This window comes from Roseateles paludis (genome assembly GCF_039872745.1).
Lineage (GTDB): Bacteria > Pseudomonadota > Gammaproteobacteria > Burkholderiales > Burkholderiaceae_C > Pelomonas > Pelomonas paludis.
Genome location: NZ_JBDPZD010000001.1, coordinates 1,047,656 through 1,104,576, shown reverse-complemented (window position 1 = coordinate 1,104,576; position 56,921 = coordinate 1,047,656). Strand labels below are relative to the sequence as shown.

Sequence of the window (56,921 nt, the reverse complement as noted above, 5' to 3'; positions counted from 1 at the left end):
ATGTGATGGCGCGCGCAGCGCATATCGCCCTGCTCCACGCAGATCTCTGCCAGCCAAGCGTGGTTGAACGAGCTGAACAGCCCGCCACCGCGCGGGGCCAGCCAGGCGATGGCGTCAAGGATCTGCTGCGGCGCCTCGGGCGCGCGCTCTAGCATCCAGGCCGCGTAGGCACTGGCGGCGTGGCCCATGGCGCAGGTGAACATGCTGCGCACCTGGGTGCCCACGCGGTGCGAGATCTCGGCCGCCTCGCGCGCCTCGGCCCAGCGGCCCTGCCAAAGCAGTACGGCGGAGCGCCAGCCCTGGATGCTGGCTTGCACGGCGTGCCCGGGGTCCGCCACGGCGTCAAGCGCCTCGGCAAAGGCGGCGTGGGCGCCATCGAAGTCGCCCTGATCGCCCAGCACATAGGCCTTGCAACACAAGGAGTAGGCCAGGCCCACGCGGTTGCGGGACTTGTCGGCCCGCTCACGCTGGCGCTGGATGGCGCGCTCGAACTGCGCCAGCGCTTCCGGGTAATGGGCAGCGGCGGCATGGATCTGCCCCACCGTGCCGGGCAGCTGCGCGAGCAGCGCGCCGTCCTGGCAGGCCTCGGCCGAACTGACGGCGGCCTGCGCATAGCGCAGAGACTCACGCACCTCGCCCAGCGCATACCCCACGTACGCCAGCCAGTAATCGGTGCGGGCGATCAGGCCGGTGTCGCCCAGGCCCTGGGCCAACTCGGCGGCATGGCGCAGCACGCGCAGGTCGTCGCGCGAGGCGTCGAACACGCAAGCCATGCCCAGGCGCTGCGCGATGTTGACCCAGCGGCGCCGACGCTCCGGCGTGTCGGGCAGGAACTCCAGCGCCGCCAGCGCGGCGCGGAACTGGCGCTTGGCGCGGTCCAGCGCCGAGCTGGCCAGGGCCTGGTCGCCTGCGGCCTCGGCGTGCTGGGCGGCCAGCGGCCACTCATTGGCCGCCGCGTCGTGATAAGCCAGCAGCTCGTGGAGGTTGTCTGTCTCGGCGCCGCGTGCGCGCAGCTGAGCGGCGATGCGGCGATGCAGCTGCTGGCGCAGGTGAAGGCCGGTGGAGTCGTAGACCACGTCGCGCGTGATGCCGTGCTTGAAGCGCAGCGCACCGGGCTCGCGGTCGGGGAAGAGGAAGTCCTGCTCGGCCAGCGCCTGCACGCCCGCGTCACGCTCGCCGATGCCGGTCAGCGCGGTCAAGAGCCAGGTTGGCACGACGGTGCCAATCACAGCGGCGATGCGCACAAGGTCGGCCTGCTCGGGCGGCAGGCGTTCGACGCGGGATTCGATCAAGGTCGCCAGCCAGGCCGCGCTGGGCTGCGCCTGGCCAAGACGCTCGCCGGCCACGGTGGCTTCGGCGGCGGCGTGGCAAAGCTCCTCCAGGAACAGCGGATTGCCGCCGGCATGGCGCTGCACCTCGGCGGCCACAAAGGGGTCGGCCTGCGGCAGCAGCCGGCTCACGGTCACGGCGGCGGCGGGTTCAGGCAGCGGGGGCAGTTCGATCAGCTGGTCGGCGCCGCTGGTGGTGGGCAGCACATAGCTGCCAGGCAGCGCGGGCCGGCTCGCGGTCAGCAGCAGCACCGGCAGCCGACGCCGGGCTGCGTGGTCGCGCAGCTGGTGCAGCAGGCGCAGGCTGGCGTCGTCGGCCCACTGCAGGTCGTCGATGAAGAGCAATTGCGCCGTCTCGGCAGCCAGCGCAAGAAAGAGCGCCAGCAAGCGCTCGGCACGCTCCTCGGGCGGCGCCTGCAGCGCCAGGGCCAGCTCGGGTGGCCCGCCCACGTAGTGCTCCAGGCCACGCAGCATCTGCAGCCAGGGCTGCAGCGGCTCGGCCACCAGGTAGCTTTCGCAGTGGCCCCGATGCACCTGGCAGGCGTGGTCGGACACGCGCAGCAGGAATTCCTCGCAGAGCCGGGTCTTGCCCAGGCCCGCACCTGCGCGCACGGCCACCCAGAAGGTGGCGCCCGCAAAAGCCCGCGAGAGCGCTTGGTCCAGCACGCTCAGCTCGGCGGCGCGCCCCTGCAGCGGTGTGAGGCCGCGGCGCTCACTGGCCTCGAAGCGGCGCGACAGCGGCGACCGCCCCTTGACGAGGTAGACGCCAATCGGCGTGGCCCGCCCGCGCAGATGCAGCTGGCGGCGCGCCGAGGTCTCGAAGTAATGGCTCTGCAGGCCCAGCGTCTCCTGGCTGACCAGGATCTCGTCGGCCCGCGCGTTCTCGGCCAACCGGGCGGCGATGTTGGGGGCGTTGCCGATCAGCTCGTAGCGGCCGCGCACGGCATCGCCCTCGCCCACGAACACCACGCCGGCATGAATGCCGCTGTGCAGGGTCAGGCCCTTGAAGTGCTCGGGCAGCGGGCCCGCCGGCCGCAGGCCGCGCACCAGGGTGTGCAGCTCCAGCGCGGCCTCGGTGGCGCGGCGGCCGTCGTCCTCGCGCACCTCGGGGTAGCCAAAGATGGCGAGCACGCCGTCGCCCTGGATGCGCGCCACCGCACCGCCATGGCGCGGCACCACCTGCTCATACAGCGCAGAGAGCTGGGCCAGCAGCTCGGCGTAGTGCTCGGCCTCCATCCACTCGGCCAGGCCCGTCGAACCACTGAGGTCGACGAAGAGCATGGTGATGAGGCGGCGCTGGCCACGCGCGGCAGTGGAGGGAGACGTGTCGGGCATCAGCGCAAAGGTTGGGCGCTTCATCCTAGGGCCGCACCTGCCACCAGAGCGCTAAACAACCCCCAGCCAGATCAAGTCAGCGCGGAAAAATCCGTCTCTGCCGTGATTCGATGCGCGGCCGGCGGCAGGTCTTCCTCGCGCAAGCCGAGATAGATCGGGTCGCCATTGCGGCGGTGGATGTTGATCTTGGCGTTGTAGACGCGGTGCGGCAGGCCATGCTTGTCGGCGATGGTGAACTCGCTGATGCCCCAGAGCCCGCGCTGGTCACGCCGGCCGGTCAGGTAGCAGGCAATCTCCTCGACCTCGGAGCCCGCCAGGTTGAGCCCATTGAGCCGGCGCAGCGGGGCGCGGGCGCGGTCCACAAAGTCCAGGCTGTCGATGCGCACCTCGTCGCCCGACACGTCGTCGCGCATCACGGTGTCGAACTTGCCCACCAGGATCTGCCCCGGCAGGGCCTTGTCGATCATGCGCGCCAGCTCGATGGTGACCTGGCCAACCAAATAGCTGAACGAGGTGGGGTTGAGACCTTCCGATTGGTAGAACTCGTAGTGCGAGCCCACGTGGAAGCAGGCGCGCAGGCGCGGCACGGTGCGCGGCTCGGCCGAGCGCTCACGCGCCAGCGCGTTGTCGGCCAGGATCAGTTGCATCAGCTGGTAGAGCTCGATGTTGGCTTCCAGGCCGCGCATGCGGTTCCAGATGTAGAAGCCATCGCCCGTGGTGGTGCGCGCGAAGTTGATATTGATCTCGCGGTCCAGCAGGCGTGCATAGGCCGCATTGACCGAGCAGGACAGGCTGTTCAGCTGCACCACCTGCTGCAGCGGCGTGAGCAGTGAGAAGCCGACGGCGTCGAAGAGGATGACAGCCCGGTCTTCCACCAGCCGGATGCCGTAGCGCGCCACGATGGCGGCGATCAGCTGCAGCCCCAGGCCATGCTCGGGCGAGAACGGCAGCTCCACGGTGCGCGGCGTCACGCCCAGGGCCTCGGCCACGGCGTCGAACTGGGCCTCGTCGAGCGGGTCGTTGGTGGAGAGCAGCTTGTCCAGCAGCCGCGTGCGGCGGATCACCTCGCCCGGGGGCTGGATGCCGTCGCCCTGCGCAAACTCGGTCAGCAGCGGGTGCGGCGCCACCAGCACGCGCAGGCCCCGGGCAATGGGCATCCAGGCGTAGATGAGGTTGTCGCCCAGGTTCCAGAGGCCATAGAGGATCTGGTCGAGCAGCATGATGTGCTCGCGCCAGACGGCTTCGCCCACGCCGCTGGGCTGCGGGTAGGCCATGAATCCGTCCAGCCAGGATCGGCGCTTGCGGGACTCGTTGGCGCGCTGCTGTCTCACGAGGGGGCTCCAAAGGACTGCGGCGATTGTCAGCCAGCCGCAACCGCCCGGGGGCGAGTTTCAGTGGCCTGTTCAGGGCTGTCCAGGCCCGGCCGGCGGCGGGCTGGCGAGGTGCCGCGCCAGGAAGCGCTCAACGCGGCCCCAGAAGTCTTCATTGGTTTTGAGGTTGAACCACCCGTGGCCCTCGTCGGGGTAGTCCACCCATTCAAGCGCCTGGTCGGGCCGCAACGCCGCCTTCATGGCCTGGCCGTGCTTGATGGGCACGCGCGCATCAAGCCCGCCATAGGCCATCAGCAGGGGGATGCGAATCTCGGCCGCGCGCTGCAGCGGCGACGTGGCCGCCAACTGTGCGGCGTCCGCCACCGGGTCACCGATCAGGCGCTTCATGCCGAATTGCTTCCATTCGTCGCTGACGTCGCTCCAGTCGATGCTGGACAGCAGGCCGATGTCGCTGACGCCGACCCAATTGATGGCGCAGCGGAAGAGGTCGCCCTGCGTCACCGCGCCCATCAAGGCCGCATAGCCGCCATAGCTGGCCCCGGCGATGCAGGCGCGCTTGGGGTCTGCCCAGCCCTGGCGCACCGCCCAGGCCAGGGTGTCGGCCAGGTCGTCCTGCATGCGCAGGCCCCATTGCTTCCAGCCGGCGCGGTACAGCTTGCCGCCGTAGCCCGTGCTGCCGCGAAACTCGGGCTCAAGCACCAGGTAGCCCCGGCTGGCCAGGAACTGCGCCACGGGGTCCCAGGACCATCGCGTGCCGCGCACATACGGGCCGCCGTGGACGAGCACGACGGTCGGGCTGCGCTTGGGGTCACCGCCCGCCGGCTGCGTCACCAGCACGGGGATCTCCAGCCCGTCACGGGCCTTGACGCGGTGGTAGTCCCGCTGGCCCATGGCCGCCACCGGCAGGTCGGGCCGCTGGCCGGCCAGCGCCTGCAACTGGCGCGTGGCGGTGCGGTAGAGCAGGTAGACGGGCGGCCGCTGGTCGGAGCGCGCGGTCACGATCAGGTGGCTGGCCTGCAGGCAGCGCTGGCATTCGATGCGATTGGCGGTGCCGGGCAGCTTGGCGTCGATGTCGGCCTGCCAGGCCTTCATCGTGGGGTGGAACCAGGCGGTGGCGGGCGCGTCGGTTTCGTAGTGCACCCCGAGCAAGGTGCTGGCCGCACGGTCAAACACCAGGTGGCCGGCATAGTCATAGCCCGGCGCGTGGACCAGGGGCTCGGCTTCGGGGCGCAAGGTCTGGGCATCGATGCGGAACAGCGCGCTGTAGCCACGGTGGCCGTGCACGCTGAACGCCAGCCCACCGGGGCCGAACCAGACCGGCACGGCCAGGCTGCCGTCATCGGCATCGCCTTCGTAGGCCAGTTGCCAGCGGCCATCGGCCGCACGCAGATAGCCCTTGGTGCGCCCGGCATGCTGCGCCTCGACAAGGCGTGGCTGGCCGTCCTGGTCCAGCACCCAACGGCGCACGTAGTCCGGCAGGCCCGTGCTGAGCTGGGTGAGGCGGCCCGTGCGCGTATCCAGCCGCGCCAGTTGCACGCTGGCTGAGCCGATGTCGTCGCGCCAGGGCCAGCGCTCGACCAGCACCTCGTCACCGTCACCACCGAGGGTGTCACGCAATCGCCAATTGGGCTCCAGCCGACGGTCGGCCAACTGCGTGGCCTCGCTCAGCCCGCCGCTACCGCCCCGGATCAGTTGACGCCACTGGCCGCCCTCACGGTCCACCGCCCACAGCCCATTGCCGCGCACGTTGGTGCTGCCATCGGGCGAGTCAGAGATATTGAAGACCAACCGGCCCTCGTTGACCCACTCGTGCTGCCAGACGTCGGCGTCACGGAAGCCCGCCACGACCTTGGGCGCGGACATGGTTTCCAGGTCGATCACGGCCAGCACCATGCGGTTGTTCTGTCCCAGCGACTGGATCGCCAGGTAGCGGCCGCTGGGGCTGAGCTTGGGGTTGCGTGCCTGGGCGCGCTGGAAGAAGGCCGTCACCGACGGCGGCTCGACGGCCTCGGCCGGGCCGCAAAGAGCGGCCAGCATCAGCGCCAGCCAAGTCACGAAAGGCGCACGCCGCCAGTTTGCACGCAAGGTCTTCAATTCAAGCGCCTCCCCGGCCTTTGAGTCGCGGCGATTGTGGCCTCTATCATGGCCGGTTCGCTTGTTAAAACTGCCATGTCGTCCCCTGTCTCCCGGCCCCCTGAATCCGCCTTCATTCGCGTTCGCGGCGCTCGCACGCACAACCTCAAGAACATCGACGTTGACCTGCCGCGCCACGCGCTGGTGGTGATCACGGGGCTGTCGGGCTCGGGCAAGTCCTCGCTGGCCTTTGACACGCTGTATGCCGAGGGCCAGCGGCGCTACGTCGAGAGCCTCTCCAGCTACGCGCGGCAGTTCCTGCAGTTGATGGACAAGCCCGATGTGGACGTGATCGAGGGCCTGTCGCCGGCCATCTCCATCGAGCAAAAGGCCACCAGCCACAACCCGCGCTCCACCGTGGGCACGGTGACGGAGATCCACGACTACCTGCGGCTTTTGTATGCCCGCGCGGGCACGCCCTTCTGCCCCGACCACCACCTGCCGCTGGAGGCCCAGAGCGTGAGCCAGATGGTGGACGCCGTGCTGGCGATGCCGATGGATTCGCGCCTGATGCTGCTGGCCCCGGTGGTGCGTGACCGCAAGGGCGAGTTCGCGGACCTCTTTGCCAGCCTGCAGGCCCAGGGCTATGTGCGCTTTCGGGTCGATGGCGCCACGGTGGAAGCGCCAGACATCCCGCTGCTCAAGAAGACCGAAAAGCACGACATTGACGTCGTGATCGACCGCGTCAAGCTGCGGCCTGAAACGCTGGAGAGCCTGCGTCAGCGCCTGGCCGAAAGCTTTGAAGCCGCGCTGCGGCTGGCGGACGGGCGAGCGCTGGTATTGAACATGGATAAAGAAGAGACGCTGCTCTTCTCCAGCAAGTTCGCCTGCCCGGTGTGCTCCTACTCGCTGCCCGAACTGGAGCCCCGGCTGTTCTCCTTCAACTCGCCCGTCGGCGCCTGTCCGTCCTGCGAGGGCCTGGGCCAGGTCACGGTGTTCGACCCCGAGCGCGTGGTCGCCTTCCCCACGCTCTCCATCGCCAGTGGCGCCGTCAAGGGCTGGGACCGCCGCAACCCCTATACCTACTCGATGATCGAGTCGGTCGCGGCGCACTACGCCTTCGACCCGGAGCTGCCTTGGGAGCAACTGCCCGAGCAGGCCCGCGAGGTGCTGCTGCACGGCTCGGGCGAGGTGGACATCGCCTTCGTCTACGAAAGCCAGGGCGCCAACGGCAAGCGCCGCAGCCTCAAGCGCCACCATCCCTTCGAGGGCATCCTGCCCAACCTGCAGCGCCGCTACCGCGAGACCGACTCGACGGCCGTGCGCGAGGACCTGGCGCGCTACCAGGCCGCCAAGCCCTGCCCCGACTGCCATGGCTCGCGCCTGCGCCGCGAGGCGCGCCACGTGGTGCTGCAGCCGGCGGACGCGCCAGCGGGCTTCAAGGGCCGCCCCATCTACGAGGTCGAGCACGCGACGCTGCGCGAGGCGCTGGATTACTTCGAGGGCCTGCAGCTCAAGGGCAACAAGGCCGAGATCGGCGCCAAGGTGATCCGCGAGATCGCCTCGCGGCTGCGCTTCCTGAACGATGTGGGTCTCAATTACCTGAGCCTCGACCGTAGCGCCGACACGCTCTCGGGCGGCGAGGCGCAGCGCATCCGGCTGGCCAGCCAGATCGGCTCAGGGCTGACGGGCGTGATGTACGTGCTGGACGAGCCCAGCATCGGCCTGCACCAACGCGACAACGACCGCCTCATCGCCACGCTCAAGCGCCTGCGCGACCTCGGCAACTCGGTGCTGGTGGTGGAGCACGACGAAGACGCCATCCGCGCCGCCGACTGGGTGCTGGACCTCGGGCCTGGCGCGGGCGTGCATGGCGGCCGCATCATTGCCCAAGGTACGCCCGACGAGGTGGCGGCGCACCCCGAGTCGCTCACGGGTGCCTACCTGTCAGGCCGGCAACGGATCGAGGTCCCGACGACGCGTCATTCGCTCGCAGCGCAGACCGACCCTCAGGTGCTGCGCATCGTGGGCGCCAAAGGCAACAACTTGAAGGGCGTGACGGCGGAGTTCCCGGTCGGGCTCTTCACCTGCGTGACGGGCGTGTCGGGCTCGGGCAAGAGCACCCTGGTCAACGACACGCTCTACGCCGCCGTGGCCCGCAAGCTCTACAACAGCCACGCGGACCCGGCGCCCTATGACGAGATCGAAGGCCTGGAGTGCTTCGACAAGGTCATCAACGTCGACCAAAGCCCCATTGGCCGCACGCCGCGCAGCAACCCAGCCACCTACACGGGCCTCTTCACACCCATCCGCGAGCTGTTTGCCGAGATGCCCACCGCCAAGGAACGCGGCTATGGGCCCGGGCGCTTCAGCTTCAACGTGGCCGGGGGCCGCTGCGAGGCTTGTCAAGGCGACGGCGTGCTCAAAGTGGAGATGCACTTCCTGCCCGACGTCTATGTGCCCTGCGACGTCTGCCAGGGGCGCCGCTACAACCGCGAGACGCTGGAGGTGCTCTACAAGGGCAAGAACATCACCGAAGTGCTGAACATGACGGTGGAGGACGCCAACTCGCTCTTCAGCGCCGTGCCCAGCATTGCGCGCAAGCTGCAGACCTTGCTGGACGTGGGCCTTGGCTACGTGCGCCTGGGGCAGAGCGCCACGACGCTCTCAGGCGGCGAGGCGCAGCGCGTCAAGCTGGCGCTGGAGCTGTCCAAGCGCGATACGGGCCGCACGCTCTACATCCTGGACGAGCCCACCACCGGCCTGCACTTCGGCGACATCGCGCTCTTGATGAAGGTGCTGCACCAGCTGCGCGATGCCGGCAACACCATCGTCGTGATCGAGCACAACCTCGACGTCATCAAGACCGCAGACTGGGTGCTCGACATGGGCCCCGAGGGCGGCTCGGGCGGCGGCACGCTGGTGTGCGCCGGCACGCCAGAAGCCGTGGCCGCCCACGAGGGCAGCCACACCGGGCGTTACTTGGCGCCCTTGCTCAGGCGGTAGAGCACCAACAGCAGGCCTGCGCCAAACAAGGCCCAGGTGGAGGGCTCAGGGATGGCCGGGATCGGCGGCGGGCCTTGGGTGATGGTGACGCGGCGCGGCGGCAACGGCGGTGGGCCGGGCTCGAAGTGAGGCAGCGGGCCGCCGCCAGGCCCGAGGGTGCGCGGCGTTGAGCCACCCAGGGTGGCCACGCCGCCCGGGTCAGACACCGGCAAAACGGCCTGCGCAAAGCTGCCCGGCGCTGCCACGGGGCCGGCCGAGGGCGCTTCAAACTCCAGCGGCGCCACCTCTTCGCGCGTCGAGGACGCGACGTTCGAGGCCCGCGCCGGGGCCACGGCGCGCGGGGCTTCCCGGCGCTTGATGCGGCTGACGTTGCGGCATACGGTGGGCACCAGGATGCACTGGCCATCCTCGCAGTAGACGAGGCCGCGCTCCTGGGTAGCGGGCTTCCACTTCACACGGGTGACGGTGCGGCAGATGCTGCCGGGGCCGAAGTACATGTCGCGGATCTCCGGCTCGTACTCGGCCTTGCCCCGGATGGCATCACGCTCGATGACGGCAACATCCTCGTACTGCCGGTTCTTCATGCGCGCCTTGAGCTTGTCGCGCGTCGCGGCAGGGATGTCGGTGTAGCGGTCTACCGCAGCCACCACGTCACCCATGAAGGGGTTGGCACCCGGGCGGTCCCAGGAGCACTGGGCGAGGGTGACCCCGGCGCCGCTGGCGCTGGTAGCGCCGGCCAGGAGAAGGGTGGCAAGCAGTGACAAAGGAACCTCGGGGGCTTCGGTGAGCAATCCCTAGAACAGTAAGGGATCGGATGCCCAAATTCTAAAAACCACCCCGGGTTTTCACCCGTTGAAACCCCTTAAAGCAGGGATCTCCGCGCAGTGCACGATGTCACGGATTGCGGGCTTTGCAGGCACTGCACGGCGCCTTTCGGCCGGTGGGCAGGTGCGGCGGCGCCGGGCTGCTATCGTGCAGGCTGATCGCCCACCGCCATGTCTGAAGAAGCTGCTGTCCCCTGTGTCCTCTACGTTGAGGACGACCGAATCAACACCATCCTGCTGCAGGAAAACCTGCGCGCCGTGCTGCCCGAATGCCGCCTGGTGTGCGTCGAGAGCGGCGCCGAAGCCTTGGCGCACTGGACCGACGCCCGGCCCGACCTGGCCCTGATCGACATGCATCTGGCCGACATGGGCGGCATCGAGTTGCTGCGCCAGGTACGGGCCGCCGGGCACGTGACACCCTGCGTGGCGGTGTCGGCCGACAACCCGCTGGACCTGGTGCGTGCCGCGCAGGACGCGGGCTTTGCCGAGTACTGGCTCAAGCCGCTGGATCTGGACCGGCTGCTGCGCCGTCTGCAGCAGCTGCGGGCCTCGCCCGGCAACGCAGCGGGCTGAGACCAGGCCAGGCAATAAAAAAGCCCGGCAGTGCCGGGCTTCGCTTGAGGTCTGAGCAGAGTCGGCGCCCCTTGGTCGCCGACGCCCAGATCACTTCAGGTGGCTGTTGATCAGCTTGGTCATCTCGAACATGTCGGCCTTGGCCTTGCCGAAGATTTCCTTCAGCTTGGCGTCGGCGTTGATGACGCGCTTCTGGACAGCGTCCTGCAGCTTGTTCTTCTTGATGTACTCCCAGACCTTCTTGGTCACGTCGGTACGGGGCAGCGGCGAAGCGCCAACGATCGCGGCCAGGGCGGAGCTCGGGGTGAGCGCCTTCATGAACGCGGCATTGGGGGTGCGCTTCTTGGCCGGAGCCGCAGCCTTCTTGGCGGGAGCGGCCTTCTTGGCCGGAGCTGCCTTCTTGGCAGGCGCCGCCTTCTTGGCCGGGGCCGCAGCCTTCTTGGCCGGAGCCGCCTTCTTGGCGGGCGCCGCCTTCTTGGCCGGGGCTTTCTTGCTTGCAGTTGCCATGTCGATTCACTCCATCACGAGTTGTTGATGTGCGGGGCCCCGGGTGAAAGCCGCATAGGCCTTCAATACTCACGAGCTGCACCCAGCGCCGGGGATGGTACTGCGCGCCCTAGGGGAAGAGAAGGCTTTTTCCCAGGAGAAAACGCTGATCACCCCAGGATTCATCGTGGTTGTCGCGGGGCCGCGTCAGTCTGTGCCCGTCGCAGCGCATGCAGATGCAGCGAGTGCCCCGTCAGCCCAGCAGCGCGGGGCCGATCTCGTCGACAGACCGCACGCCGCAAAGCGCCATGGCGGCGATGAATTCGTCATGCAGCAGTGCAAGGCAACGCGCCACGCCATGCGGGCCGTGCGCGGCCAGTGCGTAGACCTGCGGTCGGCCCAGCAGCACGGCATCCGCGCCAAGCGCAAGGGCCTTGAGCACATCGGTCCCTCGGCGGATGCCGCCGTCCACCAGCAGGCAGGGCATGCCCGGCCCAGTCGCGTGCTGAAGGGCGTCACGCAGACGCGGCAGCAGCGCAGCAGTGGCGGGCACGGTGTCGAGCACACGCCCGCCGTGGTTGCTGACGACCAGCCCACGTGCACCGCAGCGCAGCGCCTCGCGCGCATCCTCGGGGTGGAGCACGCCCTTGACCAAGACGGGCAGGCGCGTGTGCGCGCAAAGCCATTCGACCTCGGCCCAGGTCGGGGCGCGCGCCAGGAGGGCGCGCCAATCGCCGGCAGGAGCGGGCGCAAGGTTGACGGCTGAGACCCCGGCCGGCAGCACAAACCCCGCCCGCCGCTCGCGATCGCGCACACCGCTGAGAGGTGCATCGACCGTGAGCACCAGGGCCTGATAACCGGCAGCTTCGGCGCGTTGCACCAGGGCCAGGGTCGCGGCCCGGCCGGATGCTCGGTTGCCTTCGGGCCCGGTCTGCCAATACAGCTGGAACCACAAGGCCGCATCGCCGCCCATCGCGCGCGCAACGGCCTCGAGCGGCTGGCTGGCCTGGCTGCTGAGCACCAGGCCCGTGCCCAGCGCTGCCGCAGCGGCGGCGGTGGCGAGCTCGCCGTCCTCATGCGCCAGCCGCTGGAAGGCCACGGGTGCCAGCATCAGCGGCCAGCGGTGCCGGCGGCCCAGCAACGAGACGCCGGGGTCCAGGCCCTCCAGATCACACAGCACGCGGGGCAACAGTTGCTGCTGATCCCAGGCCGCCCGGTTGGCGCGCAGCGTGATTTCGTCAGCCGCACCGCCGGAGAAGTAGGCCCAGGCCTCGGCGCTCAGGCGCGCTTGCGCCTCGGCGGTGAAGTCATCGAGCGCGAAGCAACGGCTCAGCGCGTCGGTCAGCGTGTCCACATGCGGAGCAGGTTGTGGTACGTGCCCATCAGGGCCACGCTTTCGGCGCTGTCGCCATCACGGCTGCGCAGTGCGATGAGGGTCTGGTCCAGCTCGTGCAGCAGGCGGCGCTGCTCGGTGTCGGGCACCAGGCTCTCGATGAAGAAGAAGGCCGCCAGACGCTCGCCCTGCGTCACCGGCTCAACGCGATGCAGGCTGCCCGAGGGGTAGAGGATGAGCGAGCCAGCCGGCAGCTTGACGCGCTCCTCGCCAAAGCTGTGGCGGATGACGAGGTCGCCGCCTTCATAGCCTTCGCTCAAGAAGAGCGTGGCCGATACATCGGTGCGCAGGGCCTGGCCCTCGTGGTAGCGGACAGCCTGGTCCACATGCTCGCCATAGGTGTTGAGCTCACCCCCATAGCGGTTGAAGCGCGGTGGCAGCACGCGGCGCGGCAGCGCAGCGGACAAGAAGGCGGGGCTGCGCTCTAGCGCCCCCAGCACCAGCGCCTGCAGCGCGCGCTCGGCCGCACTGCCGGCCACGATCTGCCGGTTGCGTTTGACGCTGCGGGCCTGGCTGCCGGCGGTCTTGGTGCCCTCCTCCCACGGCGCTTCGGCCAGCAGGCGTTGCGCTTGCCGGAGTTCGTCGGCGGTGAGGAGTTCGAGGGCCAGCAGCATGGCGTCAGAAGGTGTAGGTGCCTGTCAACGTGACGATGCGGCCAGCACCTGGCACGTAGTGACCGGAGTAGAGGGCGTCAGCGTACAGCTTGTTGGTCAGATTGCTGATGTTGAGCTTGTAGGTGGGGCCGTTTTCGTCGGGTCGGTACTCGGCCATCACGTCGGCGGTGACGAAGCCACGCGCCTCCCAGCCCGGGTTGCGGTTGGGGGCCTGGCGGCCCCGGGCATTGAGGCCCGCGCCAAAGCGCCACTCGGTGCCCACCTCGCGGGTGACCCACAAGGTGCCGGTGACGCGCGGCGTCAGCGACGGTCGGTCACCCTGCAGCTCGCCACTGTTGGCGCTGCTGACGTCGATCTTCGCGATGGGCAGCCACATCCAGGAGGCGAAGACCTGCCAGCCATCGCCGACCTGCCCGCTGAAGTCCATCTCGACGCCGGCTGCGTGACGCTTGCCCGAGAGGGTGACGATGTCGGGCGTCAGCGGGTCGGTGTTGCGCTCGTGCAGCTTGGTGGTGCGGAAGATGGCGAAGCGGGTGCTGAAGTCGCCGTCCTCGCTGTCGAGCTTGGCACCGAGCTCCAGGTTCATGGCCTTCTCGGGCGGGATGTTCTGGTTGGCCGCGTTGAGCGAGTAGGCATCCCCCGAGGTGTTGAAGGACGTGGCCGCCGAGGCATGGAAACTCTGCAGCGGGCTGGGTTGCCACAGCGCGCCGGCACGCCAGCTCCATTGGTTGACCGTCATGCGGTAGCTGGTGCGCGTGACCGGGCCGCTGGCGTTGTTGGGAATGGCATTGCTGAAGTACTCGCCGGCCAGATGGTCAAAGCGCAGGCCGCCCAGCAGCTTGAAGTCCGGCCGCAGCTGGGCCAGATCTTGCACGTAGACGCCAGCCGCCTTGGCGCTGTAGTCGCTCGCGCGGCGGAAGCTGCGCAGGCCTTCGTCGACGCTGGCGCCATCGTCCGGCGTACCCAGCAGCGTGGTGGCCTTGACCGGGACCAAGCCGCCTTGCGCGGCCGACAGCGCGGCATCCACCTGCTTGCGCTCGATGGCGATGTCAGCTCCGGTCTGGATCTCGTGCGTGAGCCCGAGCCACTGGTGGCGGCCGCTGTAGTCGCTTTGGGCGTGCAAGGTCTGCATCTGCTGGACCTTGGGCTGGAAGCCGCGCGTCAGCACCGTGGTGGGCTTGAGGGTGCTGGCCAGCACGGCCGCCTTGTCCGGCTGCACGGCGGCCGCGCCGAAGCGCACGGTACTCGCGCGCTGGTCGCGGTCGTAGTCGGCGAGGCGCAGCTTGGTGATCCATTCGCCGCCGCCATCCAAGCGGTGGGTGTGGCTGAGCGTCAGCTGGTCGGCCCGGCCGTGGTTGCGGTCGCTAGCCATGCCGAAGTAGGCGGTGGGGGCCAGCCGCATGACGTCGGTCGTGGGGTCGGGCGCATTGCCCGCCTGCGTGCGCAGCCAGGGCAGGCCGTAGTTGATGCCGTTCTCGTTGTCGAGGTGGTAGATGCCGACCTGCCACTCGTCCGCCTGACCGATGCCGGTGGCAAAGCTGGCCGCAACGCCCTGCTTGCTGAGCCGCGTGCCGGCGCCGTTGTTGTCGGCCCGCTGCAGCATGGCACCCAGGCGCAGGGCCGAGGTGGTGCCGAGCTTCTGGTTCCAGTCGAGCACGCCGCGCAGGTTGTCGTGGCTAGCCAGGCTGATGTCCACCTTGCCCGCGCTCTTGAGGCGCGGTGCCTTGTTGACGAGGTTGACCGCACCGCCCGTCGAGCCGCGCCCGAAGAGCATGGACGCCGAGCCGCGCAGCACCTCGATGCGCTCCAGGAAGAAGGTGTCGCGGTCGTAGAAGGCTGGGTCGCGCAGGCCATCGGCAAACACGTCGCCCGTGGTCTGCAGCGCAAAGCCGCGCAGGCGGATGTCTTCCTCACCGCCCTCGGCCGCCTGGAAGCTGATGCCCGCCGTCTGGCGCAGCGTGTCCTTGAGCGTGTCGAGCTTGCGGTCCTCCATCAGCTTCTCGGTCACCACGGTGACGGACTGGGGGATGTCGCGCAGCTCCTGCTTGCCCTTGCCGATGCGGCTTTCGGTGGCCAGGTATTTCTTGCTGTCGGGGCTGTCCTGCTCGGCGGCCGCCTGGGTGCGGACAACGGGCAACTCGGCAGGCTCGGCCGCCTTGGGCGAGGTCTGCGCCCAGGCCAGACCCGTGAGCCCCAGCCCGGCCGCCAAGGCGCCAAGGGATGCGGTGGGAGTGCGCGTGATCGTTCGCTGAGTGGTTTTCATAGGGCAAAGCAAGGGTGATGACGCCCGCAGGCGCCAGGGCAGATGACGACGGTTGGTGAGGGGGCCGGCGCGCTGCGCGCACCCAGGCCAGCGGGTCAGCGCGTCAACTCATAGGCGAGCGGCGCGAGGCATTCCCACTCCACCGCGCGGCCGTTCTCGACCAGGGGCGAGAAGCGCGCGGTGCGGATGTCCTTCAGGGCTTGCGCATCAAGGCGCTCAAAGCCCGAACTCTTGGCCACGGTGGCCGAGATCAGCTGGCCGTCGGTGCCGATGTGCAGGCGCAGTTGCACCAGGCCCTGCTCGCCCAGGCGGCGCGAGGCCAGGGGCATGCTCAGGCGCGGCTCGACCAAGTAGCGCGGCGCATTGACCACCACCTTTTGCGGCGCGGCGGGCGTCTGCACGACCGGGGCAACCGGCGCGGCCACCACTGGCGCCGCCACCGCCACGGGAGCCACGCGTTCAGGCACGGGCGCCTCGGTCACCGCCACGGGCACGCTGACAGGCGCGCCGGCATCGCTGACCCGCGCCACGGGCACAGGCGCAGCAGCCAGCTGCGGTGGCGCCTTGTCAGTCGTGTGCTGTGCGGCCTTGGGCTGCGGGCGCGGCTCGGCCGGGGCGATCCAGTGCACGGGGATCAAGACCTTGGCGCGCGGCAGCACCTGCTGGGCCCAGCCGTTCCAGAGCCCGGCCGCCAGCAGCACGTGCAGACCCAGCACCACCGCGCCGGCGAGCGGCTTGCGGCGCGCCTGCCCACCCATTGCCCAGGGCGACGGTGTGGCCACGGCGGCCGTCACGGCATGGACGTCGGCCGGGTCGTCCGGCAGCCCCACGCGCCCGGCCTGCGCCTCCATGCGCCTGCCAATGCGCAGACCAGCCTGCGAACCACCGGTTGCACGGGCGGCGCGCTGCGCACCAAGCGCGGCACCAGTCGAGTTGGACGACACCATCGGGGGGAAGACAGCCAGCACTGCATTCATGATGGGCTCGACTATACATCAAATGCAAATCATTCTCATTTGTGTTGAATCAACCCAACTCGATTCAGGGTCAACCCGGACGCCAGCCGCCGCTATCCTCACCCCCATGGTGAAAGCCCTGACCCGTTGGTTCCTGCTGGCCGGCGCCCTGCTGCTGGTGGCGCATCTCTACCCTGGCGTGGAGGTGCGCAGCTTCAGCGCCGCACTGTGGGCGGCCGCCGTGCTGGGGCTGCTCAACACCGTGCTGCGGCCGCTGCTGGTGCTGCTGACCCTGCCCGTCACCGTCCTGAGCCTGGGGCTCTTCCTGGTGGTGATCAATGCGCTGATGTTCTGGGCCGCCGCCGAGATGCTGCAGGGCCTGAACGTGCGAGGCTTCTGGCCCGCGGTGATCGGCTCGCTGATCTACAGCCTGTGCGGGATGGTGATCGACGTGCTCATTGAGCGGCTGTTCCCGGCGGACTGAGCCCTGCGCATGCGGCCTAACGGCTGCTTATTGAGGCTTTCTCGGCGCGCGGAGCGCCGCCGCCCTTCCAGCGGCAGCAGTGGAACCGGCTTTGCCGGGCCACTGGCTGCGCCCCCTTGAGGGGGCTGAGGCCGGACACAAGGCGCCCGGTGGGCGGCTTGTGCCTGCCGAAGAGTTGGGCCTCAGGCCCAACGCGGTCTGCAAGACGCCGTCAGGCCGTAGGGGGTGGTCTCAGTTCGGCAATTCAACGTCAGGCGGGATGTAGCGGCCTGGGTACATCTCGGCCAGCATGCCCTGGCGGGCGTAGACGAGGGCGCGCAACCGCGCCTCGATGACCGAAGCCTCGACCTGGTCGGCATTGGGCTGGCGCGACTGGCGCAGGCCGGAGCGCAGGCGGTCGATGGCGCCATTGATGTCGCCCGCTGCCGCGCGTGTCTCCGCCTGGGCACGGATGGCGCGCAGTGGCTGCCCGAGGCGCGTCCAGACCACGGCAAGCTGGCTCCAGGCAAGGGCGTCCTCGGGGTGCAGGCTGACGCGGGTCTGCAGCGCGTCGGCCGCATCGCGCGCGGCCTCGGGTGCCGGGTCGATCAGCTGGAGGGCCACGCGCTGCATCATCAGCGGGCGGCTCTTCTCACCCTTGAGCGGCTCCAGCGCGGCATAGCCCTCAAGCGGCCGGTTGCGCGCCTCGGCCAGCTCGGCGCGCAAGTAGGTGAGCAGGCGGGTGGCCGCTGCACTGGGGCCAATGAGCTGCAGCAGCACCTCGCACTCGCGCAGATTGTCGGCCGCGCGGTCAAAGTCGCGCAGCTTGATGGAGGCCAGGGCCGAGGCGTAGACGAGGCCGACCGGCTCGTACGGGTTGCCGCCGGGCTTGGGCTCGCGCGAGCCCGCGGGGCCGGCCTGCAGCGCCTTCCAGGCATCCACACGCGGGTCCATCAGCACCCGTGAGCGCGCCGCCATCAAGGCGTGCTCAGCCAGGCCCTGCGGACGCGCAAAGGGCGCCAGCGCAAGGCGCGTGCGCGCGTCGCCAATGCGCTCGCTCGTCAACGGGTGCGAACGCAGGTAAGGGTAGGCGCCGGAGTCCATCAGGTGGTAGGCCTGCTCCATGCGCTCGAACATGCTGACCATGCCGGCCGGGGCAAAGCCAGCCTCGGTCATCAGCGCGAAGCCCACGCGGTCGGCCTCGCGCTCCATGTCGCGCGAGAAGTTGAGCGACATCTGGGCCGCCACCGCCTGGCCAGTCATGATGCCGGCGTTGGCCGCCTGGATATTGCCCTTGGTGGCGGCCAGGATGCCCAGCAGCAAGCCGGCGATGGACAGCATGGTCCCAGTGCTCTCGCCACTGATGCGCCGCGCGATGTGGCGCTGCGTGATGTGCGAGAGCTCGTGCGCCAGCACCGAGGCCAGCTCATCGCGCGAGGCGGTCATGGCGATCAAGCCGAGGTGGGTGCCCACAAAGCCGCCCGGCAACGCAAAGGCGTTGACGCTGCGGTCGCGCACCAGGAAGGGCTCCCAGGCAAAGCGCTGCTGCGTCTCGTCGCCAATGTGCCCGAGCTGCTTGGCGGCCTTGTAGAGCGGGGTCCACACGCCTTCCAGGTACTCCTGCAGCAGGGCGTCCTGCAGGTAGTCGGGGTCGATGCGGATCTGACGCATCACCTGATCGCCGATGCGGCGTTCGGTGCTGATGTCGATGTCCTGCGAGCCCACATCGCCCAGCGCCGGCAGATTGACCTGCGCGGCCGTGGGGCCGGTCACCAGAGCCAGGGCCAGCACGGTGGCGAGGACACGAGAAGGAAGGGACTTCGGCACGCGGGCACTCCGGGGATCAAGGCACCTATCATGCCCTCAACGAGTTTGCTGCATTGTTTCGTCGGCGTGCCCATGACCTCTCCCCTCACCCATTTCGATGCCCAGGGCCAGGCCCACATGGTGGACGTGTCCGCCAAGGCTGAGACGCACCGCATCGCCGTTGCGGCGGGCGAGATCCGCATGCAGCCCGCCACCTTCGAGCTGATCGCCAGCGGCAGCGCCAAAAAGGGCGATGTGCTGGGTGTGGCACGCATCGCGGCCATCCAAGGCGCCAAGCGCTGCAGCGAGCTGGTGCCGCTGTGCCACCCACTGCCCATCACGCGCATCGCGGTGGACTTTGAACTCGACGCCGCCAGCAGCCGCGTGCTGTGCCGCGCGCAGGTCGAGACGCTAGGCCGCACCGGCGTCGAGATGGAAGCGCTGTGCGCCGTGCAGGTCGGCCTGCTGACCGTCTACGACATGTGCAAGGCCGCCGACCGGGGCATGGTCATCGACCAAGTGCGCGTGCTGGAGAAGCACGGCGGCAAATCAGGCGACTGGTCGGCACGCTAAGCACGCCGCATCAGCGCAACGTCCGCCAGTCAATCACGCCGCTGGTCGGCTGGCAGAGGAAGGCGGGCGCGCTGGCCGCTGCGTCCTCGCATTGCGCCAGCCATTCGTCACCGATCGGGTTGCGGAACTCGCGCAGCCGGTCCGCCAGATAGCGAGCGGCCTCCACGTCACCCGTCTGCGCCAGCGATTGAGACCAGTGCTTCAGCAGCCGCGCATCAATAAGGCTGAAGGCCGTGCGGCGCGCCGCCACGAGTGCTTCAGGTCCGGGAGGCAGACTCGTCGCGGCGGCGTAGTCGGCGTGGTGCGCAAACAGCCATGAGCGCTGGCCACGCGCAATCCGCTCAGGCAGCGGCGCGGCATCCACCCCGGGCGCATAGATGGCCGTGATGCGGCCATAGTCCCAATACGCGTAGGCACTGCCGGTGACGAGTAAGGCACCTGCCAGCCCAAGCAGTGGCACCAGCACAGGGCTGGCCCGCGCGCCGCCCGCCTGCGGCTCTGCCTCTGGCAAGCCCAGCCCAAATGCAAACACCGCAGGCAACAGGAAGTAGGCATACCAGAGCGGGTACTCCAGCAGGCTGTGCACGCCGATCATCAGCACAAGCATGCCCATCGCGCGGCGCTGCCGCTGCAGCTCGGGCGTGTCGGCCCGCAGGGCGCCCACCAGCAGCCGCCAGCCGCTCCAGAGCAGCAAGCCCAGCACCGCCAAGGCCCACGGCAGACCCAACTCCACGATCAATTGCAGCGGCAGGTTGTGCGTGTGATCGAAGAAGGCCGTGTGCCGGTGTGGGAAGGGCGTCAGGCTCCATGCAAAGTTGAACTCGCCCCAGCCCACGCCAAACCACGGGTTGGCACGCACCAGCTCCAGCGCATCACGCAAGATGGCCATGCGCGAAGGCGACCCGGCGCCTTCCGCCAGCCGCGCCGCCGCACCAAACGCATGCTGCCCACTGGCCGACCACAGCGCGAGCAAGCCCCACCCCGCCGCCATCATCACCGGCGTGGCCAGCAGGCTGGCCCGCACGGACTTCGCCAAGCTCCGGTCCAACAAGCCCCAAACGGCCAGCAAGGCGACACCCACATAGCCGGTGCGAGAGGCGCTCAGCACCACCGCGAACACCAAAGCCAACAACAGCCCCGGCAACCCACGCCGCACGGCCTCATGCCGCCCCGCCAGCCACACCGCCGCCACCGACGACCACATCAGCAGGCTCGCCAAATGGTTGGGCTGCCGCAAGTTGCCAATCGCGCGCCCCGGCAAGCCCGAACGCGCGATCCAGACACCATCGGCCTGCGCGGGCAGGAACACCTGCACCAGTGATACGGCAACGCTGAGCAGGCCGGCCAACAGCAGGCCCCAGCACAAGCCGTCGGATGCGGAAAATCGCTGCGGGCCCCTCAGCCCGGACGCCAAACACAACACCGCCAGGGCCGTGACCAACACCACCGCTGGTCCCGCGCCGAGCGACACCGGCAACTGCCGCCAGCCCACTGACACCACCGGCGCCATGGCCAGCAATCCCAGCGCCCATATGGCGGGCTCCCACGCCGGACGCGAGGCCCTGCCGCGCGCCGCAAGCCCCATGGCCCCGAGCAACAGCACTGCGCCCCACCCAAGCAGCGCCAGCATCTCGTTGTAGATCGTGGCGGCCGGCGTGAGGTTGTAGGCCAGCAGTGGCGGGAGTGCGCTAGCGACGACTAGCGCAGGGATGATGTTCGGCGCCAACGGCGCCCGTATAGCCTCAGATGACATGGGCGCGCATCATGGCACGCTGCCTCGCAGGCCCTGCCTTGATCCCCAATCACCGTCCACCGGCACCGCTTCAGAACCAGCCGTGCAGCCAATGTCGTGGAGGCAATAGCTTGCCTTGCGGCGGCAGCACGAGCGCTTCACCAAGATGCGGTGGCGTGCTCAGCCAGTCGAGCAGCGTCATGCAGGCATAGCCCACTTGAACTACGAGCAACAGCCACGCCACCAACGCCCACGATCGCGAGTGGCCGGGCACGGTTGACGCAGGGAGGTGCCCCAGCAACAGACCGAAAGCCAGGGCCAGCCACAACTGAGACACCGGCATCACGAAGTTGCCCGAGAAGGTCGCATCAATCAGCGCTGCCACGCAGGCCACAAAGGCAGCCAGCGCAAACGGTTGCGCCTGCGCATCGTGCGTCCGCAAAAACGCCAAGGCCCGCCAAAGGATCATCGCCAGGCCCGCCACCATCAACAACGCAGCAGGCAGACCGTACTCCGCCGCCCATTGCAGGTAGACGTTGTGAGGGTGCGCGCCCTGGTCCATTCGCAGACTCGAGTAGTGCATGGGGCCGAGACCCAACCACGGCGAGGCCTGAATCGACGCCAGCGCCTGCACCCAAAGACGCATCCGGATAGTCATGGAGCCCACGTCGCCAGGCAATGCCCACAGCTGCTGGCTGCCCACCCAGAACGACAAGGGCAGGTAAATCGCCAAAAACACCAGCCCACCGGCAAGTCCACTCAGCAGGCAGTCCCGAAGAAAGCGTCGACTACCTGGCAGCCCGATTGCATACACAAGGATGGGTGCCACGACCAAGGCAACCTGCGTGGCCCGGCCACGCGTATACAGCAGCAGCGCGATCTGAAACGCCAGCGCAAGCCCCGCGACCGTCCGCCAGCGCCCCCGGCTCGCATGAAGCGCCGCCAACAGCAATGGGAGCTGAATCGTCTGCGCGTGATTCAGGAACCTGGGGTTGTCAAAGCCCAGGGCCAAAACCCAGGCTGACGCCACACCGCCCACCAAGGCTCCCGTGACGAACAACAGGGTGGTTGCAACGGCGTAAAACAAACTGAAGGCGGCCATCGCGGGGGCCAGCCAACTTGGCAGCCCCTGCCTCACGACGGCGGCCACCGCCAGGGTCACGCCGACTAGACCAAGCGTGAGTGCCACTTCGCGCAGCGCTGCGGTGGGCTGTTGCGCTTGCACCGAAGACCACAGCGCCAGCACGAACCAAGCCGCCAACATCCACGACACAGGGCGGCTCTGGCGCAGGATGTCGCCGCTGCTTCGCACAGCGGCCCAGGCCGCCAGCAAAAAGGGCAGCACTTGGCTCAAGCGAACCAGATCATGGGCCGGCTGCCCCACCACCGACGGTAACAGCCCGGCACATATTAGGCATCCAGCCAGACAAAGTAGCTCGGCGCTCCAAGCACGGATCGTTTCCAGCAAGTGCATAGAGTGCCTGCGGTCATGACTAGTGACGAATGACCCGGAAACGCCCTGAGCCATCTCAAAAAGAACAGGGGGCCGAAGCCCCCTGCGATTGAATCAAGTCAGCTTGGCAACATCAGCTCGCGCTGTTCTTCAGCACAGCCGCACGCACCGCAGCGCAGTCAGCTGCCGCCATCGACGTGGTGATGCCCCAGGTGATCGAGGTCTCGCCGAGGTTGGGAGTCCAAGTAATGGTCGGTGTGCCCGTGCCGCAGATGCCGGACTTGACCGTCGCTTGGATGACGCCATTAGCGACCGTCACGGCACTGACTTCATTGGTAGCCTTGAAATCAGCGTTCGCCGGGATGCCGTTCGCGCCAGCATCGCAGTCGGTCAGGACACCCGAGTTTTCCTGGGCGCACAGCGCGACGGCGGTCTTGAGCATGTCCACAGAACTCAGGGCGTTGCCGGCCTTGGCCTTGGCCGTGTAGTCACGGTACTGCGGAATCGCCACCGCAGCCAAGATGCCGATGATGGCGACGACGATCATCAGTTCGATCAGGGTGAAGCCCGCTTGGGCGCGTTGCTTGAAGTTCATGGTTGACTCCTGCGTAAACAAGGGTTGTGGGGGTGAGGACAAGCTGAATGATGCAGGGGCCGTGCCAGGCCCATCGGGCCCCTCGGTCGTGCGAAAAGGCACGGAAATCCCGGCCTGACTCACGGCTTCTGACAATTTGCGTCAGTCGCGCTGGCGCAAAACGTCACGCTGACACTCCTGGAGCGACGACATGCGCTACTGGGCGCCCGCCGCCATAACCGCCAGCGGCCGGCACCGCCTCAAAGAATGAACCGGCTCAGGTCCTCGTTGGCCGCCAGGGCGCCGAGCTTGGCGTCGACGTCGGTGGCATCCAGGCGCAGGGTCTCGCCGCCGCGGCGCGGGGCGTCGAAGCTGACCTCGTCGAGCAGGCGCTCCATCACCGTGGCCAGGCGGCGGGCCCCGATGTTCTCGGTGCGCTCGTTGACCTCAAAGGCAATCTCGGCCAGGCGGCGGATGGCGGCGGGCGTGAACTCCAGCGTCAACCCCTCGGTCGCCAGCAGCGCCTGGTACTGCCGCGCGAGGCTGGCGTCTGTAGCGGTCAGGATGGCCTCGAAGTCCGCCACCGAGAGCGACTCCAGTTCGACACGGATCGGCAGGCGCCCTTGCAGCTCTGGGATCAAGTCGCTGGGCTTGGCGAGGTGGAAGGCGCCACTGGCGATGAAGAGCATGTGATCGGTCTTGACCGGGCCGTACTTGGTGCTCACCGTCGTGCCCTCGACCAGGGGCAGCAGGTCGCGCTGCACGCCCTGGCGCGAGACCTCAGCGCCCCCATGCTCCTGGCGCGAGGCGACCTTGTCGATCTCGTCGATGAAGACGATGCCCATCTCCTGGGCCTTGGTGAGCGCGGCGGTGCGGGTCTCTTCCTCGTTGACGAGCTTGGCAGCCTCTTCGTCGGTGAGCAGCTTGAGGGCCTCGGTGATTCTGAGCTTGCGGGTTTTCTTCTGCCCGGCCCCCATCTGGCCGAACAGGCTCTTGAGCTGCTCGCCCATCTCCTCCATCGCCCCGGGCTGGCCCAAGGGTGACAGGATCTCGACGCTGGGCTTGGGGGCCGCGAGATCGATCTCGATGTCCTTGTCGTTCAGCAGCCCCTCGCGCAGGCGCTTGCGAAAGGCTTGGCGGGTGGCGTTGTCGGCATCGGAGCCAGGCAGCAAGGCGTCAAGGATGCGGTCCTCGGCAGCGTCTTCCGCGCGGGTCTGGCAGCGCCGCATGGCGGCCTCGCGCTCCTGCTTGACGGCGATCTCGATCAGGTCACGCACGATGGAGTCCACATCCTTGCCGACGTAGCCGACCTCGGTGAACTTGGTGGCCTCGACCTTGATGAAGGGCGCGCCCGCGAGCTTGGCCAGGCGGCGCGCGATCTCGGTCTTGCCCACGCCGGTGGGGCCGATCATCAGGATGTTCTTGGGCGTGATCTCGCCGCGCAGCTTCTCGTCGACTTGCTGGCGGCGCCAGCGGTTGCGCATGGCAATGGCCACGGCGCGCTTGGCGGCCTGCTGGCCGACGATGTGGCGGTCGAGTTCCGAAACGATCTCGCTCGGAGTCATGGAACTCATTCCAACACCTCCAGCGTGTGGTTCTGATTGGTGTAGATGCAGATCTCGCCGGCAATCTCCAGCGAACGCTTGACGATGTCGGCTGCGGAGAGCTCAGAGTGATTCAGCAGCGCCTTGGCAGCGGCCTGGGCGTAGGCGCCGCCCGATCCGATGGCCACGATGCCCTGCTCGGGTTCCAGCACGTCGCCATTGCCGGTGATGATCAGGGAGGCCGTCTTGTCGGCCACAGCCAGCATGGCTTCCAGGCGGCGCAGCACGCGGTCGGTGCGCCAGTCGCGCGTCAGCTCAACGGCCGCGCGCACGAGGTGGCCTTGGTGCTTTTCGAGCTTGGCCTCGAAGCGCTCGAACAGCGTGAACGCGTCGGCCGTGGCGCCCGCAAAACCGGCCAGCACCTGCTCGCGGTAGAGCTTGCGCACCTTGCGCGCCGAACTCTTGACGATGGTGTTGCCCAGCGTGACCTGGCCGTCGCCACCGATGGCAACCTGCCAGCCGGTCGGCGTCTGCCGCCGTACGGAAACGATGGTGGTGCCGTGATAGACGGCGGGGGTGGATTCAGAGGACATAGGCATCCCAGTTGGGGCTTCACCCCCAGTTCGCAAGGCCACCTGAACGTCGACAAATCAGAACCGTGCAACGACCCAACGACTGCCACGGATCCGGCTCCGCCGGTCCGTCGGCAGTGCCCCCTTGAGGGGGCGGCCGTAAGGCCGTAGGGGGTGGGCTAATTGATTCGGACTTTGACGCGAGCCTGCTCATTGATGCCCATGGCACCAAAGAACAAGGCCACCAGGCGATGTGCGTCAACGAACTGCACGGCACGGTTCTCGCTGCGGCGCGAGAACACCCAGTTGAGCAGGTCGCCGGCAGCCATGAAGTCGAGCCGGATCAGCTTGTCGCACGAGATGCTGATGAGGCTGGCATCGCCCACCTCGCTCATCATGGACTTCAGCAGCTCGGAGATGTCGCCCGCCAATTGACCACGCAACTCCAGGTGCGCCACGGTCGGGGCGCCGCCTTCCCCCACCGAGGTCTCGGCGAAGTGGGTGCTGTGCAGCTCGCTCGACTGGATGGTGCTGACGGGCGCCATGGTCTGGCCGGAGCCACTGACCCGCACGCGGCACTTGACGCGCTCCCACGACGGCGGCGAGACCTCGTAGGTGACACAGTAGTCGATGGCAGTCTCGTCGAAGTGGTCGGGCCGGTTGGCCACGCGAAGCGCCTCCAGGCGCAGCATCCACAGCGCGGGGTCCACATCGCGGTCGCCCACGGGCGTCAGGGTCTGGAGACGACGCAGCAAGGTCTCGCCACCCAGCCAGGTCTGGTCGATGGCCTGGTTGGCCCAGCCGCGCAGCAGCGCCTTGAGGGGCTCGATGGCCTCGGGCTCGACGTAGGCGAATGCCGACCACTCGAACACCCAGGGCAGCGGCAGGCTCTCGGTGCGCTTGCGCAGCAGCTCCACGTCTTCAAGCGCCACGGTGGCAGGGGCTGTCCAGCCCGCATTGCTGGCCGGCGCGGCGCCGGCCGCACTGCTGGCACGGGTGGTGGGCATGGTCTCAGCCACCAGCTTGGGCATCGAGAACCACTGCGGCGACGAGAGATGGAACTGCTGGGCGTACTCGACCGCCAGCGCCTCGAAGCGCCCCTGCGCGCCGGTGGCCCGGTAGTGATCAAACAGCACCAGCCAGGTTTCGGCGTGCTCGTGGCGGCCGCCACCTGGCTTGACCAGATCGGTCAAGGACCGCTCGCTGGTCTCGTAGTCGGCATTGGCAAAAGCAATCACCGCCTCGTCGAGCTCGGGGTCGTGGACGACCTCCTGCACCTCCATGGCCTCGACGGGCGCAGCAGCCGGAGCAGCGGCCGAAGCAGCGCCATTTGGCGGCGGGCTGGCCACCGGCGCAAAGCTGAGCGACATCTCCAGCGGCGGCAGATCGGGCAGCCGGCTCGGCGGCGCGTCAGACAGCGGCGCCATGCCGCTGGCCATGGTGACGGCAGCGGGCGGCGGCGGCACCGACAAACGCTCGGACTCCTCGGCACTGGCGAAGTCGGTCACGCGGCCGCGCTTGGGCTCGGCGCGGGGCACGTCGGCGGCCTGCGGTGCGAAGGCGGACGGCCGGGTGTTGGCGTTGAAGAAGCTGTTGATCTTGTCCGAGCCGCCCACCGCCTGCGTGGTGGCGAAGCTCTCGCCCACCATCTGCTGCTCGATCTCGTCGATCTTGGCCTTGACGCCCAGATCCATCTTGGAGTTGGGCTCGCTCACGCGCTCGCCGTCGTCGAGCTTGGAGGAGTTGGGCGCACTGCCCAGGGCGGCCAACTGGTCGGGGCTCAGGCCTTCGCGCCGGATGCGGCGCAGCATGTCGAGCTCGCGCTTGCGCACGAAGTCGTTGCGGCGCTTGCGCTCGACCATGGCCTTGAGCTCGGCCTTGGCCAGGTCGGCCTCCGGGTCGTCCTGGCGGGAGTTGATCTCGGCCCAATCCGTGGTCGGGTTCGAAACGAAGCGCGCGACCCTGCGGAAGAAGGTGTCGCCTTCTTTGGGGTCGGACTTGGGATCGGCCATGCCGCAGTCAGGCGGGAAGGGTGGGAGGGGTCAGTCCCCGAACATCTTCTGTTTCAACTCGCGGCGCTGCTGGGCTTCGAGACTCAAGGTGGCCGTCGGCCGGGCGATCAGACGCGGGACGCCGATGGGCTCGCCGGTTTCGTCGCAGTAGCCGTAGTCGCCGCTGTCCAGCCGCGCCAGCGACTGCACAACCTTCTTGAGCAGCTTGCGCTCGCGGTCGCGGGTGCGCAGCTCCAGGGCGTGCTCTTCCTCGATGGTGGCGCGGTCGGCCGGGTCGGGGACGATGGTGGTGTCTTCGCGCAGGTGCTCGGTGGTTTCACCGGCGTTGGACAGCACACTGTCCTTGAGCGCTTGCAGCTTGGCGCGGAAGAACTCGATCTGCTTGGCGTTCATGTACTCGCCTTCGGGCATGGCGAGGACTTCGGCGTCCGACAGCAGGTGACCTGGCTTGGTCTTCCAGGCATTGGCCAGCTTGGGGTCGGCGTGGGCGGGAGCAGCGGCTTTCGGGGGCATGTGGGATTCAGCGTGTACGGCAGCGCGAGAAGGCGGCTTGGGCGGAGCGAAACGGTCGGTAAAACTGGATTTGCTGGCGGCCGGTGCATCCAGCGTTGCCACGCCAACATCGCCTTGCCCGGCGGCGCGCGTGGAGCGGGCGCCAGCCTTGGAGGCAGCGGGTTTGGGGGCCGGAGTCTTGCTCACTCTCATCTCCTCAGTCGGACGCAACGGCCACTAAGCCCAAAGGGCTCTGGCCCGTTTTGAGCGCGGCGGATTGTAGCCACGCCCATTTTGGGCTCTTGACCCCCGAAACCGGAGGTATCCAAGCCCGTAGAAATGTCACGGTCAGGGCGCCAACGACTCACGCCAGGCAGCCTTCGAGGCCCTGCATCAGCACGTCCTTGGGCAGGTCGATGCCGATGAACACCATCTTGCTCTGTTTCTTCTCACCAGGCATCCATTTCGGGCCGAGATCAGACCCCATGAGTTGGTGGACGCCCTGGAAAATGACCTTGCGGTCGGTGCCCTTCATGTAGAGCACGCCCTTGTAGCGCAGCATGCTGGGGCCGTAGACCTGCACGATCGCACCGAGGAAGTCCTCCAGCTTGGCCGGGTTGAAGGGCTTGTCGGCCCGGAAGACGAAGCTCTTGACGTCGTCGTCGTGGTGATGGTGGTGCGGGTGGTCGCAGTGCTCACCGTGTTCATGGTGATGATGGTGGTGGTCGTGCTCCTCGGCTTTGAGGAAATCGGGGTCGATTTCGAGCTTGGCGTTCAGATTGAAGCCCTTGAGGTCGAACACCTTGGACAGCGGCACCTCGCCGAAGTGCGCCGTCTGGATCGGCGCACGGGGATTCATGTGCTTGATGCGGTGGATCAGGGCCTCCACGGCGGAGGGCTCCACGAGGTCAGCCTTGCTGATGAAGATCTGGTCGGCAAACCCGATCTGGCGGCGCACCTCCTGGCGGGCGCTGAGCTGCTGCTCGGCGTGCTTGGCGTCGACCAAGGTCAGCACCGAGTCGAGCAGATAGCACTCGGCGATCTCGTCATCCATGAAGAAGGTCTGGGCCACGGGGCCGGGGTCGGCCAGGCCGGTGGTCTCGATGACAACGCGGTCGAACTTCAGCTCGCCGCTGCGGCGCTTGGCGGCCAGGTCAGCCAGCGTGGTGCGCAGGTCCTCGCGGATGGTGCAGCAGACGCAGCCATTGCTCATCTGGATGACCTGCTCCTCGGTATCGACCTTGAGGATGTCGTTGTCGATGTTCTCCTCACCGAACTCGTTCTCGATGACGGCGATCTTCTGGCCATGGGCCTCGGTGAGGATGCGCTTGAGCAGCGTCGTCTTGCCCGAGCCCAGGAAGCCGGTGAGGATGGTGGCGGGAATGAGGCCCTTGGGGCCGCTGGTGGCAGAGCTGGACATGGTGAGGAATCGGTCTGGGGCCCCGCAGATGGGGCACAAGCCCCCGACTGCAAGAGGCCGGTCAAGTCAATCGGCTATTCTGTTCCCAATCTCCACAACCTGATGCCGTTGCCTTGAGCGACCCGCATTCCTCCCGCCCTGGGGCCCGTGGCAGCGCGACGTCTGAGCCGCGCGGGCTCCTGGAACGCGTGCTGGAATTCCTCCACCCCGGTCCGGATTCCAAGACCGAGCTGATCGAAACCCTGGCCGATGCCGAGCAGCGCGAGCTGATCGAGCCCCAATCGCGCCAGATGCTCGAAGGCGTGCTGCGCATGGCCGAGTTGTCGGCGGGCGACGTGATGGTGGCCGCGCCCCGCATGGACGTGCTGGACATCCAGGCGCCCTACGACGACATCCTGGCCGCCGTGATCGACACCGGCCACTCGCGCTTCCCGGTCTACGAGGAGCGGCGCGACAACATCATCGGCATCCTGCTGGCCAAGGACCTGCTCAAGCTCCAGCGTTCCCCCGACCTGAGCCTGCGCACGCTGCTGCGGCCCGTCGTCTTTGTGCCCGAGAGCAAGGGCCTGAACGAGCTGCTGCGCGACTTCCGCTCCAACCGCAACCACCTGGCCATGGTGATCGACGAGTTCGGCAACCTGGCCGGCTTGATCACCATCGAAGACGTGCTGGAGGAAATCGTCGGCGAGATCGAAGACGAGTTCGACGACCGCGACGCCGACTCCAGCATCTACACCCTGGCCGACGGCAGCCAGCGCGTGGCGGGAGACGCCACCATCGCCGCCGTCAACGCCGCCTTCTCGGTGGCGCTGCCGGACGCCGACTTCGACACCATCGGCGGCCTCGTGGCCCACGAGCACGGCCTGGTGCCGCGTCGGGGCGAGACCGTCAGCATCGCCGGGCTGGACTTCAATGTGATGCTGACGCGCGGCGGCTCGGTGCGCTGGTTCAAGGTCACGCGCAGCGCTGCCACGGCCGCTGGCGCGCTCGACGTCGCCCCGTGAACCCCGTGAGCCGCCGCCTCGGCCTCGGCCTGGCCGCGCTGGCGGGCCTGCTCCACATCGGCGGCTTCGCGCCCTTCGAGCTGTACGCGCTGCAAGTCGGCGCGCTCGCCGCCCTGTTTTGGCTGTGCCGCGAGGGCAGTGACCGCGCCATCGCCGTGCGGGCCTTTGCCTTCGCCTTCGTCTGGCTGGGGGTCGGGCTGTGGTGGCTGTACATCAGCCTGCACGATTTTGGCCACCTGCCGGCTCCGCTGGCCGCGTTGGCCGTGGCCTTGCTGGCGGCCTTCCTGGCCAGCTATTACGCGCTGGCACTTGGCCTGGCTGCGCGCTGGAGCACTGGCCCATGGCGCTGGCCGGCCCTGGTGGGCGCCTGGCTGCTGGCCGAGCTGGCGCGCGGGACCTGGTTCACCGGCTTCCCTTGGATCGCCTCGGGCTATGCCCACGCGGTCGGCCCGCTCGCCGCCTGGGCGCCCTGGGTGGGCGTCTATGGCCTCGCGCTGCTGGCGGCGGTGATGGCCGCAGGCGCTGCCAGCGGCCGGCGCCTCGGTCTGCTGGCCCTGCTGGGCCCCTTGCTCGTGGGGCTGGCGCTGCCGCAGAGCTTCACCACTCCGACCGGCACCGCGCGCCTCTCGCTGGTCCAGCCCAGCATCCCGCAGGACCAGAAGTTCGACCCCGACCGCTTCCAAGCCCACCTCGACACCCTGGCCGAACTCGTCGGCCAAGCGCGCGGCGACGCGGTCATCACGCCCGAGTCGGTCGTCCCGCTGCCCCTGGTCTACCTGGGCAATGACTACCTCGACCGCCTGGCCAGCCACGGGCGCCCGGTGCTGCTGGGCAGCTTTCTCGGGACCGCCGAGCAGGGCTATGTGAACTCCCTCGTGGCAGTTGGTACTGCGGTGGGCACTGCGGTGGGCACCGCGCCCTACGACTACGGCAAGCACCACCTGCTGCCCTTTGGCGAGGTGATCCCGCCCGGATTCGAATGGTTCGTCCGCGTGCTTCACATCCCGATGGACAGCCAGGCCCGTGGCCAGCACACCCGTCCCTGGGTCGTGGGCGGCCAGCGCTTGCGGCCGCTGATCTGCTTCGAGGACTTGTTTGGCGAAGAGATCGTGGACAGCCTCCAGGGGCCCGAGGCCGCCACCGTGCTCGTCAACGTCAGCAACCTGGCCTGGTTCGGCAGCTTCATGTCGCTGGACCAGCACCTGCAGTTCTCGCAGATGCGTGCGCTGGAGTTCCAGCGGCCGGTCGTGCGCTCGACCAATACCGGCGTCACCGCCGCGCTGGACCACCACGGCCGCGTGCAGGCCCGCCTGCCGGCCCTCGCGCGCGGCGTGCTGGAGGTCGAGGTCGAGGGCCGTGAAGGCAGCACGCCCTACGCCCGCTGGCTGGCCTTGCTGGGCCTGGCGCCGCTCTGGGTGGCTGGGGGCTTGCTCGTGGCCGTGGCGGCCTGGCGGACCCGGGCCGCCCCCGGTCGGCGGCCCTGAGCCCCCTCATAGAATCGGCCACCCGCCGCGTGCCGACTCTCCCCCTGAGTGGCCCGGCCTTCTCCCCGGACATTTCGCCCATGCTGACTTTCCAGCAACTGATCCTGCGTCTCCAGGAGTACTGGAGCCAACACGGCTGCGCGCTCTTGCAACCCTATGACATGGAAGTCGGCGCCGGCACCAGCCACACCGCCACCTTCCTGCGCGCCCTGGGCCCCGAGCCCTGGAAGGCCGCCTATGTGCAACCGAGCCGCCGCCCCAAGGACGGCCGCTACGGCGAGAACCCCAACCGCCTGCAGCACTACTACCAGTACCAGGTCGTGCTCAAGCCCGCGCCGGCCAACATCCTGGAGCTGTATCTGGGCTCGCTCGAAGCCCTGGGCTTCGACCTCAAGAAGAACGACGTGCGCTTCGTCGAGGACGACTGGGAGAACCCCACGCTCGGCTGCTGGGGCCTCGGGTGGGAGGTCTGGCTCAACGGCATGGAGGTGACGCAGTTCACCTACTTCCAGCAGGTCGGCGGCATCGACTGCAAGCCCATCACCGGCGAGATCACCTACGGCCTGGAGCGCCTGGCCATGTACCTGCAGGGCAAGGAGTCGGTCTACGACCTGGTCTACACCGACGGCCTCACCTACGGTCAGGTCTTCCACCAGAACGAGGTGGAGCAGAGCACCTACAACTTCGAGCACAGCGACGTGGACTTTTTGCTCTCGGCCTTTGGCGCCTATGAGCGCAAGAGCCAGGAGCTGATGGCCGCCCAGCTGGCCCTGCCCGCCTACGAGCAATTGCTCAAGGCTGGCCACACCTTCAACCTGCTCGATGCCCGCGGCGCCATCTCGGTCACCGAGCGCGCCGCCTACATCGGCCGCATCCGCAACCTGGCGCGCGCCGTGGCGCAGAGCTATGTGGACAGCCGCGCCCGCCTCGGCTTCCCGATGGCCCCCAAGGCCTGGGCTGATGAAGTGATCGCCCAGATCGAACTCAAGAACAAGAAGGCGGCCTGAGCAATGACCGCAAAGAACCTCCTCGTTGAACTGTTTGTCGAAGAGCTTCCTCCGAAGGCGCTGAAGAAGCTTGGTGAAGCATTTGCCAACGTGATCGCGGACAGCTTGATGGTGCAGGGCCTTGCCGATCAGGCAACGACCGTGAGCACCTTCGCATCGCCCCGCCGCCTCGGCGTGCACCTGACGAATGTGGTCTCGCAAGCTGCGGACAGGCAAGAACGCGTCAAGGTTATGCCCGTCGCTGTAGCGATGAGCGCCGATGCACAGCCAACGCCTGCACTTCTGAAAAAACTTGCTTCCCTTGGCGCGGACGCTTCAATCGTTCCGAGCCTCGCCCGGGCTCCTGACGGCAAAGCTGAAGCGCTCTTTTGGGACAGAACTACGCCCGGGGCAACCCTGCAGCAAGGTCTGCAGCGCGCTCTTGATGACTCGCTGGCCCGACTACCCATCCCCAAGGTCATGAGCTACCAGTTGGCTGATGGCTGGACCGATGTGAAGTTCGTGCGCCCGGCGCACGGCCTGATCGCCCTGCATGGCACCGAGGTCGTCCCCGTCCAGGCCCTCGGGCTCACGGCGGGCCGCACGACGCAAGGCCACCGCTTCGAAGCCGCGCAAGCCACCGTCAGCATCGACAACGCCGACAGCTACGCCATGCAGTTGCGCACGCAAGGCGCCGTCATCGCCAGCTTTGCCGAGCGCCGCGCCGACATCGCCGCGCAGTTGCAAGCGGCGGCCGCCAAGCTGGGCCTCAAGCCCATCGACGACGACGCCCTGCTGGACGAAGTGACCGCCCTGGTCGAGCGCCCCAATGTGCTGAGCTGCGCCTTCGAGGCCGAGTTCCTGGCCGTGCCGCAGGAGTGCCTCATCCTCACGATGAAGGCCAACCAGAAGTACTTCCCGCTGCTGGATGCCGCAGGCAAGCTGACCCGCCACTTCCTGGTCGTCAGCAACATCGCGCCCAGCGACGCAGGCGCCGTCATCCAGGGCAATGAGCGCGTGGTGCGCCCGCGCCTGGCCGACGCCAAGTTCTTCTTCGACCAGGATCGCAAGCGCACGCTGGCCTCGCGCGTCGAGGGCCTGAACAAGGTGGTCTACCACGGCAAGCTCGGCAGCCAGGGCGAGCGCATGGAGCGCGTGCGCGCCATTGGCCACGCCATCGTCAACCTGCTGCGCATGGCCACGGTGCCCTACACCGTGGAGGCCAAGGACGAGTTCGAGGTGCTGGACAGCAAGGTGCGCGAGTCCGCCACCTTGGCCAAGGCCGACCTGCTGACCGACATGGTCGGCGAGTTCCCCGAGCTGCAGGGCATCATGGGCGGCTACTACGCGCGCCACGAGGGCCTGCGTGACGGCGTGGCCATCGCCATCGAGGACCACTACAAGCCCCGCTTTGCCGGCGACGCGCTGCCGCGAAACCACACCGGCACCGTGCTGACCCTGGCCGACAAGCTCGAAACCCTGGTCGGTCTCTTCGGCATCGGCCAACTGCCCACCGGCGACAAGGACCCGTTCGCGCTGCGCCGCCACGCGCTCGGGGTGATCCGCATCCTGGTCGAGAAGAACCTGCCGCTGGAGCTGCCGGCCCTGTTTGATGCCGCTGTGCCGGCCTTCGGCGAGCTGATCGAGAACCCCCGGGACGCTTTGCTGGGCTTCTTCAGCGACCGCCTGGCCGTGAACCTGCGCGACCAGGGCTACAGCAGCCAGGAAGTGGAGGCCGTGCTGGCCCTCGCCCCTGGCCGCCTGGGCGACGTGCCGCGCCGCCTGGAGGCCGTGCGCGCCTTCGCGGCGCTGCCCGAGGCCGCGTCCCTGGCCGCCGCCAACAAGCGCGTGGGCAACATCCTCAAGAAGGTCGAAGGCGAGCGCCCCACCACCTTGAGCGACGCCCTGCTGCAGGAGGCCGCCGAGCAAGCCCTGGCCGCTGCCGTGCGCGAGGTGCAACCGGCCGCCGACCGCCTCTTCGAGCAGCACGACTACACCGGCTCGCTCAAGGCCCTGGCCGCGCTCAAAGCCCCGGTCGATGCCTTCTTCGACGGCGTGATGGTCAATGCCGAGGACCCCGCCCTGCGTGCCAACCGCCTGGCCTTGCTGCACCACCTGCACACGGCTATGAACCGCGTGGCGGACCTGTCCAAGCTGGCCGCCTGAGGCCCTGAGCGATGCTGCGCCCCGACCATCACAACGCCCTCAAGCTGGTGATCCTGGGCCGGGACGGCACGCTCAACCGCTACCGCGAAGACCACGTCAAGGCCCCCGAGGAGCTGGAGCCCCTGCCCGGCGCCCTGGAGGCGGTGGCGCGGCTCAACCAGGCCGGCTGGCACACGGTGCTGGCCACCAACCAGCCCGGCATCGGGCGCGGCCTGCTCGACATGGCCTCGCTCAACGCCATCCACCTGCGTCTGGCCAAGCTGCTGACGGAGCGCGGCGGGCGGCTGGATGCCGCCTTCTTCTGCCCCCACGCGCCCGAGGAAGGCTGCAACTGCCGCAAGCCCCTGCCCGGCCTGATCGAGCAGATCGGCGAGCGCTTTGGCGTGCAGCTGTCCGAGGTCCACATGGTGGGCGCCTCCATGCGCGACATCCAGACCGCCCGCGCCGCCGGCTGCGTGCCGCATCTGCTGCGCGGCGACCGCCTGGGTGCGCTGAGCCTCGTGCAGATCATGGACATGGTGGCCCAGGTGCCCGGCACCATCGTGCATGAGGATCTGGCGGCTTTTGCCGAATACGTGGTCCAGCTGGACCGCAATGCCCGCAACGACGTCCGGGACGAGGCGCTGGGCGCCGAGAGCCACCCCCGGACTGCCTGAACCGATGTCCACGCTTTTGTCTGCCCTGCGCTCGGCGCTCTTCCTGGTGGTGATGACGGCCACCGTCATCCCCTGGGCCATCGCCGCCCTGGTGGTCTCGATCTTCACGCGCGGGGCGCCGGTCTACTGGGTCTGCGCGCACTGGCTCAAGGTCGTCATCCACGCCTGCCGGGTGATCTGCGGCGTGCGCTGGCGCGTGCAGGGGATGGAGCATCTGCCCCAGACCGAGACCGGCGCCGTCATCCTGCTGCCCAAGCACCAAAGCACCTGGGAGACCTTCTTCTTCCCGATGCTGATGAGCCACCCGCTGGCCTATGTGTTCAAGCGTGAGCTGCTCTACATCCCCTTCTTCGGCTGGGCGATCGGGCGCTGCGACATGATCCACATCGACCGCCGCAAGCGCACCGAGGCCTGGAACCTGGTGGCCGAGCAAGGCAAGCGCCTGTCGGCCCAGGGCATCTGGGTCATCATGTTCCCCGAGGGCACGCGCATCCCGCGCGGCAAGGCGGGCGACTACAAGTCCGGCGGCACGCGGCTCTCGATCGCCACGGGCGTGCCGGTGGTGCCCATCGCCGTCACTTCCGCCCGCTGCTGGCCGCGCAAGAGCTTCCTGATCCGGCCCGGCGTCATCGACGTGTCGATTGGCGCGCCCATCTCGCCCGAGGGGCGCGAACCGGCCGAGATGATGAAAGAGGTCAGCGCCTGGATCGAAGCCGAGATGCGGCGGCTGGACCCCGACGGCTTCGGCCCCGACACCCACTGAGCCATGGCCAGCAAGCGCCCCGCCCCGCTCCTCAACGGCAACCAGCTTTCGCTGTTCGATGCCGACACCGAGCCGGCAGCGGTGGCGCCGAGCGGCGAGTCGGGTTCGCGCCGCGAGCTGCTGCTGGGCCTGCACCGGGTGGGCTACGAACTGCGCCGTGCCCGGCGCCGCAGCATCGGCTTTGTGGTCGGGCTGGACGGCCTGCGCGTCAGCGCGCCGCGCTGGGTGCCCATCGCCGAGATCGAACGCGCGCTGCAGCAAAAGGCCGACTGGATCCTGCGCAAGCTGGTCGAGCAGCGCGAACGCGCGCGCCGCGTGCAGGCCGCACGCATCGAGTGGCAGGACGGCGCCCGCCTGCCCTACCTGGGCGAGCCGCTGGCGCTGCGCCTGGATGCCAGCGTGCGCGGCCCGACCTGGGCCCCCGACACCCGCGTGCTGAGCCTGCCCTTGGCGGCCGACGCGACGACGACCCAGGTACGTGACCTGGCCCAGGCCTGGCTGCAGGCCCGGGCGCGCGAGCACTTCGAGCCGCGCTGCGCCCATTTCGCCAGCTTGCTGGGCGTGCAGATGAAGCGCCTGCGGCTCTCGTCCGCCCAGACCCGCTGGGGCAGCGCCAGCAGCGACGGCAGCGTGCGCCTGAACTGGCGGCTGATCCATTTCACGCCGGCCATCATTGACTACGTGGTCGCCCATGAGCTGGCCCACCTGCTGGAGATGAACCACAGCCCGGCCTTCTGGCAGGTGGTGCGCTCGGTGCTGCCAGGTTTTGAGCAGGCCCGCGAGGCGCTGCGGCAGGAATCCATCGGCTGACCCCCCTAGAGGCGGGGGCCTGCCATCAGCCATCAAGTTAGGGGCAGTGGGAATTTTCCCCACAAGTTGTCACCCGCGCTTCGACAAGCTTTGTGAAACTCGCGTCCAAGCTGTCAGCACGGGTGCCCCAGAGGTCCGGTTCACCAGACCCACAGTTCGCTGAGCACCAAGGCAAGGAACGCCGCCGCACGGGATTGTGCGGCGGCGTTTTTCTTTTCAGCTCTCCGCCATGAAGCGGTAGACGCCATCGGCGCCCCGCGCACGGCGCAGCCGCCCGGCCAGCCACAGCGCGTGCAGGTGCGCCAGCGACTCGCCCATGGCAAAGGTGGTCTGGTGCAGGTCCAGCGGCCGCTTGAAGAGCACGGGCAGCAGGCCCGCCGCGTGCGTGGGCGCGGCTTGGCAGGCGGCCAGGGTGTCGGCCAGGCGCTCGTCGTGGTGCTCGATCAGCTGCGCCAGGCGCGCATGCAGGCCCCGGAAGGGCTTGCCATGCGAGGGCAGCACGAGGGTGTCGGGCGACAGCGGCAGCAGGCGGCGCAGCGAGTCGAGGTAAAGCGTCAGCGAGTCGGCCTCGGGCTCGCTGTCCACCACCGAGACATTGGTCGAGATGCGGGGCAGCACCATGTCGCCCGAGATCAGCACGCCGAGCGACTCGGCATGCAGGCTGATGTGCTCGGGCGAGTGGCCGTGGCCCACCAGGCAGCGCCAGGCCGTGCCGCCCACGTTCAGCACCTGGCCGTCCATCAAGCGGCGGAAGCGGGCCGGCACGGCGGGCACCATGCTGGGGTAGTAGGCGGCGCGGGCGCGGATCTTGGCCAGCGAGTCTTCGTCAGTCAGCCCATGGCTGGCGAAAAAAGCCGCCGCCGACTCGCCGCCCAGCCCTTCCGTCGAGCGGCTGGCCAGGCGGGCGAGCTGGAAGTCCGTCGCGCTGATCCACAGCCGGCACTCGGGCAGGCCACCCGGCGCGCCGCTCCAGCGCTCGCACAGCCAGTGCGCGAGGCCGAGGTGGTCGGGGTGGAAGTGCGTGGCCAGCACGCGCAGCACGGGCAGGCCATCAAGGTGGGCGGCAAAGACCTGCTCCCAGGCGGCTTGGGTCTCGGCGTTGGTGATGCCGCAGTCCACCACCGTCCAGCCGGGGCAGCCGTCGATCTCGTCGCGCAGCAGCCAGAGGTTGATGTGGTCCAGCGCAAAGGGCAGCTGCATGCGCACCCAGCGCACGCCGGGAGCGATATCGAGCGCCGTGCCCAGCGCAGGCAGCTGCTCGCCCAGCGGGTAGCTCAGCTCGGATTCGCGGGGGTTGGCCATGGCTTGGAACCTCTCATCACGTCTTGACCAGCTTCTTGACCCGGCCGATGGACAGCAGCAGCCCCAGCGAGAGGCCCAGCGTCACCATCGCCGTGCCGCCATAGCTGACGAAGGGCAGCGGCACGCCCACCACGGGCAGGATGCCACTGACCATGCCCATGTTGACGAACACATAGGTGAAGAAGGACAGCGTGACCGCACCGGCCATCAGCCGCGAAAAGAGCGTGGGCGCTGCCGCGGCAATCATCAAGCCGCGCAGGATCAAGGCCGTGTAGCCGACCAGCAGCGCCAGCGCACCGAGCAGACCGAACTCCTCGCCAAAGGCGGCAAAGATGAAGTCCGTGGTGCGCTCGGGGATGAACTCCAAATGGGTCTGGGTGCCCTGCATCAGGCCCTTGCCCGTGACACCGCCGGAGCCGATGGCGATCTCGCCCTGGATGATGTGGAAGCCCTTGCCAAGCGGGTCCTTGCTCGGGTCGAGCAGGGTGCAAACGCGGTGCTTTTGATAGGGCTTGAGCAACGGCCAGGTCACCTCGTCCTGGCAGATGTGGTCTTCAGACACGACGATGGCGGTGATGCCGATCACGCCGACGACGAGGAAGGGGATCACCAGGCGCCACGACAGGCCGGCGAAGAAGATCACGTACAGCCCGGCCGCCAGCACCAGCAGGCCGGTGCCCAGGTCGGGCTGCTTGGCAATCAGCAAAAAGGGCAGCAGCAGCAGGCCGAAGGCGGCCACAAAGTCAGCCCAACGCAGCACACCCTCCCGCTTCTGGAACCACCAGGCCAGCATCAGCGGCGTGGCGAGCTTGAGCAGCTCGGAGGGTTGGATGACCAGGCCCACGTTGAGCCAGCGCGTGGCGCCCTTCTTGGTGATGCCAAAGGCCAGCGTGGCCACCAGCAGCAGCACCCCCAGCGTGTAGAGCGGGATGGCCAGCGCCATCAGCCGCTGCGGCGGCACCTGGGCCACCACCAGCATCAGCCCCCAGGCCAGCAGCATGTTGCGGGCGTGGTCGCCAAAGCGGGTGCCGTGGTCGTAGCCGGCCGAGTACATGCAGAGCAAGCCCCAGGCGCCGATCCACAGCACCGCGATCAGCAGCGGCACATCGAAACCACTGATCCAGGGCCGCAGGCGCTGACGCAGCGGGGCGCGCTTGATGACGGTCATGGCCGCGCTCCCGATGCAGCGGAGGCCGCCGAAGCGGGTGCCTTGGGGGTGTTGGGAGCGCCGGGCAGCGGCACGTCCTGCGCGCGGCGCGGCGTGCCGGTGGGCGCAAAGCTCTGGCCGAGCTGGGTCTTGGCGATGTCGTCCTCGCTGGGGTACTGGCCGGTGAGCAGGTAGTCGAACACACGCCGCGCGATCGGGGCGGCGGAAGCCGAACCAAACCCCGCGTTCTCGACGATGACCGCCAGCGCCACCGTGGGCTGCTCGACCGGCGCAAAGGCGACATAGAGCGAGTGGTCGCGCTTGTGCTCGTCCTGCCGGATGGCGCTGTACTTCTCGCCGGCTTTGAGGCCCACGGCCTGGGCGGTACCGGTCTTGCCGCCGCTCTGGTAGGGCGCGCCCTGGAAGGCCAGGCGCGAGGTGCCCTCCAGCGTCACGCCGTTCATCGCGTTCAGGATGACCTGCACATGCTCGGGCTTGAGCGGCAGGGCCGGCAGCGCATCGCTGGCGATGCGGCGGTTGTCGTGCCGCACCACGTCCTCCACGTCGCGCACCAGGCGTGGCTTGAAGCGCTGGCCGCCGGTGGCGAGCGTGCTCATGGCGGTGGCCATCTGCAGCATGGTGAAGTTGTTGTAGCCCTGGCCGATGCCCAAGCTGATGGTCTCGCCGGCGTACCACTTCTGCTGCTCGGGGCGCTTGAACTTCTTGCGCTTCCACTCGGTGGAGGGCAGGTCCCCGGTCACCTCGCCAGCCACGTCGATGCCGGTCCTGCGCCCGAAGCCGAAGGGCTCCAGCTCGTCGTGGATCAGGTCCACGCCCATCACATTGGCCAGGCTGTAAAAGTACACGTTGGACGAGCTGACGATGGCAGCGCGCATGTCCTTGGGGCCGGGGCGGTCGGTCTCGGGGCTGCCGAAGGTGCGGCCACCGAAGCTGAAGGTGAGGTTGTCCATGATGACCTCGTTCGGGCCGCGCTTGCCCGAGTTGAGCGCCGCGATGGACATGAAGGGTTTGAAGGTCGAGCCCGGCGGGTAGGTACCCCGGAGGGCCCGATTCAGCAGCGGCTTGTCGATGTCCTCGTTCAGCTCGCGCCAGCTGTCGGCATCGATGCCATCGACAAAGAGATTGGGGTCGAAGGTGGGCTTGGAGACAAAGGCCAGCACCTCGCCGTTGCGCGGGTCGATGGCCACCAGGGCACCGCGCCGATCCTTGTAGAGCTCCTCGACCAGGGCCTGCAGCCGGATGTCGATGGACAGATGCAGGGTGTTGCCGGGCGTGGGCGGCCGGCTGGACAGGCGCCGCACCGCGCGCCCGCCGGCGCTGGTCTCGACCTGCTCGAAGCCGGTGATGCCGTGCAGCTCCTTCTCGTAGGCCTGCTCCAGGCCCAGCTTGCCGATGTACTCGGTGCCCCGGTAGTTAGCCAGGGTCTCGTCGTCCCAGTCCTCCATGGCCTTCTTCTCAGCCTGGTTGATGCGGCCGATGTAGCCAATCAGGTGCGAGCCGACCTCGCCGAGCGGGTAGCTGCGAAACAGCCGCGCCTTGATCTCGACGCCGGGGAAGCGAAAGCGCTGCGCGGTGAAGCGCGCCACCTCTTCATCACTCAGCTTGGTGCGGATGGGCAGGGAGTCGGTGTGCTTGGCTTCGTCGAGCAGGCGCTTGAAGCGCCGCTTGTCGCGCGGCTGGATCTCCAGCACCTGGCCGAGCTGCTCGATGGTGGCATCCAGGTCGGCCACCTTGGCGGGGTTGATCTCGAGCGTGTAGGCCGAGTAGTTGCTGGCCAGCACGATGCCATTGCGGTCCTTGATCAAACCCCGGTTGGGCACGATGGGCACGACGGCGATGCGATTGGACTCGGCCCGCTCCGCAAAGGTCTCGTGCTGCAGCACTTGCAGCCAGATGAGGCGCGCCACCAGCAGCGCAAAGCAGAACAACACAAAGCCAGCCGCCGCGACCAGGCGCACGCGGAAGTGCCAAAGCTCCTGATGGACGTTCTTGAGAACCTGCACGTGGGTCGATGGCGGTCAGCAGGTCACAACGGGCGATGCGCATCGCGGTCCGGCGCGCGTCGCTGCGGGGCCAGCAGCAGGATGCTGATGGGCAGCCAGAGCACGGCCTCCAGCACGGGCGCCAGCAGGCCCCACCAGCCCGGCCACATGCCCCCCACCATCAGGCGCACGGCCGCGGCGACCCCATGCGAGAGCACGAAGAGCGGGAAGACCTGCAGGGCCTGCTCGAACAAGTTGAACCACGGCAGGCGCCGGTGCAGGCTGATGGCGCCAAAGCTGAGCAGGCTGTAGGCCAACGCGTGCTGCCCGAGCAGGGCGCCGTCGTGCACGTCCATCACCAGGCCAAACAGGAAGGCCCACAGCACGCCCACGCGGCGCGGCTGATGCACGCCCCAGAAGACCAGCACCACGGCCAGCACGTCAGGCATGGCCGCCAGCCGGCCCAGCGGCACCATGTCCACCAGCAGGGCCAGCACCAGGGTGAGGGCGATGAAGAATGGGTTGGCGGGCAGCAGCAGCTGGTCGGCCGGGCGCGGCATGATCATGGCGCGCGCTCCAGAGGCCGCGCGCCGGGCCGCCCCAAGCAAGGCCTCGCCCCCTCGGGGGGCCGCCGCAACGCGGCGGGGGGCAGACAGCTCAGCATGATCATGGCGTCGCTCCTGAGGCCTTGGGGGCGGCCTTCTCGGCCTTCTCAAGCTTCTTGGCCGCCTTGGCAGAGGCCCTGGCGGCCGCCGCCGAGGCAGCCTCGTCAGCGGCAGCCACCTCAGCCTCCTTGCGCGCGGCCTGGGCGCGGTCCAGCGGCTGCAGCACCAGCACATGGCGCGCCGCATCGGCATTGGCCAGCGGCGCCAGTTGGACCTGGGCAAAGCTGCTGTCGCCCCGGCGCTCCACAGCCGCCACCACGGCCACCGGCAGGCCCGGCGGGTAGATGCCGTCGAGGCCCGAGGTGGTCATCACATCGCCCACCTTGATGTCGGCATTGGCGGCCAGGAAGCGCAGCTCCATGCCGCTGCCATCAGCCCGGCCCTGGGCGGCATTGCGCATCTGGGTGCGCTGGTTGAGCAGGGGGATGGCGGCCTCGCGGTCGCTGAGCAACGTGACCTCGCTGGACAGCGGGTAGACGCGCGTCACCTGGCCCAGCACGCCGGCCTCGTTGATGACGGGCGAACCGGCCATCACGCCCTGCGTGGCGCCACGGTCGATCACGACGCGGCGCGAGAAGGGGTCAGGCGCCTCGAACAACACCTCGGCCGTCTGGCTGGGCACGCTGGTGGCGGGGCGCAGCTCCAGCAGCCGGCGCAGGCGCTCGTTCTCGGCCTGCAACTGCTGCACGCGGCTCAGGCGCTCGGCCTGCTGGGCCAGCTGGCGCAGCGCCTTGTCCTCGGCCGCCATGGCCGCCTCGGCGCCCCGGAAGCGCCCGGCCAGGCTCTCCCAGGCGTCCACCGGCGTGAGCATCAGGCGCTGCAGCGGGTGCAGCACGAACGCAAAGGCCGAGCGCACCGGCGACATCAACTGAAAGCGCGCATCGCCCACCATCAACAGCAGCGCAAGCGCCGAGCACAGCGCGAGCTTGGTCAGCGCCGACGGCCCCTGGCGGAAGAACGGCGGTGGAGTGCGGTCTAGGGTGCCAAGCGGCATCTGGATGGAGCTGGCTAGAGACGGCGCTGGAGTGACGTCAGTCGAGCGCCGGGCCGCCCCAAGCCGACTGACGACCCTCCCGGAGGGTGGGCTCGGTACGCCGAGACCGGGTGCTCACGCTCATTCAGACGTAAAGATCGAACCCAGGCGCTCCATGCGCTCCAGGGCCATGCCGCAACCGCGCACCACGCAGCTCAGCGGGTCCTCGGCCACCAGCACGGGCAGGCCGGTCTCTTCGGACAGCAGGCGGTCCAGGTCGCGCAAGAGCGCGCCGCCGCCGGTCAGCATCATGCCGCGCTCGGCGATGTCGGCACCCAGCTCCGGGGGCGTTTGCTCGAGCGCGTTCTTGACGGCGGACACGATCTGGTTGAGTGGGTCGGTCAGGGCTTCCAGGATCTCGTTGGACGAGATGGTGAAGCTGCGCGGCACGCCCTCGGAGAGGTTGCGGCCCTTGACCTCCATCTCCTTGACCTCGGAGCCGGGGAAGGCGCTGCCGATGCCCTTCTTGATGGCCTCGGCCGTGGGCTCGCCGATCAACATGCCGTAGTTGCGGCGGATGTAGTTGATGATGGCTTCGTCGAACTTGTCGCCGCCGACGCGGACCGAGCCCTTGTAGACCATGCCGCCGAGCGAGATCACGCCGACCTCGGTGGTGCCACCGCCGATGTCGACAACCATGGAGCCCGAGGCCTCCGAGACCGGCAGGCCAGCCCCGATGGCGGCGGCCATGGGTTCCTCGATCAGGTAGACCTCGCTGGCACCGGCGCCGAGGGCCGACTCGCGGATCGCGCGGCGCTCGACCTGGGTCGAGCCGCAGGGCACGCAGATGATGATCCGGGGCGACGGCTTGAAGGTCTTGCTGTCGTGGACCATCTTGATGAACTGCTTGAGCATCTGCTCAGTCACCGTGAAGTCCGCGATCACGCCGTCCTTCATGGGGCGGATGGCTTCGATGTTGCCAGGCACCTTGCCCAGCATGGCCTTGGCCTCGCGGCCGACGGCCTGGATGGTCTTCTTGCCGTTGGGGCCGCCTTCGTGGCGGATGGAAACGACCGAGGGCTCGTCGAGGACGATGCCTTTGCCACGCACGTAAATCAGGGTGTTGGCGGTGCCAAGGTCAATGGCGAGGTCGGTGGAAAAGTAGCGGCGCAGGGAGGCGAACATGGCGGGCGGAGCAGCAGCCTGGGGCGGGCAGGCACGAGCGGCAAAAGCGGGTCAGGCGGGGCCTCGTCACAGGACGCGGCCGGGTGAGGGGTTGACCATAAGCAACGAGGCCGCCAGATCACTGCCTGTAGGGGCAGTCAACCGGGCAGCCCCGAAGGTGCTCTGGGTAGGCGGTGATAATACCCGAACACCCCCAAAAAACTCGCTGCGGACACGCTGTAAAGCCGCTCCGGCACTGGGTTTGCGCCATCCCGCAGCCTCCCCAAAAACCCCATGAGCCTGACCCCTGACGACGTCAGCCGCATCGCCCATCTGGCGCGGCTGGAACTGCAGCCCGCAGAGAGCGACGCCCTGCTGGGCCAACTCAACGGCTTCTTCCGCATCGTGGAGCAGATGGGCGCCGTGGACACCGCCGGCGTGGAACCTCTGTACACACCGCTTTCGGCCGTGCAACAAGTCCAGCTGCGGCTGCGCGACGACGCCGTCACCGAGACCAACCAGCGCGAGCTGAACCAGCGCAGCGCCCCGGCCGTCGAGGACGGCCTCTTCCTCGTTCCCAAGGTCATCGAATGAAGTCCGCGATCCATGAACTCGGCGTGGCCGAGCTGAGCCGCGCTTTGCAGGCCCGCGAGGTCTCCAGCCGCGAGGCGACCGAGGCCCTGCTGGCCCGCGCAGAAGCCAGTGCCTCCTTGGGTGCCTTCCTGCACCTGGACCGCGAGCATGCCCTGGCCCGCGCGGCGCAGGCCGACGCCGCCTTTGCCGCAGGCACCGCCGGCCCGCTGACCGGCGTGCCGCTGGCGCACAAGGACATCTACGTCACCGCCGACATGCCCACCACGGCGGGCTCCAAGATGCTCAAGGGCTACCGCAGCCCCTTCGACGCCACCGTCGTCGCCCGGTTGAACGCCGCCGGCACGGTGAGCTTGGGCAAGCTCAACTGCGACGAGTTCGCCATGGGCTCGGCCAACGAGAACTCGGCCTATGGCCCGGTGTCCAACCCCTGGGACGTGTCGCGCGTGCCGGGCGGCTCCTCGGGCGGCTCAGCGGCGGCCGTGGCCGCGCGCCTGGTGCCGGCCAGCACGGGCACCGACACGGGCGGCTCCATCCGCCAGCCGGCCAGCTTCTGCGGCATCACCGGCATCAAGCCCACCTACGGCGTGTGCTCGCGCTACGGGATGATCGCTTTCGCCTCCAGCCTAGACCAGGCCGGCCCCATGGCCCGCTCGGCAGAGGACTGCGCGCTGCTGCTCTCCACCATGAGCGGCTTTGACGAGCGCGATGCCACCAGCGTCAACCGTCCGCCGCAGGACTTCCATGCCCAGATGCTGGCCGTGCGCCAAGGCGCCACCGCCGCCCAGCCGCTCAAGGGCCTGCGCATCGGCCTGCCCAAGGAGTTCTTCCCCGCCGGCTTGACGGCCGACGTCAACGCCGCCGTGCGCGCCGGCCTGGCCGAGCTGGAAAAGCTCGGCGCCACGCTCGTCGATGTGAGCCTGCCGCGCACCGAGCTGGCGATTCCGGTGTACTACATCATTGCCCCGGCCGAGGCGAGCTCCAACCTCTCACGCTTCGACGGCGTCAAGTTCGGCCACCGCGCCGCGCAGTACACCGACTTGCTCGACATGTACAAGAAGACGCGCGCCGAGGGCTTTGGCCCCGAGGTCAAGCGCCGCATCATGATCGGCACGTACGTGCTCTCGCACGGCTACTACGACGCCTACTACCTGCAGGCCCAGAAGCTGCGCCGCATGATCGCGGACGACTTCCAGCAGTGCTTCCAGAGTTGCGACCTGATCGCCGGTCCCGTGGCCCCCAGCGTGGCCTGGAAGCACGGCGCCGGCAAGGACGACCCGACCGCCGCCTACCTCGCCGACATCTTCACCCTGCCCGGCTCCCTGGCTGGCCTGCCCGGCATGAGCGTGCCTGTGGGCACCGGCGACGCTGGCCTGCCGGTGGGCCTGCAGCTCATCGGCAACTACTTCCAGGAAGGCCAGCTGCTGCACGCAGCCCATGCGCTGCAGCAGGCCACCGACTGGCACCGCGCCGCGCCCGCAGGATTCTGAACACATCATGCCCACCACAGCCCAACTCATCCGCGGCTACGAGGTCGTGATCGGCCTGGAAAACCACGTCCAGCTCTCGACCCAGTCCAAGATCTTCAGCGGCGCCTCGACCGCCTTCGGCGCTGCGCCCAACACGCAAGCCTGCCCGGTGGACCTGGCCCTGCCCGGCACCTTGCCCGTGCTGAACCGCGCTGCGGTTGAGCGCGCCATCCGCTTTGGCCTGGCCGTGGGCGCCAAGGTGGCGCCGCTGTCCATCTTTGCGCGCAAGAACTACTTCTACCCCGACCTGCCCAAGGGCTACCAGATCTCGCAGTTCGAGATCCCCGTGGTGCAGGGCGGCAAGGTGGAGTTCTTCGTGGGCGACAAGAAGCACGTCGTCAACCTGACCCGCGCCCACCTCGAAGAAGACGCCGGCAAGAGCCTGCACGAGGACTACCAGGGCCAGAGCGGCATCGACCTGAACCGCGCCGGCACGCCGCTCTTGGAGATCGTCTCCGAGCCCGACATGCGCTCGGGCGCCGAGGCCGCCGAGTACGCCAAGACCCTGCACGCCCTCGTGATGTGGCTGGGCATCTGCGACGGCAATATGCAGGAAGGCAGCTTCCGCTGCGATGTGAACGTCTCGGTGCGCAAGCCGGGCGCGCCCTATGGCACGCGCCGCGAGATCAAGAACCTCAACAGCTTCCGCTACCTCATCGACGCGGTGCACTACGAGGTCAACTGGCAGATCGACGAGATCGAGGACGGCCGCAAGATCCAGCAGGCCACGGTCCTCTACAACCCTGACACCGGCGAGACCCGCGCGATGCGCAGCAAGGAGGACTCGGCCGACTACCGCTACTTCCCCGACCCCGACCTGCCGCCGCTGGTGATCGAGCCCGAATGGGTGGCGCGCGTGAAGGGTGAGATGCCCGAGTTGCCCGGCGTGATGGCCGCGCGCTTCGTCGAGCAGGACGGCCTGCCCGAATACGACGCGACCATGATGACGCAGAGCCTGGCCACAGCGCGCTACTACGAGGCCGCCAAGGCGGCCGGCGCGGCGCCGAAGCTGGTGGCGAACTGGGTGATGGGCGAGATCAGCAAGCGCTTGAACAGCGAGGGCACGGCGATCGACGCCGCGCCGGTGTCGCCGGCCGTGCTGACCCAGCTGATCGGCCGCATCACCGACGGCACCATCTCCAACAACGCCGCCAAGCAGGTGTTCGACGCACTCTGGACCGAGGGCGGCAGCGTGGACGCGATCATCGAGGCCAAGGGCCTCAAGCAGATGAGCGACACCGGCGCCATCGAGGCCATCCTGGACGAAGTCCTGGCGGCCAATCAGAAGTCGGTGGAGGAGTTCCGCGCTGGCAAGGACAAGGCCTTCAATGCGCTCGTCGGTCAGGCCATGAAGGCGACCAAGGGCAAGGCCAATCCGGCGCTGGTGAACGAGCTGCTGAAGAAGAAGCTCGGCTGACGGAGCCGGTCAGCCCCCGGAAGCGGCGCGCGACGGCGGCTCGGCCGGCGGCAGCGAACCGGGCGCCGTGCCGCCCCACAGTTTGCGCAGGCGCTTGAGCTCGGCGTCGAACACGCCGTTGATGCGCACGACCTCGGCCTTCTGGTTCTCGATCAGGGTCTTCTGCGCCTCGACGGCGGCGTCGTTGGCGTCGAGTTGCTGCTTGAGCTTCGGCGGCAGGGCCTTGCCCTTGTAGAACTCGGCTTCGTCGAGCAGAGGCTTGCGCTCGGCGGTGAGGTCCTTGACGCGGCGCTCGGAGCCACGCACCGACTTTTGCGCGTCCTCCAACGCCAAGGTGCGTGCGCGCTGGTGGCTCGCCTCGTTGGGGTAGCGCTGCATCAGGAGCCGGTCGCGGCGGATGGCGTCCTGCTGGGCGATGCGCTCAGCGGCGGCGCGGCGTTCGGCAGCTTCTTTGGCGGCACGCTCCTCGGGGCTGAGGAAGGGCGGCAGGATGGAGCGCGTCGAGCCATCGGCGTTCAGGATGCGCTGCTCGCGGCCCAGGCACTCGGGGATGGGTCGGTCGCCCGTCAGGCGGCGGCCATCGGGCGTGGTGCAGGTGTAGATGCCGCGGCCAGCGATGGGGTCGTGCTGCGCCCACGCGGGCAGCAACGCGCCGGCCAGCGCCACAAACAAGCCCGCACGCAAGCCCGCCTCAAACGCCATAGCGCTCCCGATAGGCTTGCACGGCCGGGCGATGCGCGGCCAGCGCGGGCGCGGCGTCCAGGTAGGCCAGCAAATCGGCCAGGCCGGCGATGGCCACCACGGGCAGGCCCAGGCGGTTTTGCACGTCCTGCACGGCCGACCAAGGCTGGTCCACGCCGTTCTCGGCGGCCTTTTCCTGGCGATCAAGGGCGATGGCCACGCCGCAAGGCGTGGCACCGGCGGCCTCAATCATCTGCAGCGACTCACGCACCGAGGTGCCAGCCGAGATCACGTCGTCAATGATGAGCACACGGCCCTTGACCGGCGCGCCGACGAGGGTGCCGCCTTCGCCGTGGTCCTTGGCTTCCTTGCGGTTGTAGGCGTAGGGTTTGTTGTGGCCGCGCCGTGCCAGCTCGATGGACACCGCCGCAGCCAGCGTGATGCCCTTGTAGGCCGGCCCAAAGATCATGTCGAAGGCCAGGCCCGAGGCGATCAGGCTCTCGGCATAGAAGCCGGCCAGCCGGCCCAGCTTGGCGCCGTCGTCGAACAGGCCGGCGTTGAAGAAGTAGGGGCTGAGCCGCCCGGCCTTGGTTTTGAACTCGCCGAAGCGGAGCACGCCCGCCTCAACGGCGAAGGCCACGAACTCTTGGGCGAGGGGCTGAGAAGAGGACTGCATGGGCGAAGGATTCTAGGAGCGGCCTTCAGGCCCCTCGGCGGGGTGGGCGCAGGGTTTCGTGACAACCTAGGGGATAGGCCCTGTTCAACCTGACTTTAGGCACCCGCCGCTGCGCGCTGGCTGCTGCCACTTTCGCGCGCAAGCCGCTGCCATACTGCCGCCCATGCGATTCATCACTGCCAATCTCAATGGCGTGCGCTCTGCCGCCAGCAAGGGCTTCTTCGACTGGCTGGCCCGCCAGAAGGCCGACGCCGTGGGCGTGCAGGAGCTCAAGGCCCAGGCCGACGTGGTCGAGAAGGACTTCGCCAGCTGCGGGTCGCTGCAGGGCGCCTTCCACTACGCCGAGAAGAAGGGCTACTCGGGCGTCGGGCTTTACACAAAGGAAACGCCGAGCGACGTGATCACCGGCGTTGGCATCGACGAGTTCGACAGCGAGGGCCGCTGGGTCGAGAAGCGCTTCGACAAGCCGGGCCGCAAGCTCAGCCTGATCAGCGTCTACTTCCCCAGCGGCAGCAGCGGCGAGGAGCGGCAGCAGGTCAAGTTCCGCTTCCTCGACGCGATGTACCCGCATCTGCTGGCCCTGAAGGCCGAGCGCGAGTTCATCCTGGTGGCCGACGTGAACATCGCCCACAAGGAGATCGACCTCAAGAACTGGCGCAGCAACCAGAAGAACAGCGGCTTCCTGCCCGAGGAGCGCGCCTGGCTGACGCGGCTGCTGGACGAGGCCGGCATGGTGGACGTGTTCCGCACCCTCAATGACAAGGCCGAGCAATACACCTGGTGGAGCGCCCGCGGCAATGCGCGCGCCAACAACGTCGGGTGGCGTCTCGACTACCACCTGGCCACGCCCGGCCTGGCCGCGCTGGCCAAGAAGGAAAAGATCTACGTCGACCAGATGTTCAGCGACCACGCGCCGCTGACGATCGATTACGACTTTTCGCTCTGAGGCGACGTTGAATAAGTCCCCACAGATGCGCGCACCTCGATTCGGGATGGGCTGCTAGGCGCAAAGCACAGCGATACCCAGAGGTATCGCGCGCATTTGCAACGACGCAGGCCGCCCGAAGTCGAGGATGCGCGCGCTGCGAGGGACTTGTTCAGCGTCGCCCAAAGGCTCACACGCCCGCTGGCGGCCGAGCAAGGCCGACGCGTTCCAGCCACTGGGTGGCGGGCTCGGGCCGGTGGTGCAGAAAGCCTTGGAAGTAGTCGCAGCCCTGGGCGATCAGGAAAGCCTGCTGCTCGGCGGACTCAACGCCCTCGGCCACGACCTTGAAGCCCATGTGGTGGGCGATGGAGACGATGGCTTCGATGACGGCGACATCGTTGCCGTCGCGCGGGACGTCGCGCACAAAGCTCTGGTCGATCTTGAGCTCATGCAGCGGCAGGCGCTTGAGGTAGGCGAGCGATGAGTAGCCGGTGCCGAAGTCGTCGATGGAGAAGCGCAGGCCCATGGTGGCGAGCTCTTCCATGCGGGCCAGCACGTCGGCCGTGCCTTTGAGCAGCAGGCCTTCGGTGATTTCGAGCGTGAGGCAGCGCGGGTCGATGCCGGTGCGTGACAACGTCTGGCGGATATGGCCTACTAGGTCGGACTGCAGGAACTGGCGCGGGCTGACATTGACGGCAATGCGCAGCACGCGGCCGCGCTCGGCCTCGCGGGCGATCAGCTCGCAGGCCTGGTCCAGCACCCAGGCGCCCACGGTGACGATGAGGCCGGAGTCCTCGGCGATGGGGATGAACTGCCCGGGCGAGACCCAGCCGCGCGTCGGGTGCTGCCAGCGCAGCAGCGCCTCGGCGCCCCAGACCTCGCCGTGGGCATCGACCTTGGCCTGCAGGTAGAGGCGCAGCTCGCCCTGGGCCAAGGCGCGTCGCAGGTCCTGTTCCAGCGCGTAGTGCTCGGCCACGGCCTGGTGCATTTCGTGGGCAAAGAGGATGAGGGCATTGCGCCCGGTTTCCTTGACGCGGTGCAGTGCGGTGTCGGCCTCGCGCAGCAGGTCCTGCAGCTCCAGGCCTGCCTTGGGGAAGAGGCTGACGCCCACGCTGGCGGTGACCTCGAAATGCCCGGCCGGCAGGTGCATGGGCTCGGCGATCTGCAGGCGAAGCTTTTCGCCGATGCTCAGTGCCAGCGCGGCGGCGGCGGCCTCGGTGGCCGCCAGGCCCGGCAGCAGGATGATGAACTCGTCGCCGGCCATGCGGGCCACGGTGTCGCCCAGGCGCACATGGGCGGCCAGGCGCTGCGCTACCTCGCGGATCATGGCGTCGCCGGCGACATGGCCGAAGTTGTCGTTGACGCGCTTGAAGTGGTCGAGATTGACGAACAGCAAGGCGCCCCACAGCCCGGCGCGCCGCGCCACCCCCAGGGCCTGCTGCAAGCGGTCTTCCAGCAGCAAGCGGTTGGGCAGGCCGGTGAGCTGGTCGTGATAGGCCAGGTGCGCAATCTCGGCCTCAGCGTGCTTGCGGTCGGTGATGTCGCGCGAGATGCCGAAGGTGCCGATGATCTGGCCATGCGCATCGCGCAGCGGCCCCTTGGTGGCGATGAAGATGCGCTCACCCAGGGTGGTCTGGACGGTCTCTTCCAGGGTCTCGATCACGCCATGGGCACGCAGGCGCTGCTCGGTCTCCAGCAGCAAGCGCGCCTGCTCGGGCGGGAAGAGGCTGCGGTCATCCTGGCCGAGCACTTCGTTCAACCGCTTGCCGACGATGTCACAGGCGGCGCGGTTGAAGAGCAGGTAGCGGCCCTGCAGGTCCTTGGCAAAGATGGCGTCGCTGGAGCTGTTGGCCAGGTCCTGCAGCAGTTGCAGCGTCTTGATCTGCTCGCGCAGCGCCGCCACGTATTTCTTCCAGTGCCGCGTCAGCAGCCACAGCAGCAGCAGCGAGGTGATCAGCACGAAGGCCCAGCCCTTGTACTGGCTGATCTGCACCATGCGGTGCGGCTCGGTGGTGATGAGCAGCACCGCCTCGTCGGACAGCAGGATCCACAACGATGCAAAGCCGGCGTAGACCAGCACGATGCGCAGCAGGCTGCTCCATTTGGAGTGCCGTAATCGGTCAGCCATATCAATCATGTGGGCGCTGGGGTCAAGCTCGCAAATCCCGCGCAAACGCGCGAACGCGCAGTTTGCCGATACGCAGCAGGGCATGACATTGACTTTCGTCAGCCCGCAGCCCCGTGCAAGCAACCAAACCCGCCACCGTGATCTGGTTCACGGCGGGCAGGGACAATGGCGGGCTAGGTAGCGCTCCCTGCCCATGACCCCGACCCCCATCGACCCCACCCACCCGCAGGCGCTCGCGCTGATGGCGCAGTCCGAAGCGCTGATGACGGCCCTCTACCCGAGCGAGAGCAACCACTTCGAGCCGGCCGAGAAGCTGCGCCCGCCGCATGCCCACTTCGTGGGGCTGTGGGACGGTGAGCGGCTGGTGGCCATCGGCGGCGTCAAGCGCATGGCGGACGACGGCGACTATGGCGAGATCAAGCGGGTGTTTGTGGACCCGGCCTACCGGGGCCGGGGCCTGAGCCGGCTGATCATGGCGGCGCTGGAAGGACACCTGGCCGACCAGGGCGTGCCGCTCGCGCGGCTGGAGACCGGCATCCACCAGCCCGAGGCCCTGGGCCTGTACCGTGCGCTCGGCTATGTCGATCGCAGCCCGTATGGCGGCTATGCCGTCGACCCCTTGAGCGTCTTTATGGAAAAGTCGCTCGCCTGAAGTCTTCACCGGTTCCGTTCATGCCCGCCTCCCACGCCCTGCAGCGCACCGCTGCCCGCACCCTCTTTGCCGCACTCGGCCTGGGCATTGGCGCCTGGGGCGCCCAGGTGCCCGCGCTGGCGCAGCGCTACGCGCTCAACGAGGCCCAGCTGTCCATGGCCCTGTTGGCGGCGGCCATTGGCGCTGTGAGCTGCCTGCTGGTGGCGCCCAAGCTGGTGATGCGCGTGGGCCCGCGGCGTTGCGTCAAGGGCGCCAGCAGCATCATGTGCCTGGTCATCGCCGCCGTGCTGTTCGGCGAGGCCTGGTGGACCATCGGCGCCATCATGGTCGGCTTCGGTCTCAGCACGGCGCTCTTCGATGTGTCGGTCAATGCCGAGGCCAACCGCATCGAGCAAGAGACCGGCTGGAAGCTGATGAGCAGCGTGCACGCGATGTTCAGCCTCGGGAGCATGGTGGGCGCTCTGGGCTGTGCGGGCCTGCTGCGGCTGGGGGTGGCGCCGCAGTGGCAGCTGGCGGGCTTCGGGCTGGCGCTGCTGCCGGTCTACCTGTGGGCGGCCCACCAGCTTGATGGCCCCCACCCCGATGCCCATGCCGACGAGAACAACTCGCCCTTCACCCTTCCCACCGGGCCGCTGCTGTGGATGGGCATGGTGGGTGCGCTGGGCCTGGTGGCCGAAGGCGCGCTGTTCGACTGGAGCGCGCTCTACGTCAAGCAGGAGCTGCAGGGCTCGGCCGCGATGGGCGCGCTGGCCTTTGCGGCCTTCAGCGCCGCCATGGCCTATGGCCGGCTGCGCGGCGACTCGGTGCGCGCCCGCGTGGCACCGCCGCGCCTGCTGCTCGTGAGCGGCGTGCTGGCCGCCGTGGGCATGGCCATTGCGCTGGTGGGCGGCCGGCCCGAGGCCGCGCTGGTGGGCTTTGTGATCGTGGGCCTGGGGCTGGCCAATATCGTGCCGGTGATGTTCGCGGCCGCTGGCCAGATGGAAGGCGTGCCACCCGCGCAAGGGGTGGCCGCCGTCTCGGCCGTGGGTTACGCCGGCTTCCTGTTCGGCCCGCCCATGATCGGCGGCCTGGCGCGCGGCACCAGCCTGTCAGCGGCGCTGTGGCTGGTGGTGCTGTTTGCCGTTCTGATCGCCGCGCTGTCGGGTCGGGTGCTCAAGAAAACCTGAACGGCAACTCGCGCTGGCGCTGGCCGGTGAGCCGCGCCACGGCATTGGCCAGCGCGGGGGCCAGCGGTGGCAGGCCGGGCTCGCCCATGCCGGTGGGGCGCTCGCTGCTGGGCACGATGCTGACGGTGAACACGCGGGGCATGTCCGGGATGCGCGGCATGGCGAGCTGGTGGAAGTTGCTCTGCTCGACGACGCCGTCCTTGAGCGTGATGCGGTGGCCGGGCATCGTGGTGGCCAGGGCCATCAGCGCCGCGCCTTGCACCTGGGCCTCGACGGCCTTGGGGTTGACGCAGAGCCCGCAGTGCACGCCGGCATGCACCTCGTGCAGCGTGACCTGGCGGTCAGCGCCCTTGCCCTTGACGCTGGCCACCACCACATAGGCGACCACCGATTCAAAGCTCTCGTGCAGGGCCACGCCCCAGGCGCGGCCGGCGGCCAGCTTGCGCTTGCCATAGCCGCTTTTGGCCACGGCCGCCTGCAGCGCGGCGCGGTGGTGCCCGGCCTTGGCATTGCCCTCCATCAGCTTGAGCCGGTAGGCCACCGGGTCCTGCTGGCTGGCCACGGCCAGCTCGTCGATCAGGGTCTCCATCACGAAGGCGGTGTGCGTGGAACCCACCGAGCGCCACCACAGCACGGGCACGTTCACATCGGGGTGGTGCACGCTGAGGTTCATGGGCACGCCATAGGGCTCGCCCAGGCCTTCGGTCGTCGTCGGGTCCACGCCCTTTTGGATCATGCCCTCGAAGGGTGAGCCCTTGACGATGCTCTGGCTGACCACGCGGTGCTGCCAGCCGAGCACCTTGCCCGAGGCGTCATAGCCGATCTCGGCGCGGTGCACGGTCATGGGCCGGTAGTAGCCGGCGCGCATGTCGTCCTCGCGGCTCCAGATGACCTTGACGGGCGCACGCTGCCCGGCCTTGGCCAGAGCCACGGCGACGCCGGCCGCCTCGCGCGCCCACTCACTGCTGGGCACGGCGCGGCGGCCAAAGCCGCCACCGGCCATCTGCACATGGATCTGCACCTGGTCGGGCTTCAGGCCCGTGGCGTCGGCGATGGCGCCTGCATCCAGGCCCGGCATCTGCGAGGCGTAGTAGGCGTCGCAGCGGTCGCTTTTAAGGTCCACCGTGCAGGCCAGCGGCTCCATCTGCGCGTGGTTCAAGTAGGGGAAGGCGTACTCGGCCACCAGGGACTTGGGCGCTTGCTTCCACGCGCTCGCGTCCTGCGCCAGGTGGGGCTGCGGCGCCGGGGTGCCGGGGGTCTGGGCCAAGGCCTGGTACTGGGCCAGCAGCTGGGCGCTGTCGGGCTTGGCCACGCCGTCCAACTGCCAGTCGATTTGCAGGGCCTCGCGCCCCTTGTTGGCCGCCCAGTAGCCGGTGGCCACCACGGCCACACCCTGGCCGCCACGGTCCAGCGGCACGGTCAGCACGGCCTTGACGCCGGGCACCTTGAGCGCCGCCTCGCTGGCCACACGCGCCACCTGGCCCTTGAAGACCGGCGGGCGCTGCACCACGGCCACCAGCATGCCGGGCAGTTGCACGTCCATCGCATAGGTCTGCGCGCCGGTGGACTTGGCGCGGCTGACCGTGAGGCCCGTGGGCTTGCCGATCAGGCGGAAGTCCTTGGGGTCCTTGAGGCTGACCTTCTCGGGCACCGCCTGCTTGAGCGCCGCCGCGAAGAACTCGCCGTAGCCGGCCGAGCGGCTGCCGCTGGTGAGCCGGCCGTTGGCCGAGACCACCTCAGCGGGCTTCACGCCCCAGGCCTGCGCGGCAGCGGCCACCAGCATGGCGCGCAGCCGGCCGCCCAGCTCGCGGTACTGGCCGTAGCTGTTCTTGATGGAGTTGGAGCCGCCGGTCAGGTGCATGCCAAAAGCGGGGTCCACATAGTTGGCCTGCTGGTCACCAAAGCCGGTCTTGACGCGGCTCCAGTCGGCCTCCAGCTCCTCGGCCAGGATCATGGCCAGGCCCGTCTCGATGCCCTGGCCCATGTCCATGCGGTTGCACAGGATGGTGGTGGTGCCATCGGGCGCGATGGTGACGAAGGCGACCGGCTGCTCGGTCGGCTTGCTGCCGGGCGCGGCGGCGGCGCTTTGCGCGAAGGCCGGCATCAGCGCCAGGCCCGTGGCGCCGCCCACGGTGGTGGTGATGAAGTGGCGGCGGGAGAGGCGCGCGAGGCGGGCCTTAGGTGCGGCGGCGACGGTGGCTTGGGTGAGGTGTTGCATCAGCATCGTCGTCTCCTCAGGCCAGCTTGGCGGCAGCGGCGTGGATGGCCGCACGGATGCGGTGGTAGGTGCCGCAGCGGCAGAGGTTGCCGGCCATGGCCGCGTCGATCTGCGCGTCGGTCGGCTTTTTGTGGGTTTTCAGCAAGGCCACGGCGCTCATCACCTGGCCGCTCTGGCAGTAGCCGCACTGGGCCACGTCGTGCTCGACCCAGGCGGCCTGCACGGCGGCGCCCACCTTGTCGTCCGCCATGGCCTCGATGGTCTGCACCTTGGCGCCTTGCGCGGCAGACACCGGCGTCACGCAGGAGCGCATGGCCTGGCCGTTGATGTGCACGGTGCAGGCGCCGCACTGCGCCATGCCGCACCCGAACTTGGTGCCGGTGAGCTGCAGGCTCTCGCGCAGGGCCCAGAGCATGGGCATCTCGGCCTGTACATCCAAGGCCACTGCCTTGCCGTTGACGGTCATGGGGATCATGGGGGGCGACTCCGTGAGGCTTGCAAGAAGCGGCCGACTCTATCCAACTGCGATGTCCCCAGGTGCGTGCCGATCGGCATGGCCCTTCAGCGCAGTCGGGTCCGGGCAAATGGGGGGCTACCCGCCCCCGGTACGGTTCTATATTGCGCGCCGGCACCCCCCCACCCCCCTCGCTCAGGACCCCCATGAAGCACCCCTTGGCCACCTTGTCCCTCACCCTGGCCGCGCTGTTGGCCGGCCTGTTTTGCACGGCCAGCCACGCCGAGGAAGACCGGGCCGCGCCCCGGCGCTACCTCAACACCGTCTTCCCTGACTACGTGCGCCACGGCGACATCGTCTTTGCCGAGAACCTGAACAACCTGGACGGCAAGGTCGAGAAGCTGACCCTGCGCGTCTTCGAGCCCAAGGGCGACACCGCCACCAAGCGGACCCTGCTGGTGCTGACGCCCGGCGGGGGCTTTGTGCAAACCGGGGCCACCTGGATGGACGACTTTGGCGAGGAGCTGGCGCGCGCCGG

Annotated in this window: 48 protein-coding genes (2 of these 48 running past the window's edge); 18 read left to right on the top strand and 30 right to left on the bottom strand. The window is 68.5% G+C overall.

Annotated elements, in window-relative coordinates:
- The 3 genes from ABDJ85_RS05215 to ABDJ85_RS05205 all read right to left on the bottom strand — a co-directional run.
- A protein-coding gene (locus ABDJ85_RS05215; RefSeq protein WP_347703676.1) for an ATP-binding protein crosses the window boundary here: on the bottom strand, positions 1-2,687 show its 5' portion. 313 nt of this gene lie to the left of the window's left edge; 2,687 of the gene's 3,000 nt are visible here — the first part of the coding sequence; its start codon is at positions 2,685-2,687; its stop codon lies beyond the left edge, outside the window.
- A gap of 47 nt (positions 2,688-2,734) precedes the next feature.
- A complete protein-coding gene (locus ABDJ85_RS05210) occupies positions 2,735-3,994 on the bottom strand; it encodes a hypothetical protein (RefSeq protein WP_347703675.1) in 1,260 nt (419 codons plus the stop codon).
- A 72-nt stretch (positions 3,995-4,066) separates the two neighbouring features.
- Positions 4,067-6,079, bottom strand: coding sequence for an alpha/beta hydrolase family protein (locus ABDJ85_RS05205; RefSeq protein WP_347703674.1), 2,013 nt, complete (start codon positions 6,077-6,079; stop codon positions 4,067-4,069).
- A gap of 84 nt (positions 6,080-6,163) precedes the next feature.
- Between ABDJ85_RS05205 and uvrA the strand changes: the two genes are divergently transcribed.
- Positions 6,164-9,073 (top strand): excinuclease ABC subunit UvrA, encoded by a 2,910-nt coding sequence (gene uvrA / locus ABDJ85_RS05200; protein WP_347703673.1) that lies wholly within the window; start codon positions 6,164-6,166, stop codon positions 9,071-9,073.
- On the opposite strand, the gene ABDJ85_RS05195 is transcribed toward uvrA, so the two are convergent.
- Complete coding sequence (locus ABDJ85_RS05195) at positions 9,046-9,837, bottom strand: MHFG family PEP-CTERM protein (RefSeq protein ID WP_347703672.1); 792 nt, start codon at positions 9,835-9,837, stop codon at positions 9,046-9,048. The genes uvrA and ABDJ85_RS05195 overlap by 28 nt on opposite strands.
- A gap of 231 nt (positions 9,838-10,068) precedes the next feature.
- On the opposite strand from ABDJ85_RS05195, the gene ABDJ85_RS05190 reads away from it, so the two are divergent.
- Positions 10,069-10,470 (top strand): response regulator, encoded by a 402-nt coding sequence (locus ABDJ85_RS05190; protein ID WP_347703671.1) that lies wholly within the window; start codon positions 10,069-10,071, stop codon positions 10,468-10,470.
- 90 nt (positions 10,471-10,560) lie between these two features.
- Here ABDJ85_RS05190 and ABDJ85_RS05185 read toward each other — a convergent pair whose 3' ends face one another.
- From ABDJ85_RS05185 to ABDJ85_RS05165, 5 genes are all read right to left on the bottom strand, one after another.
- Positions 10,561-10,977: an SWIB/MDM2 domain-containing protein gene (locus tag ABDJ85_RS05185; protein WP_347703670.1), complete on the bottom strand. Its 417-nt coding sequence runs from the start codon at positions 10,975-10,977 to the stop codon at positions 10,561-10,563.
- 232 nt (positions 10,978-11,209) lie between these two features.
- Positions 11,210-12,310 carry an alpha-hydroxy acid oxidase gene (locus tag ABDJ85_RS05180; RefSeq protein WP_347703669.1) on the bottom strand — a complete coding sequence of 367 codons (1,101 nt, stop codon included), beginning with the start codon at positions 12,308-12,310 and terminating at the stop codon, positions 11,210-11,212.
- Complete coding sequence (locus ABDJ85_RS05175; RefSeq protein WP_347703668.1) at positions 12,298-12,963, bottom strand: Fe2+-dependent dioxygenase; 666 nt, start codon at positions 12,961-12,963, stop codon at positions 12,298-12,300. Before ABDJ85_RS05175 ends, ABDJ85_RS05180 begins: the two co-directional genes overlap by 13 nt.
- Positions 12,964-12,967: 4 nt before the next feature.
- Positions 12,968-15,226, bottom strand: a complete 2,259-nt coding sequence (locus ABDJ85_RS05170; RefSeq protein ID WP_347703667.1) for a TonB-dependent receptor — start codon at positions 15,224-15,226, stop codon at positions 12,968-12,970.
- Between the two features lie 95 nt (positions 15,227-15,321).
- Positions 15,322-16,203 carry an energy transducer TonB gene (locus tag ABDJ85_RS05165; protein WP_347703666.1) on the bottom strand — a complete coding sequence of 294 codons (882 nt, stop codon included), beginning with the start codon at positions 16,201-16,203 and terminating at the stop codon, positions 15,322-15,324.
- Between the two features lie 106 nt (positions 16,204-16,309).
- On the opposite strand from ABDJ85_RS05165, the gene ABDJ85_RS05160 reads away from it, so the two are divergent.
- Positions 16,310-16,666, top strand: coding sequence for a phage holin family protein (locus ABDJ85_RS05160; RefSeq protein ID WP_430765513.1), 357 nt, complete (start codon positions 16,310-16,312; stop codon positions 16,664-16,666).
- Between the two features lie 231 nt (positions 16,667-16,897).
- Here the strand turns inward: ABDJ85_RS05160 and ABDJ85_RS05155 are convergent, their stop codons facing one another.
- A complete protein-coding gene (locus ABDJ85_RS05155; RefSeq protein ID WP_347703665.1) occupies positions 16,898-18,472 on the bottom strand; it encodes a M48 family metalloprotease in 1,575 nt (524 codons plus the stop codon).
- A gap of 72 nt (positions 18,473-18,544) precedes the next feature.
- Here ABDJ85_RS05155 and moaC point away from each other — a divergent pair, with 72 nt between their 5' ends.
- Positions 18,545-19,024 (top strand): cyclic pyranopterin monophosphate synthase MoaC, encoded by a 480-nt coding sequence (gene moaC, locus ABDJ85_RS05150; RefSeq protein WP_347703664.1) that lies wholly within the window; start codon positions 18,545-18,547, stop codon positions 19,022-19,024.
- A gap of 10 nt (positions 19,025-19,034) precedes the next feature.
- Here the strand turns inward: moaC and ABDJ85_RS05145 are convergent, their stop codons facing one another.
- The 8 genes from ABDJ85_RS05145 to ABDJ85_RS05110 form a co-directional block, all read right to left on the bottom strand.
- Positions 19,035-20,777 (bottom strand): Wzy polymerase domain-containing protein, encoded by a 1,743-nt coding sequence (locus ABDJ85_RS05145; protein ID WP_347703663.1) that lies wholly within the window; start codon positions 20,775-20,777, stop codon positions 19,035-19,037.
- Positions 20,778-20,847: 70 nt separating this feature from the next.
- Positions 20,848-22,101, bottom strand: coding sequence for an O-antigen ligase family protein (locus ABDJ85_RS05140; protein ID WP_347703831.1), 1,254 nt, complete (start codon positions 22,099-22,101; stop codon positions 20,848-20,850).
- A gap of 241 nt (positions 22,102-22,342) precedes the next feature.
- A complete protein-coding gene (locus ABDJ85_RS05135) occupies positions 22,343-22,804 on the bottom strand; it encodes a pilin (RefSeq protein ID WP_347703662.1) in 462 nt (153 codons plus the stop codon).
- A gap of 239 nt (positions 22,805-23,043) precedes the next feature.
- Positions 23,044-24,357, bottom strand: coding sequence for an ATP-dependent protease ATPase subunit HslU (gene hslU / locus ABDJ85_RS05130; RefSeq protein ID WP_347703661.1), 1,314 nt, complete (start codon positions 24,355-24,357; stop codon positions 23,044-23,046).
- Complete coding sequence (gene hslV, locus ABDJ85_RS05125) at positions 24,354-24,926, bottom strand: ATP-dependent protease subunit HslV (protein WP_430765512.1); 573 nt, start codon at positions 24,924-24,926, stop codon at positions 24,354-24,356. Before hslV ends, hslU begins: the two co-directional genes overlap by 4 nt.
- A gap of 152 nt (positions 24,927-25,078) precedes the next feature.
- A complete protein-coding gene (locus ABDJ85_RS05120; RefSeq protein WP_347703659.1) occupies positions 25,079-26,911 on the bottom strand; it encodes a hypothetical protein in 1,833 nt (610 codons plus the stop codon).
- Positions 26,912-26,941: 30 nt separating this feature from the next.
- Entirely contained in the window at positions 26,942-27,424 is a 483-nt protein-coding gene (dksA, locus tag ABDJ85_RS05115; protein ID WP_347703658.1) for an RNA polymerase-binding protein DksA, read from the bottom strand.
- Positions 27,425-27,767: 343 nt separating this feature from the next.
- On the bottom strand, positions 27,768-28,823 hold the full coding sequence (locus tag ABDJ85_RS05110; protein WP_347703657.1) for a CobW family GTP-binding protein: 1,056 nt from the start codon (positions 28,821-28,823) through the stop codon (positions 27,768-27,770).
- 113 nt (positions 28,824-28,936) lie between these two features.
- Here ABDJ85_RS05110 and ABDJ85_RS05105 point away from each other — a divergent pair, with 113 nt between their 5' ends.
- From ABDJ85_RS05105 to ABDJ85_RS05075, 7 genes are all read left to right on the top strand, one after another.
- Positions 28,937-29,827: a CorC family transporter gene (locus ABDJ85_RS05105; protein ID WP_430765511.1), complete on the top strand. Its 891-nt coding sequence runs from the start codon at positions 28,937-28,939 to the stop codon at positions 29,825-29,827.
- A 5-nt stretch (positions 29,828-29,832) separates the two neighbouring features.
- Positions 29,833-31,311 (top strand): apolipoprotein N-acyltransferase, encoded by a 1,479-nt coding sequence (gene lnt / locus ABDJ85_RS05100; RefSeq protein WP_347703656.1) that lies wholly within the window; start codon positions 29,833-29,835, stop codon positions 31,309-31,311.
- Between the two features lie 80 nt (positions 31,312-31,391).
- Positions 31,392-32,318, top strand: coding sequence for a glycine--tRNA ligase subunit alpha (gene glyQ, locus ABDJ85_RS05095; RefSeq protein WP_347703655.1), 927 nt, complete (start codon positions 31,392-31,394; stop codon positions 32,316-32,318).
- Positions 32,319-32,321: 3 nt separating this feature from the next.
- Positions 32,322-34,463: a glycine--tRNA ligase subunit beta gene (gene glyS, locus ABDJ85_RS05090; RefSeq protein ID WP_347703654.1), complete on the top strand. Its 2,142-nt coding sequence runs from the start codon at positions 32,322-32,324 to the stop codon at positions 34,461-34,463.
- Positions 34,464-34,474: 11 nt separating this feature from the next.
- Positions 34,475-35,119, top strand: a complete 645-nt coding sequence (gene gmhB / locus ABDJ85_RS05085; RefSeq protein WP_347703653.1) for a D-glycero-beta-D-manno-heptose 1,7-bisphosphate 7-phosphatase — start codon at positions 34,475-34,477, stop codon at positions 35,117-35,119.
- 4 nt (positions 35,120-35,123) lie between these two features.
- Positions 35,124-35,882, top strand: a complete 759-nt coding sequence (locus tag ABDJ85_RS05080) for a lysophospholipid acyltransferase family protein (protein WP_347703652.1) — start codon at positions 35,124-35,126, stop codon at positions 35,880-35,882.
- A 3-nt stretch (positions 35,883-35,885) separates the two neighbouring features.
- A complete protein-coding gene (locus ABDJ85_RS05075) occupies positions 35,886-36,692 on the top strand; it encodes a M48 family metallopeptidase (protein WP_347703651.1) in 807 nt (268 codons plus the stop codon).
- Positions 36,693-36,908: 216 nt separating this feature from the next.
- Here the strand turns inward: ABDJ85_RS05075 and ABDJ85_RS05070 are convergent, their stop codons facing one another.
- The 6 genes from ABDJ85_RS05070 to ABDJ85_RS05045 all read right to left on the bottom strand — a co-directional run bounded on the left by ABDJ85_RS05070 (position 36,909) and on the right by ABDJ85_RS05045 (position 43,967).
- On the bottom strand, positions 36,909-37,994 hold the full coding sequence (locus ABDJ85_RS05070; protein ID WP_347703650.1) for an MBL fold metallo-hydrolase: 1,086 nt from the start codon (positions 37,992-37,994) through the stop codon (positions 36,909-36,911).
- A 16-nt stretch (positions 37,995-38,010) separates the two neighbouring features.
- Positions 38,011-39,162 (bottom strand): rod shape-determining protein RodA, encoded by a 1,152-nt coding sequence (rodA, locus tag ABDJ85_RS05065; protein WP_347703649.1) that lies wholly within the window; start codon positions 39,160-39,162, stop codon positions 38,011-38,013.
- Positions 39,159-41,165, bottom strand: a complete 2,007-nt coding sequence (mrdA, locus tag ABDJ85_RS05060; RefSeq protein WP_347703648.1) for a penicillin-binding protein 2 — start codon at positions 41,163-41,165, stop codon at positions 39,159-39,161. Before mrdA ends, rodA begins: the two co-directional genes overlap by 4 nt.
- 23 nt (positions 41,166-41,188) lie before the next feature.
- Positions 41,189-41,710 carry a rod shape-determining protein MreD gene (mreD, locus tag ABDJ85_RS05055; RefSeq protein ID WP_347703647.1) on the bottom strand — a complete coding sequence of 174 codons (522 nt, stop codon included), beginning with the start codon at positions 41,708-41,710 and terminating at the stop codon, positions 41,189-41,191.
- Between the two features lie 100 nt (positions 41,711-41,810).
- Positions 41,811-42,803, bottom strand: coding sequence for a rod shape-determining protein MreC (gene mreC / locus ABDJ85_RS05050; protein ID WP_347703646.1), 993 nt, complete (start codon positions 42,801-42,803; stop codon positions 41,811-41,813).
- 120 nt (positions 42,804-42,923) lie between these two features.
- Entirely contained in the window at positions 42,924-43,967 is a 1,044-nt protein-coding gene (locus ABDJ85_RS05045; protein WP_347703645.1) for a rod shape-determining protein, read from the bottom strand.
- Positions 43,968-44,240: 273 nt separating this feature from the next.
- On the opposite strand from ABDJ85_RS05045, the gene gatC reads away from it, so the two are divergent.
- The 3 genes from gatC to gatB are packed head-to-tail and all read left to right on the top strand — an operon-like array spanning position 44,241 to position 47,483.
- On the top strand, positions 44,241-44,540 hold the full coding sequence (gene gatC / locus ABDJ85_RS05040; protein WP_347703644.1) for an Asp-tRNA(Asn)/Glu-tRNA(Gln) amidotransferase subunit GatC: 300 nt from the start codon (positions 44,241-44,243) through the stop codon (positions 44,538-44,540).
- Complete coding sequence (gene gatA, locus ABDJ85_RS05035; RefSeq protein WP_347703643.1) at positions 44,537-46,027, top strand: Asp-tRNA(Asn)/Glu-tRNA(Gln) amidotransferase subunit GatA; 1,491 nt, start codon at positions 44,537-44,539, stop codon at positions 46,025-46,027. Before gatC ends, gatA begins: the two co-directional genes overlap by 4 nt.
- A 7-nt stretch (positions 46,028-46,034) precedes the next feature.
- Positions 46,035-47,483: an Asp-tRNA(Asn)/Glu-tRNA(Gln) amidotransferase subunit GatB gene (gene gatB, locus ABDJ85_RS05030; protein WP_347703642.1), complete on the top strand. Its 1,449-nt coding sequence runs from the start codon at positions 46,035-46,037 to the stop codon at positions 47,481-47,483.
- A gap of 9 nt (positions 47,484-47,492) precedes the next feature.
- Here gatB and ABDJ85_RS05025 read toward each other — a convergent pair whose 3' ends face one another.
- Both ABDJ85_RS05025 and pyrE read right to left on the bottom strand, forming a co-directional pair.
- On the bottom strand, positions 47,493-48,185 hold the full coding sequence (locus tag ABDJ85_RS05025) for a hypothetical protein (RefSeq protein WP_347703641.1): 693 nt from the start codon (positions 48,183-48,185) through the stop codon (positions 47,493-47,495).
- Positions 48,175-48,840, bottom strand: a complete 666-nt coding sequence (pyrE, locus tag ABDJ85_RS05020; protein ID WP_347703640.1) for an orotate phosphoribosyltransferase — start codon at positions 48,838-48,840, stop codon at positions 48,175-48,177. The genes ABDJ85_RS05025 and pyrE overlap by 11 nt, the downstream gene beginning before the upstream one ends.
- 163 nt (positions 48,841-49,003) lie before the next feature.
- On the opposite strand from pyrE, the gene ABDJ85_RS05015 reads away from it, so the two are divergent.
- Entirely contained in the window at positions 49,004-49,786 is a 783-nt protein-coding gene (locus ABDJ85_RS05015) for an exodeoxyribonuclease III (RefSeq protein WP_347703639.1), read from the top strand.
- A gap of 169 nt (positions 49,787-49,955) precedes the next feature.
- On the opposite strand, the gene ABDJ85_RS05010 is transcribed toward ABDJ85_RS05015, so the two are convergent.
- Both ABDJ85_RS05010 and ABDJ85_RS05005 read right to left on the bottom strand, forming a co-directional pair.
- Positions 49,956-51,893 (bottom strand): putative bifunctional diguanylate cyclase/phosphodiesterase, encoded by a 1,938-nt coding sequence (locus ABDJ85_RS05010; RefSeq protein ID WP_347703638.1) that lies wholly within the window; start codon positions 51,891-51,893, stop codon positions 49,956-49,958.
- 22 nt (positions 51,894-51,915) lie between these two features.
- Positions 51,916-52,044, bottom strand: coding sequence for a hypothetical protein (locus tag ABDJ85_RS05005; protein WP_347703637.1), 129 nt, complete (start codon positions 52,042-52,044; stop codon positions 51,916-51,918).
- A 42-nt stretch (positions 52,045-52,086) separates the two neighbouring features.
- On the opposite strand from ABDJ85_RS05005, the gene ABDJ85_RS05000 reads away from it, so the two are divergent.
- Together ABDJ85_RS05000 and ABDJ85_RS04995 are read left to right on the top strand one after the other, a co-directional pair.
- Positions 52,087-52,545: a GNAT family N-acetyltransferase gene (locus ABDJ85_RS05000; protein ID WP_347703636.1), complete on the top strand. Its 459-nt coding sequence runs from the start codon at positions 52,087-52,089 to the stop codon at positions 52,543-52,545.
- 20 nt (positions 52,546-52,565) lie between these two features.
- Entirely contained in the window at positions 52,566-53,711 is a 1,146-nt protein-coding gene (locus ABDJ85_RS04995) for an MFS transporter (RefSeq protein WP_347703635.1), read from the top strand.
- On the opposite strand, the gene ABDJ85_RS04990 is transcribed toward ABDJ85_RS04995, so the two are convergent.
- Positions 53,698-55,929: a xanthine dehydrogenase family protein molybdopterin-binding subunit gene (locus ABDJ85_RS04990; RefSeq protein ID WP_430765518.1), complete on the bottom strand. Its 2,232-nt coding sequence runs from the start codon at positions 55,927-55,929 to the stop codon at positions 53,698-53,700. The genes ABDJ85_RS04995 and ABDJ85_RS04990 overlap by 14 nt on opposite strands.
- 16 nt (positions 55,930-55,945) lie before the next feature.
- Positions 55,946-56,404 carry a (2Fe-2S)-binding protein gene (locus ABDJ85_RS04985; RefSeq protein WP_347703633.1) on the bottom strand — a complete coding sequence of 153 codons (459 nt, stop codon included), beginning with the start codon at positions 56,402-56,404 and terminating at the stop codon, positions 55,946-55,948.
- A 185-nt stretch (positions 56,405-56,589) separates the two neighbouring features.
- Here ABDJ85_RS04985 and ABDJ85_RS04980 point away from each other — a divergent pair, with 185 nt between their 5' ends.
- On the top strand, positions 56,590-56,921 hold the 5' end (the start) of the coding sequence (locus ABDJ85_RS04980; protein WP_347703632.1) for an alpha/beta hydrolase. Its footprint extends 619 nt past the window's final position; the window shows 332 of its 951 coding nt (coding positions 1-332); the start codon lies at positions 56,590-56,592; its stop codon lies off the right edge, out of view.

Coding starts and splice junctions, on each gene's coding strand:
- uvrA (WP_347703673.1), top strand. CDS start 6,164: ATGTCGTCCCCTGTCTCCCGGCCCCCTGAATCCGCCTTCATTCGCGTT.
- ABDJ85_RS05025 (WP_347703641.1), bottom strand. CDS start 48,185: ATGGCGTTTGAGGCGGGCTTGCGTGCGGGCTTGTTTGTGGCGCTGGCC.
- ABDJ85_RS05000 (WP_347703636.1), top strand. CDS start 52,087: ATGACCCCGACCCCCATCGACCCCACCCACCCGCAGGCGCTCGCGCTG.
- ABDJ85_RS05175 (WP_347703668.1), bottom strand. CDS start 12,963: ATGCTGCTGGCCCTCGAACTCCTCACCGCCGACGAACTCCGGCAAGCG.
- rodA (WP_347703649.1), bottom strand. CDS start 39,162: ATGACCGTCATCAAGCGCGCCCCGCTGCGTCAGCGCCTGCGGCCCTGG.
- ABDJ85_RS05075 (WP_347703651.1), top strand. CDS start 35,886: ATGGCCAGCAAGCGCCCCGCCCCGCTCCTCAACGGCAACCAGCTTTCG.
- gatB (WP_347703642.1), top strand. CDS start 46,035: ATGCCCACCACAGCCCAACTCATCCGCGGCTACGAGGTCGTGATCGGC.
- ABDJ85_RS05070 (WP_347703650.1), bottom strand. CDS start 37,994: ATGGCCAACCCCCGCGAATCCGAGCTGAGCTACCCGCTGGGCGAGCAG.
- glyS (WP_347703654.1), top strand. CDS start 32,322: ATGACCGCAAAGAACCTCCTCGTTGAACTGTTTGTCGAAGAGCTTCCT.
- ABDJ85_RS05170 (WP_347703667.1), bottom strand. CDS start 15,226: ATGAAAACCACTCAGCGAACGATCACGCGCACTCCCACCGCATCCCTT.
- ABDJ85_RS05080 (WP_347703652.1), top strand. CDS start 35,124: ATGTCCACGCTTTTGTCTGCCCTGCGCTCGGCGCTCTTCCTGGTGGTG.
- gatC (WP_347703644.1), top strand. CDS start 44,241: ATGAGCCTGACCCCTGACGACGTCAGCCGCATCGCCCATCTGGCGCGG.
- ABDJ85_RS05015 (WP_347703639.1), top strand. CDS start 49,004: ATGCGATTCATCACTGCCAATCTCAATGGCGTGCGCTCTGCCGCCAGC.
- glyQ (WP_347703655.1), top strand. CDS start 31,392: ATGCTGACTTTCCAGCAACTGATCCTGCGTCTCCAGGAGTACTGGAGC.
- ABDJ85_RS05190 (WP_347703671.1), top strand. CDS start 10,069: ATGTCTGAAGAAGCTGCTGTCCCCTGTGTCCTCTACGTTGAGGACGAC.
- hslU (WP_347703661.1), bottom strand. CDS start 24,357: ATGAGTTCCATGACTCCGAGCGAGATCGTTTCGGAACTCGACCGCCAC.
- ABDJ85_RS05165 (WP_347703666.1), bottom strand. CDS start 16,203: ATGAATGCAGTGCTGGCTGTCTTCCCCCCGATGGTGTCGTCCAACTCG.
- ABDJ85_RS05110 (WP_347703657.1), bottom strand. CDS start 28,823: ATGTCCAGCTCTGCCACCAGCGGCCCCAAGGGCCTCATTCCCGCCACC.
- ABDJ85_RS05120 (WP_347703659.1), bottom strand. CDS start 26,911: ATGGCCGATCCCAAGTCCGACCCCAAAGAAGGCGACACCTTCTTCCGC.
- ABDJ85_RS05045 (WP_347703645.1), bottom strand. CDS start 43,967: ATGTTCGCCTCCCTGCGCCGCTACTTTTCCACCGACCTCGCCATTGAC.
- moaC (WP_347703664.1), top strand. CDS start 18,545: ATGACCTCTCCCCTCACCCATTTCGATGCCCAGGGCCAGGCCCACATG.
- ABDJ85_RS05010 (WP_347703638.1), bottom strand. CDS start 51,893: ATGGCTGACCGATTACGGCACTCCAAATGGAGCAGCCTGCTGCGCATC.
- mreC (WP_347703646.1), bottom strand. CDS start 42,803: ATGCCGCTTGGCACCCTAGACCGCACTCCACCGCCGTTCTTCCGCCAG.
- ABDJ85_RS04995 (WP_347703635.1), top strand. CDS start 52,566: ATGCCCGCCTCCCACGCCCTGCAGCGCACCGCTGCCCGCACCCTCTTT.
- dksA (WP_347703658.1), bottom strand. CDS start 27,424: ATGCCCCCGAAAGCCGCTGCTCCCGCCCACGCCGACCCCAAGCTGGCC.
- hslV (WP_430765512.1), bottom strand. CDS start 24,926: ATGCCTATGTCCTCTGAATCCACCCCCGCCGTCTATCACGGCACCACC.
- gmhB (WP_347703653.1), top strand. CDS start 34,475: ATGCTGCGCCCCGACCATCACAACGCCCTCAAGCTGGTGATCCTGGGC.
- ABDJ85_RS04990 (WP_430765518.1), bottom strand. CDS start 55,929: ATGCAACACCTCACCCAAGCCACCGTCGCCGCCGCACCTAAGGCCCGC.
- pyrE (WP_347703640.1), bottom strand. CDS start 48,840: ATGCAGTCCTCTTCTCAGCCCCTCGCCCAAGAGTTCGTGGCCTTCGCC.
- ABDJ85_RS05185 (WP_347703670.1), bottom strand. CDS start 10,977: ATGGCAACTGCAAGCAAGAAAGCCCCGGCCAAGAAGGCGGCGCCCGCC.
- mreD (WP_347703647.1), bottom strand. CDS start 41,710: ATGATCATGCCGCGCCCGGCCGACCAGCTGCTGCTGCCCGCCAACCCA.
- gatA (WP_347703643.1), top strand. CDS start 44,537: ATGAAGTCCGCGATCCATGAACTCGGCGTGGCCGAGCTGAGCCGCGCT.
- ABDJ85_RS05160 (WP_430765513.1), top strand. CDS start 16,310: ATGGTGAAAGCCCTGACCCGTTGGTTCCTGCTGGCCGGCGCCCTGCTG.
- ABDJ85_RS05135 (WP_347703662.1), bottom strand. CDS start 22,804: ATGAACTTCAAGCAACGCGCCCAAGCGGGCTTCACCCTGATCGAACTG.
- ABDJ85_RS04985 (WP_347703633.1), bottom strand. CDS start 56,404: ATGATCCCCATGACCGTCAACGGCAAGGCAGTGGCCTTGGATGTACAG.
- ABDJ85_RS05145 (WP_347703663.1), bottom strand. CDS start 20,777: ATGTCATCTGAGGCTATACGGGCGCCGTTGGCGCCGAACATCATCCCT.